General features: G+C 44.4%; 45 protein-coding genes and 2 riboswitches. Of the genes, 20 read left to right on the top strand and 25 right to left on the bottom strand.

Translation table 11 applies throughout. From position 1 onward, the window contains the following. Positions 1-62: 62 nt before the first annotated feature. The 3 genes from W293_RS0104180 to W293_RS0104190 form a co-directional block, all read right to left on the bottom strand. On the bottom strand, positions 63-710 hold the full coding sequence (locus W293_RS0104180) for a hypothetical protein (RefSeq protein ID WP_025650738.1): 648 nt from the start codon (positions 708-710) through the stop codon (positions 63-65). A 620-nt stretch (positions 711-1,330) separates the two neighbouring features. Next, complete coding sequence (gene gabT / locus W293_RS0104185; RefSeq protein ID WP_025651252.1) at positions 1,331-2,593, bottom strand: 4-aminobutyrate--2-oxoglutarate transaminase; 1,263 nt, start codon at positions 2,591-2,593, stop codon at positions 1,331-1,333. 129 nt (positions 2,594-2,722) lie between these two features. Further along, on the bottom strand, positions 2,723-4,189 hold the full coding sequence (locus W293_RS0104190) for an NAD-dependent succinate-semialdehyde dehydrogenase (RefSeq protein WP_025651253.1): 1,467 nt from the start codon (positions 4,187-4,189) through the stop codon (positions 2,723-2,725). Between the two features lie 338 nt (positions 4,190-4,527). Here W293_RS0104190 and W293_RS0104195 point away from each other — a divergent pair, with 338 nt between their 5' ends. After that, positions 4,528-5,298: an IclR family transcriptional regulator gene (locus W293_RS0104195; protein WP_025651254.1), complete on the top strand. Its 771-nt coding sequence runs from the start codon at positions 4,528-4,530 to the stop codon at positions 5,296-5,298. 40 nt (positions 5,299-5,338) lie between these two features. Here W293_RS0104195 and W293_RS0104200 read toward each other — a convergent pair whose 3' ends face one another. After that, the gene (locus W293_RS0104200; protein WP_025651255.1) at positions 5,339-6,547 is read right to left on the bottom strand and encodes a CaiB/BaiF CoA transferase family protein; all 1,209 of its coding nucleotides are present in this window, start codon (positions 6,545-6,547) and stop codon (positions 5,339-5,341) included. Positions 6,548-6,733: 186 nt separating this feature from the next. Then, positions 6,734-7,918: an acyl-CoA dehydrogenase gene (locus tag W293_RS0104205; RefSeq protein ID WP_025651256.1), complete on the bottom strand. Its 1,185-nt coding sequence runs from the start codon at positions 7,916-7,918 to the stop codon at positions 6,734-6,736. Positions 7,919-8,094: 176 nt separating this feature from the next. Between W293_RS0104205 and W293_RS0104210 the strand changes: the two genes are divergently transcribed. Further along, entirely contained in the window at positions 8,095-8,922 is an 828-nt protein-coding gene (locus W293_RS0104210; RefSeq protein ID WP_025651257.1) for an IclR family transcriptional regulator, read from the top strand. 73 nt (positions 8,923-8,995) lie between these two features. On the opposite strand, the gene W293_RS0104215 is transcribed toward W293_RS0104210, so the two are convergent. From W293_RS0104215 to W293_RS0104225, 3 genes are read right to left on the bottom strand one after another with little or no spacing between them, the layout of a single operon-like run. Beyond that, positions 8,996-9,988: a Hint domain-containing protein gene (locus W293_RS0104215; RefSeq protein ID WP_025651258.1), complete on the bottom strand. Its 993-nt coding sequence runs from the start codon at positions 9,986-9,988 to the stop codon at positions 8,996-8,998. Positions 9,989-10,011: 23 nt separating this feature from the next. Further along, positions 10,012-10,875, bottom strand: coding sequence for a hypothetical protein (locus tag W293_RS0104220; RefSeq protein WP_025651259.1), 864 nt, complete (start codon positions 10,873-10,875; stop codon positions 10,012-10,014). 18 nt (positions 10,876-10,893) lie between these two features. Next, a complete protein-coding gene (locus W293_RS0104225) occupies positions 10,894-11,094 on the bottom strand; it encodes a hypothetical protein (protein WP_156915637.1) in 201 nt (66 codons plus the stop codon). A gap of 266 nt (positions 11,095-11,360) precedes the next feature. On the opposite strand from W293_RS0104225, the gene W293_RS0104230 reads away from it, so the two are divergent. Continuing rightward, positions 11,361-13,166, top strand: coding sequence for an FMN-binding glutamate synthase family protein (locus W293_RS0104230; RefSeq protein WP_025651262.1), 1,806 nt, complete (start codon positions 11,361-11,363; stop codon positions 13,164-13,166). Positions 13,167-13,373: 207 nt separating this feature from the next. After that, positions 13,374-14,195: a phosphodiester glycosidase family protein gene (locus tag W293_RS0104235; protein ID WP_025651264.1), complete on the top strand. Its 822-nt coding sequence runs from the start codon at positions 13,374-13,376 to the stop codon at positions 14,193-14,195. 121 nt (positions 14,196-14,316) lie between these two features. On the opposite strand, the gene W293_RS0104240 is transcribed toward W293_RS0104235, so the two are convergent. From W293_RS0104240 to W293_RS0104260, 5 genes are all read right to left on the bottom strand, one after another. Next, the gene (locus tag W293_RS0104240; RefSeq protein ID WP_025651265.1) at positions 14,317-15,513 is read right to left on the bottom strand and encodes a globin domain-containing protein; all 1,197 of its coding nucleotides are present in this window, start codon (positions 15,511-15,513) and stop codon (positions 14,317-14,319) included. Positions 15,514-15,963: 450 nt separating this feature from the next. Beyond that, the gene (locus tag W293_RS0104245) at positions 15,964-17,187 is read right to left on the bottom strand and encodes a vWA domain-containing protein (RefSeq protein WP_025651266.1); all 1,224 of its coding nucleotides are present in this window, start codon (positions 17,185-17,187) and stop codon (positions 15,964-15,966) included. Positions 17,188-17,281: 94 nt separating this feature from the next. Next, positions 17,282-18,145, bottom strand: a complete 864-nt coding sequence (locus tag W293_RS0104250) for an AAA family ATPase (protein WP_025651267.1) — start codon at positions 18,143-18,145, stop codon at positions 17,282-17,284. Positions 18,146-18,442: 297 nt separating this feature from the next. Next, positions 18,443-19,054: a hypothetical protein gene (locus W293_RS0104255; protein WP_025651268.1), complete on the bottom strand. Its 612-nt coding sequence runs from the start codon at positions 19,052-19,054 to the stop codon at positions 18,443-18,445. Between the two features lie 277 nt (positions 19,055-19,331). Continuing rightward, on the bottom strand, positions 19,332-19,652 hold the full coding sequence (locus tag W293_RS0104260; RefSeq protein ID WP_025651269.1) for a YcgL domain-containing protein: 321 nt from the start codon (positions 19,650-19,652) through the stop codon (positions 19,332-19,334). A 237-nt stretch (positions 19,653-19,889) separates the two neighbouring features. Beyond that, positions 19,890-20,029, top strand: a riboswitch (glycine riboswitch). Positions 20,030-20,085: 56 nt separating this feature from the next. Beyond that, positions 20,086-20,264, top strand: a riboswitch (glycine riboswitch). A 168-nt stretch (positions 20,265-20,432) separates the two neighbouring features. On the opposite strand from W293_RS0104260, the gene gcvT reads away from it, so the two are divergent. The 6 genes from gcvT (at position 20,433) to W293_RS0104290 (ending at position 27,653) form a co-directional block, all read left to right on the top strand. Continuing rightward, positions 20,433-21,620, top strand: coding sequence for a glycine cleavage system aminomethyltransferase GcvT (gene gcvT / locus W293_RS0104265; protein WP_025651270.1), 1,188 nt, complete (start codon positions 20,433-20,435; stop codon positions 21,618-21,620). A gap of 69 nt (positions 21,621-21,689) precedes the next feature. After that, positions 21,690-22,070, top strand: coding sequence for a glycine cleavage system protein GcvH (gene gcvH, locus W293_RS0104270; protein ID WP_025651271.1), 381 nt, complete (start codon positions 21,690-21,692; stop codon positions 22,068-22,070). Positions 22,071-22,463: 393 nt separating this feature from the next. Then, positions 22,464-23,222, top strand: a complete 759-nt coding sequence (locus tag W293_RS0104275; RefSeq protein ID WP_025651272.1) for a nitroreductase family protein — start codon at positions 22,464-22,466, stop codon at positions 23,220-23,222. 62 nt (positions 23,223-23,284) lie between these two features. Further along, positions 23,285-26,182, top strand: a complete 2,898-nt coding sequence (gene gcvP / locus W293_RS0104280; RefSeq protein ID WP_025651273.1) for an aminomethyl-transferring glycine dehydrogenase — start codon at positions 23,285-23,287, stop codon at positions 26,180-26,182. Between the two features lie 150 nt (positions 26,183-26,332). Further along, positions 26,333-27,031, top strand: coding sequence for an esterase/lipase family protein (locus W293_RS0104285; protein ID WP_025651274.1), 699 nt, complete (start codon positions 26,333-26,335; stop codon positions 27,029-27,031). A 49-nt stretch (positions 27,032-27,080) separates the two neighbouring features. Next, on the top strand, positions 27,081-27,653 hold the full coding sequence (locus W293_RS0104290) for a hypothetical protein (RefSeq protein WP_025651275.1): 573 nt from the start codon (positions 27,081-27,083) through the stop codon (positions 27,651-27,653). Between the two features lie 23 nt (positions 27,654-27,676). Here the strand turns inward: W293_RS0104290 and W293_RS0104295 are convergent, their stop codons facing one another. The 4 genes from W293_RS0104295 to W293_RS0104310 form a co-directional block, all read right to left on the bottom strand. Next, positions 27,677-28,999 carry a ribonuclease D gene (locus tag W293_RS0104295; protein ID WP_025651276.1) on the bottom strand — a complete coding sequence of 441 codons (1,323 nt, stop codon included), beginning with the start codon at positions 28,997-28,999 and terminating at the stop codon, positions 27,677-27,679. A gap of 157 nt (positions 29,000-29,156) precedes the next feature. Beyond that, positions 29,157-29,750, bottom strand: coding sequence for a recombination mediator RecR (gene recR, locus W293_RS0104300; protein WP_025651277.1), 594 nt, complete (start codon positions 29,748-29,750; stop codon positions 29,157-29,159). Positions 29,751-29,902: 152 nt separating this feature from the next. Beyond that, a complete protein-coding gene (locus W293_RS0104305; protein ID WP_025651278.1) occupies positions 29,903-30,232 on the bottom strand; it encodes a YbaB/EbfC family nucleoid-associated protein in 330 nt (109 codons plus the stop codon). Between the two features lie 108 nt (positions 30,233-30,340). Then, positions 30,341-31,630, bottom strand: coding sequence for an O-succinylhomoserine sulfhydrylase (locus W293_RS0104310; protein ID WP_025651279.1), 1,290 nt, complete (start codon positions 31,628-31,630; stop codon positions 30,341-30,343). Positions 31,631-32,051: 421 nt separating this feature from the next. On the opposite strand from W293_RS0104310, the gene W293_RS0104315 reads away from it, so the two are divergent. From W293_RS0104315 to dusA, 3 genes are all read left to right on the top strand, one after another. Continuing rightward, complete coding sequence (locus W293_RS0104315; protein WP_025651280.1) at positions 32,052-33,704, top strand: phospholipase D family protein; 1,653 nt, start codon at positions 32,052-32,054, stop codon at positions 33,702-33,704. Positions 33,705-33,922: 218 nt separating this feature from the next. Then, positions 33,923-35,224 (top strand): MFS transporter, encoded by a 1,302-nt coding sequence (locus tag W293_RS0104320; RefSeq protein WP_025651281.1) that lies wholly within the window; start codon positions 33,923-33,925, stop codon positions 35,222-35,224. Positions 35,225-35,323: 99 nt separating this feature from the next. Beyond that, positions 35,324-36,295 (top strand): tRNA dihydrouridine(20/20a) synthase DusA, encoded by a 972-nt coding sequence (gene dusA, locus W293_RS0104325; RefSeq protein ID WP_037025768.1) that lies wholly within the window; start codon positions 35,324-35,326, stop codon positions 36,293-36,295. A gap of 39 nt (positions 36,296-36,334) precedes the next feature. On the opposite strand, the gene W293_RS0104330 is transcribed toward dusA, so the two are convergent. From W293_RS0104330 to W293_RS0104345, 4 genes are all read right to left on the bottom strand, one after another. Beyond that, positions 36,335-37,126 carry a CPBP family intramembrane glutamic endopeptidase gene (locus W293_RS0104330; protein WP_025651283.1) on the bottom strand — a complete coding sequence of 264 codons (792 nt, stop codon included), beginning with the start codon at positions 37,124-37,126 and terminating at the stop codon, positions 36,335-36,337. A 103-nt stretch (positions 37,127-37,229) separates the two neighbouring features. Further along, the gene (locus tag W293_RS0104335; RefSeq protein ID WP_025651284.1) at positions 37,230-38,117 is read right to left on the bottom strand and encodes an alpha/beta fold hydrolase; all 888 of its coding nucleotides are present in this window, start codon (positions 38,115-38,117) and stop codon (positions 37,230-37,232) included. Between the two features lie 440 nt (positions 38,118-38,557). Beyond that, positions 38,558-39,613 carry a signal peptide peptidase SppA gene (sppA, locus tag W293_RS0104340; protein ID WP_025651285.1) on the bottom strand — a complete coding sequence of 352 codons (1,056 nt, stop codon included), beginning with the start codon at positions 39,611-39,613 and terminating at the stop codon, positions 38,558-38,560. A 199-nt stretch (positions 39,614-39,812) separates the two neighbouring features. Beyond that, complete coding sequence (locus W293_RS0104345) at positions 39,813-42,857, bottom strand: ComEC/Rec2 family competence protein (RefSeq protein WP_025651286.1); 3,045 nt, start codon at positions 42,855-42,857, stop codon at positions 39,813-39,815. 474 nt (positions 42,858-43,331) lie between these two features. Here W293_RS0104345 and W293_RS0104350 point away from each other — a divergent pair, with 474 nt between their 5' ends. Further along, entirely contained in the window at positions 43,332-43,907 is a 576-nt protein-coding gene (locus W293_RS0104350) for a DUF2062 domain-containing protein (RefSeq protein ID WP_025651287.1), read from the top strand. A 34-nt stretch (positions 43,908-43,941) separates the two neighbouring features. Here W293_RS0104350 and W293_RS0104355 read toward each other — a convergent pair whose 3' ends face one another. The 3 genes from W293_RS0104355 to W293_RS0104365 all read right to left on the bottom strand — a co-directional run bounded on the left by W293_RS0104355 (position 43,942) and on the right by W293_RS0104365 (position 46,584). Further along, entirely contained in the window at positions 43,942-44,250 is a 309-nt protein-coding gene (locus W293_RS0104355) for a hypothetical protein (protein ID WP_025651288.1), read from the bottom strand. Between the two features lie 268 nt (positions 44,251-44,518). Then, positions 44,519-45,199, bottom strand: a complete 681-nt coding sequence (gene lolD / locus W293_RS0104360; RefSeq protein ID WP_025651289.1) for a lipoprotein-releasing ABC transporter ATP-binding protein LolD — start codon at positions 45,197-45,199, stop codon at positions 44,519-44,521. Between the two features lie 149 nt (positions 45,200-45,348). Next, entirely contained in the window at positions 45,349-46,584 is a 1,236-nt protein-coding gene (locus W293_RS0104365; protein WP_025651290.1) for a lipoprotein-releasing ABC transporter permease subunit, read from the bottom strand. A gap of 448 nt (positions 46,585-47,032) precedes the next feature. Between W293_RS0104365 and W293_RS0104375 the strand changes: the two genes are divergently transcribed. Continuing rightward, positions 47,033-48,013, top strand: coding sequence for a hypothetical protein (locus W293_RS0104375; protein ID WP_025651292.1), 981 nt, complete (start codon positions 47,033-47,035; stop codon positions 48,011-48,013). A 209-nt stretch (positions 48,014-48,222) separates the two neighbouring features. Here W293_RS0104375 and W293_RS0104380 read toward each other — a convergent pair whose 3' ends face one another. Next, positions 48,223-48,612, bottom strand: coding sequence for an SCP2 sterol-binding domain-containing protein (locus tag W293_RS0104380; RefSeq protein ID WP_025651293.1), 390 nt, complete (start codon positions 48,610-48,612; stop codon positions 48,223-48,225). Positions 48,613-49,481: 869 nt separating this feature from the next. On the opposite strand from W293_RS0104380, the gene ccoN reads away from it, so the two are divergent. The 5 genes from ccoN to W293_RS16945 form a co-directional block, all read left to right on the top strand. Next, positions 49,482-50,960 carry a cytochrome-c oxidase, cbb3-type subunit I gene (gene ccoN / locus W293_RS0104385; RefSeq protein ID WP_025651294.1) on the top strand — a complete coding sequence of 493 codons (1,479 nt, stop codon included), beginning with the start codon at positions 49,482-49,484 and terminating at the stop codon, positions 50,958-50,960. 9 nt (positions 50,961-50,969) lie between these two features. After that, on the top strand, positions 50,970-51,608 hold the full coding sequence (gene ccoO / locus W293_RS0104390) for a cytochrome-c oxidase, cbb3-type subunit II (protein WP_025651295.1): 639 nt from the start codon (positions 50,970-50,972) through the stop codon (positions 51,606-51,608). Then, entirely contained in the window at positions 51,608-51,790 is a 183-nt protein-coding gene (locus W293_RS0104395; protein WP_010199605.1) for a CcoQ/FixQ family Cbb3-type cytochrome c oxidase assembly chaperone, read from the top strand. The genes ccoO and W293_RS0104395 overlap by 1 nt, the downstream gene beginning before the upstream one ends. Continuing rightward, positions 51,787-52,926 carry a cytochrome-c oxidase, cbb3-type subunit III gene (gene ccoP / locus W293_RS0104400; protein ID WP_025651296.1) on the top strand — a complete coding sequence of 380 codons (1,140 nt, stop codon included), beginning with the start codon at positions 51,787-51,789 and terminating at the stop codon, positions 52,924-52,926. Before W293_RS0104395 ends, ccoP begins: the two co-directional genes overlap by 4 nt. A gap of 319 nt (positions 52,927-53,245) precedes the next feature. Further along, positions 53,246-53,646: helix-turn-helix domain-containing protein (locus W293_RS16945; protein ID WP_025651298.1), on the top strand; the 401-nt coding region annotated here is incomplete at its 3' end.

The following is a 53,646-nucleotide window of genomic DNA, read 5'->3' on the forward strand; positions in this document are numbered from 1 at the left end:
GGTGTAATGGACAAAATTCATGCTAAAAAGTAGAAGGTAGTCGCTAATGGACATAATTCATGCTATTTGAGTGACTTCGACCCTAAAAAGTCTTTAATAAACCGTAACTTACGGTACTCATTTAACCCATGATGACTGTGCAATTGTCGCTTTAGCTCACTGAATAACCCTTCAAGAGAATTGGTCGTATTTGGTATATCTAAGTGCTCATATTCTCGATAAGTAAACAGCCAGTTACTATTGGTTCGTAGACTACGATAAGCACTTCTAAGACGCTTGTGCGTGTACCACGTTCTACCAGTATCAGTATTGATGCTACGTTCACTAAGATAGGCTTCATGAGTCAAATACCAGTGATCTAAGCGCTTTATGAACGCTGTCTTATCAAGCTGTATTATGTTTAAAGCGAGCTGTCTAAGCTCAATACTGGCGATGTTCTTAGGGCGACGAGTGAGGTAGCGGGTCACTATTTGTACTTGATGAAACTGGCACATTTGACAAGGTATACCGGTAAATAGCGTACGCAGTCCTCGTCTACCATCGCAGGTAATACTTTGTATATCAACGCCTAACGATGCTAGGTGATCAATCCCTTGCTTATAAGCACTATTAGTTTCATGACTGACTATCGCGTAATAAAGAACGGTTTTAGTGGTGTTATCCATAAAGACCATTAAACCAAACTTGCGACCAAAGTAAGTGGTGTCCATGATGATATTAGCAGTCTTTGGTCGTTTAACCTGATACTCGATACTGACTTTATCTAAGCGTCTTTGAATGGTTTTAAGACTACAGTGGTATTTATCAGCCAGTTGTTGGTAAGTCTGTTTACCTTGGGTATATTCAGTCCAAAGTGTTTGGTTATTGAGTCTGTTGCCACCTAAAAACTGCCGTCTGCAAGCTAGGCATTGATACTGCTGTTTGCCAAGCTTACGTCCATTCTTCTTGGTGTGTTTATCACTACAAAAAGGGCAGTTTTTTGATTCATGGCGTTCATTCCTTGCAAATATAGACAGTATATAGCGTTAGACCCTATGACAGCATGAATAATGTCCATTACACCTAATTATCATATATACCTTTTGATTCAAGCTGTCATATACTACCAGAGCACTTTTAAACCGCTACGGTGTTACCCGCCCTAGATGTACTATCTGCGGTCGGCCGCCTTATAGCGATTTTAAAATTCCTTGACTATACCTGTTTGAGATTCAAATAGTAGAGACAGCAACGGCGTCTTGACTTGCAAGGCGCCGTTGTAAAAAATGTACTCAAAGCGAGTGCCATATGGGCAATCTTGCTGTTCTATCAACTATTGGCTCAATATTTATTAAGCCGTTAGGATACCTTTGATGATATCTAATCCTTCTTGCAGTACTTCATCTTCAACGGTGAGCGGCACCATCACACGAATGGCGTTGCCAAACATGCCGCACGAAGCTAATAGTAGACCTTGCTCGAATGCTTTGGCTTTTAAGTTAGTAGTCGCCTCGACATCAGGCTTGCCGTCACTGTCGATTAATTCAAACGCAAGCATCGCGCCTTTATGGCGAATATGACCGATGCTACTTAGGTTTAAATCCTTTAAGAATGCTTCGATTTTGTCTCCAATCTCAATACTACGCTCAAGCAGGTTCTCTTCTTCGATGACTTCCATCACTGCCAATGCAGCAACACACGCCAATGGGTTACCAGAATAAGTACCGCCCAAACCACCTACTTGCGGCGCATCCATAATATCAGCGCGACCGATAACGGCAGAAATAGGATAACCACCTGCCAAGCTCTTGGCACTGGTCATCAAGTCCGGCTCAACGCCTAACTGCTCACTGGCGAACAACGTACCCGTACGCGCAAAACCACACTGCACTTCATCAAAAATCAGTACGATACCATGCTCATCACAAATCTCGCGTAAGGCTTTGGCAAATGATGGCGTCACTTGATGGAAACCACCCTCGCCTTGTACTGGCTCGATAATCATCGCCGCCACTTCACTTGGATCGATATCCGCTTGAAAGATCATCTCAAGGCTATGCAGGGCCTGCGCCTCTGTGACGTTCAGTTCTTCTGCTGGGAATAACGCATGAAACACAGGGCCTGGCATCGGACCAAAGTTCTTTTTGTACGGCAATACTTTACCCGTCAGACTCATGCACATTAAGGTACGACCATGCCAGCCACCAACGAAAGAGATGACACCCGGACGACCAGTTTTTGCACGAGCAATTTTGATACAGTTTTCAACCGCTTCTGCGCCAGTGGTTAAAAAGAACGCTTTTTTCTCACCGCTGATAGGGGCTTTTTCGCAAAGCTTTTCGGCAAGATCGACATAGCATTCATAGTTAATCATTTGTGCCGCAGTATGGGTAAACTTATCAAGTTGCTCATGGACACGCTGAGTGATTTTCGGATGGCTGTGACCAGTATTGAGTACTGAGATACCGCCGACGAAATCGATATAGCGATTGCCTTCCACATCCCAAACTTCAGAGTTTTTGGCTTTTTCTGCGAAGATAGGAAAGGCAACACCAAGTCCTGTTGGTAAAACGGCTTTGCGGCGCGCAAGTAATGATTGATTGGTGGTCGTCATGGGAATGTCCTTTTCTTTATTTTTAATATGAGCGCCATTGATTAGATGGTCACTCATTTAACAAGCATTAGGTGCTAGGTAAGAGGTGCTTTTAATGAACAGCTTACAGTGCGGCGTTGAAATCAAACATTAGCTGACGTCAGAACACCAGTATTTGGTCACAACATATTCTTCAATGCCGTATTTTGAGCCTTCGCGGCCAAAGCCTGATTGCTTAACACCGCCAAATGGTGCGACTTCGGTAGAAATAAGACCGGTATTATGACCGATAATGCCGTACTCTAAACCTTCGGTGACGCGCCATGAGCGTGCATAACTGCCACTATAGAAGTAAGCGGCCAAACCATAAATGGTGTCGTTGGCTTGACGGATAGCTTCTGCTTCATCGTCAAAAACGAATATCGTCGCGATAGGACCAAAAATCTCTTCAGCAGCGATATCCATGTCGGTACTGATATTGGTAATGACGGTTGGGTTAAAGCTAAGCGGAGAAGCGTCATTTTTGTCACCACCTGTGACCAAGTGCGCGCCTTTATCCAAGGCATCTTTTAATAACGCTTGTACTTTTTCTAAGCCCTTTTCATTGATCAAAGGACCAATATTAACGCCCTCATCCATGCCATTACCGACGTTAAGTGCTTCAACTTTTTTCACAAAAATATCGAGGAATTTATCTTTGATACTGGCTTGTACGTAGACACGGTTGGCACATACGCACGTTTGACCAGCGTTGCGGAATTTGGAGGCAATTAAACCATCAGCAGCTTTTTCGAGATCGGCATCATCAAAGACGATAAAGGGCGCATTGCCACCCAATTCTAGAGACAATTTTTTGATGGTTGGTGCGCACTGTGCCATCAAGGTACGACCGACTTCAGTAGAACCGGTGAACGATAGCTTTTGAATACGGGCATCACCCGTTAAGATTTCACCGATGACCGATGATTTGCCCGTCACTACTTGAATGACGCCTGCTGGGATACCAGCTTGCTCAGCTAATACACCAAGGGCTAAGGCCGAAAACGGGGTTTCGGTGGCAGGTTTGATGATGATGCTACAGCCAGAAGCCAAAGCAGGAGCCGCTTTACGGGTAATCATTGCCGCAGGGAAGTTCCAAGGCGTAATTGCTGCACAGACACCGACCGGTTGCTTTAAAACAACGTGGCGCAGTTGTGATTGATTGGCGGGGATGACATCGCCGTAGACGCGCTTACCTTCTTCGGCAAACCAGCGAATAAAGCTGTTGGCATAACCAATCTCACCACGTGATTCCGTCAATGGTTTACCTTGTTCGGCAGTCATAAGAATCGCGAGATCTTCTTTGTTTTCATCAATAAGATCGGCCCACTTTTGCAGTAGCTCGGCACGTTCTTTGGCCGTTTTTTCCGCCCATGATACTTGCGCTTCATGAGAGTAAGCGACCGCTTCATCGACGTCTTGTTTGGTTAAGCTTGGCACCGTACCGATGACTTCGCCATTAAAAGGATTGGTCACATCGATAGTCGCGCCGTCACTGGCATCTTGCCAGCCGTCTTTAATGAAGCACTGCTGTTTTAGTAGCTCTGAATTCGATAGGGTTAGCGTATTTTTTGGCATCGTAACACTCCATGTTGGTCGTGATTTGCGCATTTATTATGGGCAAGCTATTTAACAATTTGATAATGTGGCCATTTAAAGTGAAAACTCAAAACTATGCCATTTTAAAAGTACGGCAACACCATTCATTGTTAGTAAGCTCATTATAAGAGACTAAAAATTAAAACGATCAGTCAGTAATAATTATTGCTCATCTGTATTTTGTTCAATATACTGAAAATTAATTCTATATATGAGACGTCATTATAAGAATGATGCGTCACTATTTGCAACCTTTATTCAGATTATTTTGAGTATTCTCTTAACTATTTTTGTTTTTACTTTTTTATAGGCGACTTATGAGCACAACGGCCGTTCCAGCATTGGACAAAACCTTTCAGATTTTAGATTTGATTACAGCAAGTCAACAGCCCTTGACTGCCGCTTATATCGCCAAGCAATTAAAGCTGCCGCGTAGTTCAACCCATAACATTTTGCAAAGCTTGCTGGCCAAGCATGTCATCTATAAAGATAGCGACAGCCGCTTTCATTTAGGCTCCTATCTGATGTATTGGGCCGGCAAGTATGAGCAGCAGCAAGGCGTCATCCAGCTATTTAAAGACCTCATCGTGCAGTATCCTATACTCATGCAGCATACCGTTACCTTATCCAAACTTGACTTGGGCGAAGTAGTATTTTTGGCCTGTCATGAAGCGCCTGCCCCGCTCGGCTTTACCTTCCGTGCTGGTGTGCGCGTGCCAGCGGTATTTTCAGCGACTGGCAAAGCGATGTTGTCTACGCTCTCCATCCAAACCATCGAATCCTTGTACGAAGGTATCTTCCCTGAACCACTGACGCCAAACGGTGTCGATAACTTTGCGGACTTATCTACTGAGATGGCCGCCATTCATGACAGTCGTATCTCACTCGATGACGGGCAATTACGCGAAGGTATGTACTGCTTGGGTACTTATATTCGCAATGCGTCAGGCAATGCCGTTGCAGGTATGGCGGTTAGTTTTTTGCAGGCAGAGTACGAGTCTAAGTATGCTGAGGTCAGTGCTGTGCTGATTGAATTGGCACAGCAAATTGAGCAGCGTTTGGGTTTTAAGGAGGAGCATTTGGCTTAGCTGTTTAATAAACGTCTCAAACAGTCAAATGAGCCATTAACTAAACAATCCCATCCGCTTTAAGCTTGGCAATCATCTCGCTGTCGTAACCCAAATCAGCAAGCGTGCTATCGGTATGCTCGCTCAATTGCGGTGGCGGCGTACGATAGCTGACAGGTGATGCAGAAAGCTTAATGGGATTACCCAGTGCTCTAACAGGACTACCCTGCTCACTAAAATCAACAATCATCTCGCGTGCCAATGCTTGCGGCATGGCTAAAGCTTCGGCCACGTTATGAATAGCACCGCACGGAATGCCTGCTTGATCCAATACCTCTAACCAATAGTTGCGTGGTTGCTCGCCGAACTTTTTGGCCAGCTCATTACATAGCAGCTCACGATTGGCAACGCGTTTCGGATTGGTCTTAAAGCGGCTGTCGCTATGCCAATCAATACCCAATACGTCACAAAGCTTGGCAAACTGGCTGTCATTACCACATGCTAAGATAAAGTGCGCCTCCCCCTCACCAGCAAACACTTGATAAGGCACGATATTGGGATGCTGATTACCCAGTCTTGGCGGTACATCACCTGAGGCTAAATGATTCATACCGACGTTCGCTAACATCGCCAGTGCACTGTCAAGCAATGCTACATCGACATGTTGTCCAAATCCAGTATGCTGACGTGCCAGCAGTGCCGCTTGAATGCCAATGGTCAGCTGCAAGCCTGCAAACAAATCAACGACGGCCACACCAACCTTGTGCGGTTCGCCGTCGCTTGGCCCAGTAATACTCATTAGTCCTGATAGCCCTTGAATAATATAGTCGTAACCGGGGCGCTTGGCGTCGGGACCTGTCTGACCAAACCCCGTCAATGACGCATAAATCAGACGTGGATTGGCTTGTTTTAAACTGTCGTAATCTAAGCCGTATTTCTTTAAACCACCCACCTTAAAGTTCTCAACGACAATATCGCTATCAGCAATGAGCTGTTTGATAATGGCTTGTCCTGCCGGTTTAGTAATATCGACGGTAAGCGATTTTTTATTGCGGTTAATAGTGGCGTAATAAGCGGAAGTGTCATCGCTGAATTTTGGCGGGGCCCAATGACGCGTTTCATCGCCGATATGTGGACGCTCAACTTTTATGACTTCTGCGCCCAGATCAGCAAGTACTTGTGTGCAAGAAGGGCCCGCCAATACTCTCGATAAATCCAGTACCTTGATACCATGCAACGCGCCCTCTGGCCTATTAGCCCTATCAGTCATAATCATCCCTTATTTTGTAGCGTATTCTTTGATTTTTTGATCATAAAACTGTTCTGCATCATTTAGCCGCTTAACGGTTAAATCATGAAGAACAACTGAAAAACGTACGCTACTGTCTATAACTGCTTCGTAAAAAGCAAAACAATAACGTACGTCACAAAATACAGTTGTATCAACTAAAAACGCTTAAAAGAACGCTTGAATACCCGTCTGTGCACGACCTAAGATGAGCGCATGAATATCATGCGTCCCTTCATAAGTGTTGACCGCCTCTAGGTTCATGACGTGACGGATGATGTGATACTCATCAGAGATACCGTTACCGCCATGCATATCACGAGCGATACGCGCGACATCCAGCGCTTTACCACAATTATTACGCTTAATCAGCGAAATCATCTCAGGCGCTGCATTGTCTTCATCCATCAGACGCCCAACACGTAGCGCTGCCTGTAGACCCAACGTGATTTCAGTTTGCATATTGGCAAGCTTCAACTGCACGAGCTGCGTCGCGGCTAGCGGACGACCAAACTGCTTGCGATCTAGCGTGTATTGACGAGCCGCTTTCCAGCAAAACTCAGCCGCGCCCATTGAGCCCCAAGCGATACCGTAACGGGCTTTATTTAAGCAACCAAACGGCCCTTTTAGACCACGGATATCTGGGAAGGCATTGGCTTCGGGAACGAACACTTTGTCCATGACAATCTCGCCAGTGACTGAGGCACGCAGTGAGAACTTCCCTTCAATCTTCGGCGCTGATAAGCCTTTCATGCCTTTATCTAAGATAAAACCACGAATATCACCAGCGTCATCTTTTGCCCACACCACAAACACATCCGCGATAGGACTGTTGGTAATCCACATCTTATTACCCGTCAGCTCATAACCGCCATCCACTGCACGCGCACGAGTCGACATCGATGAAGGATCAGAGCCGGAATCCGGTTCAGTCAGACCAAAGCAGCCGACATATTCGCCAGTGGCAAGCTTTGGCAAGTATCGCTCTCTTTGCTCTTCGGTGCCGTACGCCCAAATAGGATGCATGACCAAGCTTGACTGTACACTCATCGCTGAACGATAGCCCGAGTCAACCGCTTCAATTTCTTTGGCAATCAAGCCGTAAGCGACACTAGACAAACCGGCACAGCCATAACCTTCAATCGTCACCCCAAGTAAGCCCATCTCACCCATTTGGCGCATGATATTACGATCAAAGTTCTCGTTGCGATTGGCCTCTAAAATACCAGGCATTAGCTCTTTTTGAAAAAACTGACGAGCACTTTCAGTGACCATGCGCTCTTCGTCAGTCAGCTGATCGCGTAATAAAAAAGGATCTTCCCAATCAAAACGTGGGCTAGTAGATGTTGCCATGTGGAGCTCCTTGGTGTCAGTCATCCTGACCGACGAGTAGTGAATGAGATATGAACTAACTTAGTAAGATATTGACTTCTTAATTCCGCTGTGCGAAACTTAGTTTCATAATATAAAACTATTTAAGCAAAATTTAGCCGCGTTGTAAACCCTTTATCAACACAGACGATTATAAAATGACAAAAAATGTATCAACAGCTCTGCCATTATTAGACCGAATCACTACTGTCATTGGTCAAAGCAAGGAAGATAATGACCGACAGTTTGTCACTGCGCTGGGACGTGGACTGACTTTATTAGCAGCCTTTGAAGACTGTGAGCAGCTCAGTCATCAACAATTATGCCAGATGACACAATTACCAAAAGCAACCGTTACACGCCTAATTTATACGTTAACCACGCTTGGATTTTTACGTCTTACCGAGCACGGACAGTATCAATTGGGCAGTAGCACGGTGCGACTCAGCGCCACTGCGTGGAGTCGCCACGATATGGTCGCAGCCGCTGAGCCACTGCTAAGGCAGTTTGCGAGTAGCAATGAAGTATCTGTAAATTTGGCAACCGAAGTCGAGGGAGAAATGCGCTATCACGCCTGCTGCCGTAGTCCTGCTCGCCTATCAGTCAACTTACAGGTTGGCTCCGCCGTACCTGTGGCACGCACTGCCATTGGACGTGCCTTTTATGCGGCAAGCTCGCAAGCGAGACAGGCTGTCGTTATTAGTAATCTCCAAGAGAATTTACCTGTTGAAGAATATAACGATGCGCAAACCGCCCTAGCCAGCGCGGCAGAGCATTATGAAAAGTATGGCTATACCGTCTCTGATGGTGAGTTTTCTACCGATATATTGGCCGTCGCCGTTGGCGTATTTGATGTGGCCACTGGACAGCATGCCTATTCGCTTAATGCCAGTGTGCCAAGCGCTAATTGGGAAGCGGACGATTATGCGGAAATGATAGTGCCGAAATTGCAAACGTTGGCGGAGCGGATTGGTGGTGGGGTTTAAAACAGTAATATGGTGAAGATATAAGCCTTCCAGCCAGTCATAATTTTTCTATTGATATAAACTAAAGAGCTGGTTAATTGGCTGGCTCTTTATCGTCCAGTACCCACACCGCATCATGCCCGACAAAATACGTATGATGGTTCGCAACTTCTATGTTATAGACATGGTCTTCATAAGGATTGGGGCAGACATCGTTATAGCGTCGCATCTGCTCGTGAATACTATCTTCTGATAATCCTGTTGCATCACCATATTTATCAATAGTATATAGCGCTATTTCATGAGACTTTTTATTGGTAATCTTATTTTCTCTTACTATCCTACCTTCATACATTAACGGAGCGTTTACAAACTCAATATAACGCTCTAAAGAATGAGCGGACGGAGTCATATCTTGAACTAAGCGGACATTCAATGTTTTATAAAGATCAGAGTCTATAATAAAGGGTGCCTTTTCATTGATGAGCAACTTGGCATCAGAAGTTTGCAGATTGACAGTTTTGATTTCTTCTCTGAACGCTTCTTCTGTATCCGCTAAACTGACATACTGATAGCCATTATCCGTAAATTTCACAAACTGAACCAGACCGTTTGTCTTCCATAAGTCATGTTCCTCAATACTTTGAGTATACGCTGTACCTTCAGGGAAGTTCGGTAAGGTGCGTACAGGGATAAACGAGTAATCATCAAGTGCAATCGTATCACCATGAGCAGACGTTAGATATCCAGCTGGTAAACGCTCCGCCGACAACCATTCACCTTCCTTATCTTCAGGCTGGCGAGTTACCCAGAATGGGTGATTGCTGGTACAAAAGATATAATTGCTACCCTTTTCTCCTCGCGCATCAGCGGTCTCATTAAAATACTCAACTTTAAAGATACTTTTCTTATTGGGTGATTTAAAGGTGCTGAGTACGGGTTTGTAATCTATATCACCACTACCATCTTCAGACTTAGAGAGTACAGGCTTTGATAAAATTAAGTCACCTACTTTGATATCTTGAATCGGCACTAATCCTTTATCTGTATGAACGAGCGTTCCTGCAACAAATCCTTTGTTATTCATTAGCTTTCCTTTTACTGTTTTTATTATTTATGGGACTGGTTGACCACATTGGTGTTATGCACCCATAGTCCTGCTCGACCAATGAAGTAGGTATGATTGTCTGCCACCTCAAAGTTATAGACGGTTGCGTTATAAGGGATAGGCGCGCCTTGATTATCCTTTAAGTGGTTCGTTATCAGTATTTTACCTTTTTCGTCTTTGATACCAATGTCGAGATAACCGTGTTGCTGGTAATAGCTGACGTCTTTAACATAGCCCGTACCCTTATATTCTGCCTCACTGTAGTCGAGCATATGCGCTTCGGCATCTTGCACATAATCATCGTAGTAACCCTCATGATAGTGCTCTTGATACCAGTAATGATTTGGATTGAATTCTAAATTATCATTAGCGACTTGATAGGTAGGTTGCACACGCTCAACGGTATACATCACGCCATCGGTATTCACAGCAATTTCATACTGCTGTAGTTCGTCCACACGTTTAAAGTGAGGCTGATCATAGAAATCAATATCTTCCTGTGGGTTTTCCATGGCACCAACGACCCAAACAGGGTGATTGGGCGTCGCTAGAAAATGACTAATGGGACTAGCTGCTTGAATTTTTTCATCGACAAGCAGATAGTTGTGAATATCAAAATTTTCATCATCTGGTTTTAATCTATAAGGCGAAGTATTATTTTTCTCTAAACGCACGATCCACATCTCTTTGTCTTTATGCACAAAGGTCTTGAGCACTGGCTTATACTCTATGTCACCGCTACCATCTTCAGGCTTGGAGAGTACAGGCTTTGATAAAACTAAGTCGCCCACTTTGATATCTTGAATTGGCACTAAACCTTTGTCTGTAAGAATCAAAGTCCCTGCCACAAATCCTGTGTTGTTCATGTCTTATCCTTTTTAATATTATCGTTTTAACCCATCAAACCTCAGCCCAAACTTTAGCAGATACTTACGCAGTCGGTCGCTGTCGTTATTGCTTTTCAGCTGAGTTCTGGAGTTGGCGTACAGATAGCGCCCAGCCGCCGCTTGGTTTCTATGGTTGATACAAACCTCAATCACATATGCCAATTGCACCGCATCAAATGGATCAATAGTTGTCAGCATGTCTTCATCTAGATATTTTATTAAAATATTATGGCTACCCTGCTCGATGGTTTTGCTGTTTAAAGTAACATATGGGCTATTTTTAATCACTTTATTGCATATACTGTCATTACTTATTTGTGCAATCGAACTAATGCCGCTCCTAATGAAAGTGATTTTGGCAAGCTGTTACCCATTGATACCGACGTAATGACCTCATGCGTGTATGATGTACGCGACAAATGTAAGCATCTTATCTATATCAATCATTACTATTGAGCCTCGCTATGCCTGAATCTCGTACCAATCTAAACCCTGAACCAAAAACCAGCTCGCCGTACTTTATCGGATTATTACTTCGCTATAGCACGTTTGGCGCGGCGATTTTAATTCTATTAGCGGGCTTATTATTGGTAAGTTGGTGGCTGATTGTGATCGGTGGTTTGGCTGTGGCACTTGGTATCTATGATTTGATTCAGTCCAAGCACGCTATCTTGAGCAACTACCCTGTCGCTGGACATATTCGCTATGTATTAGAGGATTTTCGCCCTGAGATTCGCCAGTACTTGCTTGAGGACGATAAAGAACAAGTACCGTTCTCACGTCAGCAGCGCGCACTAGTCTATCAACGTGCTAAGAACGTCAGTGACACCAATGCCTTTGGTACGCTAGATAATTTATATACTCATGGTAAAGAATGGTTTTTGCAATCCACCATCAGTGCACCACTAGAGAACAAAGACTTTCGTATTATGGTAGGCGGTGAGCGTTGTCAGCAGCCACACGATATGTCGGTATTCAATATCTCTGCGATGAGCTTTGGCAGTCTGTCAGCCAACGCCATCATGGCACTCAATCAAGGTGCAAAGATTGGCGGCTTCACTCACGATACCGGTGAGGGCGCGATTAGCCCGTATCACCGCAAGTTCGGTGGCGATTTGATTTGGGAATTGGGTACGGGGTATTTTGGTTGCCGTGATGACAACGGCAATTTTGATCCACAGTCTTTCGCCGAAAAAGCGGTCGATCCACAAGTTAAAATGATTGAGATTAAGCTCTCTCAAGGTGCAAAACCTGGTAAAGGTGGCGTGCTACCTGCTGAGAAGATCACTCAAGAGATTGCTGATACCCGTCAAGTTCCTCTGGGGCAGGATTGCGTGTCGCCATCTTCGCATACGGCCTTTAGTACGCCACGCGAAATGGTGGCTTTTTGGCAGCAGCTACGTGACTTATCAGGCGGCAAGCCCGTTGGTTTTAAGTTATGTGTGGGTCAACCGTGGCAGTTTATGGCCATTGTCAAAGCCATGATAGAAACGGATAACTATCCTGACTTTATTGTTATCGATGGCGCTGAAGGCGGTACGGGCGCAGCACCGGTTGAATTTATGGATAACGTCGGCATGCCGATGGTTGAAGGGTTTTTATTGGTACACAACACCTTGGTTGGTGCAGGCATCCGCGACAAGATTAAGCTTGGCGTCAGCGGCAAGATCGTATCCGGCTTTGATATTGCGCGTATGATTGCTTTGGGCGCAGACTGGTGCAACTCAGCGCGTGGCTTTATGTTTGCCGTTGGCTGTATCCAGTCACGCTCATGTCACACCAATACCTGCCCGACTGGTGTGGCTACTCAAGACCCGTATCGTCAAAAAGCACTGGATGTCCCCAGCAAAGCCGAGCGCGTCGCAAGCTTCCACAAGAACACCCTCAAATCTCTCGCCAGTATCGTGGGAGCGGTGGGACTTGAACACCCAAGTCAGTTGCAGCCTTATCATATCGCTCGCCGCTTAGACGACGGCCAAATCAAATTATTATCCAAGTTCTTTTACTTTACCGATAGAGGCGCTTTACTTGATCATAGTGCCCGCGCAGACGTTTTCAACCAGATGTGGGTTATGGCAAACCCCGATAGCTTCTTAGCCAATAACGATGCGTTGATTGCTTATAACAAGGACTCGCGTGATAAAGGCAAAGAAACCAGCGCACCCACAGAAGCAAGCCTGGGTAGTCCTGAGTATAATGAAATTAATGGTGGTCGGCTGATTGGTAATGTCAATAATACCTTTCGCGACTTCCCGCCTGCTAGCAAATAATAAGCTAATAGCCATACAAGCCTATAAATTATAGACCCAATTATATCGTTAAAATCTTCTAAAAACGCGATGCTATTGCTGATATCAGTTTTTTGTAGCCTCTGTCTGCGCAGGCACAGCAAGCAAGAAAAGTTGATATCAGTTGTACATGATATATCGATATTACTTTTCACTGACTATAGTCCTAATATAAAAGACACCTCATTGATGCCAAGTTTCGGTTTTGCTTTACCCCACTCCCTACTGGCGGCAGCGCTTATGGCCTTGAGCGTTAGTGCCTGCCAGCCGATAGGTGCTGATGCATCTGACAATGATACAGAAAACTGGTCATGCGAAACACAAAACTCGCCGTTTTCTTATAGCATCTGCCGTATCGATACCAATGCATTAAATAGCGAGCGCTACTCTTTACAGCTGTTTTGGCAATCGTCTGCAAGCGAGCAACCTTTGCTAACCTTTGACAATGTAATAGCGACCTTGCCAGACAATCAAACGCTTAGTTTTGCCATGAATGCAGGCATGTATAACGAAAATTATGCACCGATTGGCTATACTGTCATCGATGGTAAAGAGATTCGTGCGTTAAATACCAAAGAAGGAGGCGGCAATTTTCATTTATTGCCCAATGGTGTGCTGTGGTGGGATAAGTCTGGCAAGGTAAAAATCACTGAAAGCAATGCTTTAAATGAGCAGCTTGAGAGCGGCAAAGCGCAGCCTTGGTATGCCACCCAATCGGGTCCGATGTTGGTTATCAATAACGAGATACATCCGCAGTTCAACTCTGATAGCACCTCACTCAAGCTACGCAATGGTGCCGGTGTTTGCAGCGATGGTAGCATCCAATTCGTCAATAGCGATGAGCCTGTGACGTTTTATCAATTTGCTGCGCTGTTTAAAGATGACTTAAACTGTGCAAATGCGCTATTTTTAGATGGCGGGATTGCATCGGCATTATATGCACCCAGCATCGCTACACATGATAAAAAAGAGATGGGTGTGATGATTGGCTTGGTTGAAAATAAAAATTAATATACCTTTTATACCTCTGCCTTCCTAAGCAGTTACTAACCATTTATTGTTTGAAATTAAAAAAGCACTTGAGACGATTTTGTCATCCAAGTGCTTTTTCTTTATCAACAATAGCTAAAAACTAGCCGCCCAGACTCATTTTAGGACCAAAGGGCTCATAATGGACGCTATCAACGCCATGATCTAATGTCATCAAGCCATCAATCATACTTTCCATAAATGGCATCGAGCCACAGACATAAATATCAGCAGGCTCAGGCAAGGTAGCAAGCCATGCCTCATCTAATAGTTGCCCAGACTCGAAGTAAAAAATATGCTTTTCTACGTGGTCGGCCTTATCTAACAGCGCATTCACTTCAGGATTAAAAGCGTGATGCGCTTCATTTTGGCAAGCATAAACCCAGATAATATGTCGTTTCGGATTGGTCAATACTTGCGCTTCTAACATGGATAATACAGGGGTCACGCCAACACCAGCACTCATCAATATCAATGGAATCTCATTTTGCTCAACCAGCTCTTGGTTGAGCGCAAAGTCGCCCGCCGGTGCCGACAATAGAACGGTATCACCCACTTCTAAATCATCATGTAGATAGTTAGAAACCAAACCGTGATGCTCATTACGGTTGTCGCGTCTCACAGCGAACTGGACGCCTGTATCGGTACTGGCAGAGTACAAAGAATAATGACGCAGGGCAACATGGTCGCTGGCCTTTGGATCTGTTTTGACCGTGATATATTGACCAGCGGTTAGATTTAATTTACTCAGGTCAATACTTTGTGTACTTTCTGAATGCTCGTTCACTGGCACAACCGTAAAGGCGGCGATATCCGTGGCAGCCGCTACCTTTTCAGTCACTTTAAAAGGTGAAAAACCCTGCCACATCGCCTCTTCATACATACCATGTTCAATCTGGATAAATACCGAAGCAATCTCATCATAAGCTTCCGTCCAAGCCGTAATGATATCATCATTGGCAGCCTCGCCTAGCACTTCTTTAATGGCACCGATTAAGTGCTTACCAACGATGGGATAATGCTCGGGCAAGATTTGTAACGCGCGATGCTTGTGACTGATTTGGGTGACCTGTGGCAATAACGTCGCCAATTTATCTAAGTGCTTAGCAGCGGCTAACACTGTCGTCGCCAGAGCCGTCTGTTGACGGCCCAATTTTTGATTGGTTTCGTTAAATATGTCCAACAGCTCGGGATGCTCTTCAAACATGTTTTTATAAAATACCGTGGTAATTGCCGTTCCATGCTCTTCAAGGACGGGTACGGTTGCTTTTACGATTTCTAACGTTTTTGGTGAAGCCATAATATCTCTCTTAGTGATGTATAACATTGCTTGGGTAAGGTTAAAGTTAAGTTGTCAGCGGTGATTAGAATTGCCTAAATCAATCAAACATTTTGGCAATTCTAATTGAAGGGCTGACATAAATCTTTATAAGATATATTTAAAATGAATCTTATCATATTTGTCTACGCATACCAATACTGAATCAGTATTTTCAGTTATTTTTAGCGTGATTGGCTTTTAGAGTGACAAGTTTTTAAAGTAACAGGCTTTTAGAATAAGTATCTCTGATTACTACTCTGGTAAAAACCAACAAAGCTGCAAACGGACGCTTATTTTGTGCCAAAAAAAGCAGCCATTATGAGCTTATAATGGCTGCTTGATTAGAGTCTGTTATACATGCAAATATAATACTGTTGGCGACTATTCTTTAGAGCAATCAGGATAATGCTCTAAACGATTGCGCTATAACTAGCGCGCCATATAGTTGGTCATCTCTTCAACACCGTGCAGAGTCATGGGGTACATCTTGTTATCAAAGATTTTTTTGATCTCAATGATGGTCTGGGTATACTGCCAATAAGAAGGCGCTTCAGGATTGAGCCACGCCACCTTGTCAAAATGCTCCAGTACCCGCTTCAACCACACAATACCTGCCTCATTATTCATATATTCAACGCTCCCACCGACCGTCATCAGCTCATATGGCGACATCGACGCGTCACCAACGAAGATAACGCGATACTCGCGACCGTATTTATTGAGCAGCTCATAGGTTGGCATCGGCGCACTATGGCGACGGTTATTGTCCTTCCAGACATAGTCGTATAGACAGTTATGAAAGTAAAAGAACTCTAAGGTTTTAAATTCATTTCTAGCCGCAGAAAATAGCTTCTCTAAAGCCTCGACATGGACATCCATACTGCCGCCGACATCAAACAGCATCAGCACTTTGACACGATTACGCCGCTCAGCTTGCATATGAATATCGAGCACGCCTTTTTTGGCGGTGCGCTTGATGGTCTCATGAATGTCTAGCTCATCGGCGCTACCGGTGCGGGCAAACTGACGCAAGTTACGCAGTGCCATCTGAATTTGGCGCGTACCAAGCTGACTGTCGTCATCGAGATTGCGATATTTACGCTGCTCCCAGACTTTGGCTGCGCTACGCTTACGCGATTCACCGCCGACGCGTACTCCTTCTGGATGGTCGCCATAGGCTCCAAAGGGTGACGTACCGCCAGTGCCGACCCATTTACTGCCGCCTTGATGACGCTCTTTTTGCTCTTTAAGACGCTCTTCAAGCGCTTTCATCAGCTCCTCTAACGAGCCATATTTTTTTAGCAATCGGCGCTGTTCTTCGGTCAGATTTTTTGGATCGAGCTTGAGATCTAGCCACTCTTTAGGAATGTCCGTCAGCTTGGCCAACAGCTCATCCATATCGAGACTGTCGACGCCTTCAAAATAATCTGACATGGCGCGGTCAAACTTATCAAAGTGGCGCTCGTCTTTGACCATGCACAGCCGAATCAGCCGATACATATCATCACGACTGGCAAAGGTGGACAGCTCTGGATTTTCAGGATGCGTCTGCATCATCAGCCCTTGATCTAACGCGGCATTTAGGTCAAGTAGCTCACGGGTACTGACCGGCACACCGTAAGTACGTAAGGTATAGAACAATTTGATAAACATAAGAGTCGCATCACTTATTGGCTGATATGGTGACGAATGAAGCCGTTTTATGGGCTTCAATCATGAGCTTTAATCATGACAAATGGTCTGTCGCTTAACGACGCATCATATTAGCAAAGCGCTGCAATAAATTGACATCGGCTTCGTTTTTGAGCAGTGCACCATATAACGGCGGAATAGACTTCTCACCGCGCAGGTTTTCTTCTAGCTCTGCTTGAGCCATATCGTCAGCCAGTAGCAACGTTAACCAATCGACCAACTCTGAGGTTGATGGTGGCTTTTTAAGCCCTTGAACATTACGCAGCTTATAAAAGATATCGAGCGCATCATTGACCAGTTTTTCTTGAATATTAGGGAAATGGACGTCGATGATTTGACGCATAGTGTCCTCTTCTGGGAAGTCGATATAATGAAAGAAGCAACGACGCAAGAAGGCATCGGGCAGCTCTTTTTCATTGTTTGAGGTGATAATAACGACAGGACGCTGTGCAGCAGTGATGGTCTCGCCTGTCTCATAGACATAAAACGACATCTTATCGAGTTCATGCAGCAAGTCATTCGGGAACTCGATATCGGCTTTATCAATTTCATCAATCAATAACACACTGCGCTCGTTACTGGTAAAGGCATCCCACAGCTTACCGGGCTTGATATAGTTGCCAATCTCATAAACCTTATCATCACCCAACTGCGAATCACGCAAGCGCGAGACGGCATCATATTCATACAGCCCTTGCTCCGCCTTGGTGGTTGATTTGATATGCCACGTAATCAGCGGCATACCCAAACTTTCAGCCACTTCTTCAGCCAGTAAGGTTTTACCTGTACCCGGCTCCCCTTTGATGAGTAGCGGCTTTTGCAAAGTCATCGCCGCGTTGACTGCCAGTTGTAAATCATCGGTTGCAATATAGCTTTGCGTGCCAGTAAAGCTTTTCTTTGTTTTGTCAGTCGTGGTCATAATCAAGTCTCAGTTATTGTTATAAATTAAATGAATTAGAAGGCAAGTGATGAAAGGTAAATAATGAATTAGATTAGCACAGCATGATTGATTGCCAAAATACTCATGCGTTCGCAGTTGCTCGCAATTATCACCAATATCCAAACATACTACTCTATCTAGGCATGGATTGATAAACGAACACGCTCACATAAAAAAAGACACGCGCGGGTGTCTTTTTTTACTTATTCAGATTATTGCTTATGCAGATTGTTACTTATTCAGAGCTCTAGTACCTTCATCAGGGCAACTTTACCGTTAAAGCTGATCGGTTTTTTTGGGTAATTTGCTGTCTTTTTTTAAATTGACGTCCGCTTTAGGCTGCGACGCTAATGAGCCATTATCAGGCTGTCCAACGAGGTTTGGATTTTCTGTCAGATAATTGCCAGTGGTTAATTGAACCGTTGCCTGCGTGTCTTCTGCACTACGGCTGCGTGCTTTGTCCAAACTTGACTCAAACGCGCCGCGAATAAGTTGCCAGACAAAACCAACAAACAAGCCAACCACTAACACCACCAGTATCGGTAGCATATTAGCAACTGCGCCCGCCATATCCTTCATCATGATGGCATAGACGACACCAATGCTCGCCGGCGCGATCACACTAGGATCGCCAAGGGTGGTGCCCGGTGCCAACAACACAGCAAACAGTATCATCCAGCTCATACCACCGAGCGGCCGTGGTAGCATGCGAGCGACCAACAACCACAATACCAACACAATCACGACACCACCAAGATACGCATACATCGGTAAGTCTGCGGGTGGCACATCTTTTACCAGCTGTCCCCACCAGATAGTAATCTCACCGAGAATATCACTGATGGCTTCTAGCGGTAAGCTGTTTACGATATTTTTTAACCAGTCCATGCGTGTTTAGTTACCTGCGTTTATAAACCTAGCAAGACGTTGTGCGCCTAGCAGTAGCTACAATAGCTATATGGTACGTTCTGTCGTACTAAAAATAAGACCGAATACATCATCGACATGTACGCTTGATAGGTTCTAGTTTATCACGACTTCTTAATAAAAAGCATGCTGCCCATTGCTGAGACCTGTTTTTTTATCGCTTACTCAAAGAAAGAACGAAGCGTACTTGCCTATCAATCGCTGCAAACTCGCTTATTAATCGTTGCAAAAAAGCATGTTAGTCGTAAATATTGTCCTGCGCTTCGCGTGCACGTAACTCTGCTTGCCGGCGCATAACGTCTTGTGGCGGCATCTGTACAAAGTATCCTTGCGCTTGTAACTTTGCCAATACCTCTGCTTTATCAACGCGCGCAAGCGTCGGTGTCGCCTCTAAATCTAGATGCATCACAAACTTACTGCGACCTAAACCAGCACGGAAATCTTTGGGTAACACGCCAAGCCAGTCCTTCAGCTCGTCGGTGTCATCAGGATAATCAGGGCGAGCAATATAGACATACATACCGTCATGTTTGGAAAATTTATAAATATCACAATGCATAAGGACCACCTATCAGAAACTATAGGCGTAGGTTAGCATAATTTCGCTAAATTTCAGTAGTCGCTTTACGTTCTGCTATGGTAAACCATGCCAAAATTATGCGCTGTCATAAAGACTAAAGCGTTCAACTTATCGATACTTCGACCGTTTATTCTGACAATAATGTCGTTTTCGACAAAATTATGCACTTTAATGCGGTTGATGACTTGTAAAAGCGCCCTGAACCTTTCATAATAAAAGCGTTTTTCAGGAGAGAGTCTGCGGGCGCAACTGTTGTATCAGACCGTATTGGTCATACCACGTTGCACGTTGCCACCAGACCACCGAAGGCGCATCCACCCTGCCAATCGCTCAGGTAAAAGGACTGAAAAGCACATGTCATCTTTGTTTGCTGTGCTGCCATCATTTGTGCATCACATACTCAAGCATTGGGCATAACAAATCTGGAGAGCGGTAAGGACGGACGACGTCTTACCCACCGAAGGGGAGAAAATACGCTATCATCAGTGATAGGTCTTTTAAAGCCAAGCTCTTTATATATTTTTTAGAGCTGCCTTTAAAACCATGATGATTCGTGTTGAAAATCTCAGGTCACAGGACAGATAGGGCTTTTGCTTAAACCGACGTTCAGCGTTTGTTTGGCTTATTGCTCTATCTTTATTTTCTGTGCCGCCCTTGGTTGCAATGCTTGCACCCTGCAATATTGCTTCTCTCTACTATGATACTGCACATCGCTCATTACTCTACCGAGTACGACTGATGTACACATAAGGATTTGTTATGACCGATACCCACTCTCAAGAAACTCACGCTCAAAATACTCAAGCACCGCAGCGCACGCCCCTTTACCAGTCTCACGTCGATAGTGAGGGCAAACTGGTGGATTTTTCTGGTTGGGAATTACCCATTCATTACGGTTCACAAATCGAAGAGCATGAAGCGGTGCGTACCGATGCTGGCATGTTTGATGTCTCACACATGGTCGTCGCTGATATCAAAGGTGGTGATGCCAAAGCTTGGCTACAGAAACTATTGGCCAATGATGTTGATAAACTAAAAACCGTCGGTAAAGCGCTATATTCTGGCATGCTCAACGAGCAAGGCGGCGTCATTGATGACCTAATCGTTTACTTAATGAATGAAGAGGCTACCGAATATCGTATCGTCTCAAACGCGGCTACTCGTGATAAAGACATGGCACAATTTGAAAAAGTCGCCGAAGGTTTTGACATCAATATTACTGAGCGTCCAGAGCTTGCCATGATTGCCGTGCAAGGACCAAATGCGGTTGCAAAACTGGCACAAGCTAAACCTAGCTGGGCAGATACGTTGGCTGAACTTAAGCCTTTCGTTGGTGCTGACTTAACAGACATCGAAGGCGCTGATTGGTTCGTGGCTCGTACGGGTTACACTGGTGAAGATGGCGTCGAAGTGATTATGCATGGCGATGATGCTCCAGCATTCTTTGAATTATTAAAAGTCAATGGCGTGAAGCCAGCCGGCCTTGGCGCGCGCGACACGTTGCGCATGGAAGCCGGTATGAACCTCTATGGTCACGATATGGACGAGACCATTAGCCCTTACGAATGTAATATGGGTTGGACACTCGCATTAAAAGACGAGCGTGATTTTGTCGGTCGTGAAGCTTTAGTCAGCAAACGCCAGCAGTCAAAAGACGACAACACCGCCATGAAGCAAGTTGGCTTACTATTGACAACGCGCGGTGTATTACGTGAAGGTATGAGTGTGACTATCAATCAAGGCACGGACAATGAACAAACTGGGGTGATTACCAGTGGTACCTTCTCCCCTAGCCTAAAAAATTCGATTGCGATTGCCCGTGTCCCTGCCAGCTTATCAGATGATGACAATGTACAGGTCGATTTGCGTGGCAAAGGTAAGTTCGCTGATGTCCGCGTCCTTAAACTACCGTTTGTCCGTAATGGCAAGCAGCAGTTTGACTCTTAGTCATCATAAATTCTATTATTAGCTTCCACTATTTTTGTAAACCATCCTCTATCACTTAGGAGAGAGACCATGAGCAATATCCCAGCAGAACTAAAATACATCGCCAGCCACGAGTGGCTACGCCTAGAAGACGACGGTACTATCACTGTTGGTATCACTGACCATGCTCAAGACCTATTGGGTGACGTGGTGTTTGTTGAACTTCCTGATGTTGGCGATACCATTGCCGTTGATGACGAAATTTCAGTCGTAGAGTCTGTAAAGGCTGCCTCTGACGTCTATGCGCCTATTTCAGGTGAAGTCGTTGCCATCAATGAAGCACTAGAAGATGATCCAGAAATCATCAACTCTGACCCATACGGTGAAGGTTGGTTCTTTAGAATGAAGCCTGACAATATTGCTGATTACGAAGCATTGCTAACCGCTGATGAGTACGAAAACGAGCTGTAGTCAATCCACTATAAAAGTGTTACAGCGTTAACCTCGCTTGAAGTATGATCTATACATCTGCATTCGGTTGCCTTGTACCACTTTTAAATTGAATCGATTCTATAATCTGATTCTTATTCTCTCGCTTAAAAGCGGTATTTGACTGAACTGAAATACCGCTATTTGTAATCTAAAAAGTGCAGCTTAAAAAATACAACTAGAAAAATATAATTTACTATGACAGATATTGGCATCAGTTGGTATCTGACCACTTTTTCCAAAGCACTTATCGCTCAATTTATTACGTCTAATCGCTATCTGATTTATTCATATCAATCACTTGTCAGACGCTATTGAGCAGACACACTCAATACTGACCGAGTTGATCACTTAATCCCCAGTATGGATCCTAATATGACTTCCAACTCTGATAACAACGACAATATTGCCACACCCAAACACACACCGCAGCTGCAAGCGTTTCGTGAAGTGGTCGAGTCACGCCGTTCCGTGCGTCGCTTTACTGACACACTGATACCTGACGATGTGTTAGCAGATTGTCTGCGTTTGGCCATGCTAGCGCCAAACTCGAGCAATCTACAGCCGTGGGAATTTTATGTGATCGATGATGCGGATAAGCGCAAACGTACGGTCAAAAACTGCATGAATCAAAATGCGGCAAAAACGGCAGCGCGCTTGATTGCGGTCGTTGCGCGTACGGATATCTGGCAAGATCACGCCCAGCAAATCTTACGTGAATATCCTGAATCGCCAGTGCCCAAAAAAGTCAAAGACTACTACACCAAAGTCGTCGCCATGGACTTTTTGCGAGGGCCAGCCAACGTGGTGTCAGCGGCAAAATGGAGTGCTACTCAAGTATTTAGACGGGTAAAAGGGCCGATCAAGTCACCTTACTATACTTTCGAAGACACCAAAAACTGGGCCACCAACAATACGGCACTGGCTGCTGAAAACTTAATGCTGGCACTACGTGCGCACGGCTTTGATAGCTGTCCGATGGGCGGCTTCGATGAGCCTGCCATGAAGCGCCTGTTAGGTTTAAGCGATGATCAGCACATCATTATGATGATTGGTGCTGGCGAACGCGCTGACAATGGCATTTACAGTAGCCAGTTCCGCTTTGACCAAGAACAGTTTGTCCATTACGTTTAATTAACCCTAACGTTATTTTATTTAAGTCAATCCCTTTATTACTCCCTTAACCAAGGACTGTCATGACTATCTCTCAAAACCCGACGTTTGATACCTTTCAAGGTTTATTCAACGAAGCTGAATTTGTCTATCGTCATTTAGGCTCAAATGAGACCAAACAAGCTGATCTGCTCAGTACAATTGGTTATAAAGACATGGCGAGCTTTATCAATGATACGGTGCCTGAGCCCGTACGCTTGCACAAAGACTTAGACTTGCCACTGGCGATGAGTGAGCACGCCGCGTTGGCTAAATTGCGCGCCATGGCAGATAATATCACCGTTAATAAAAGCTACATCGGTCAAGGCTATTCACCTGTACGTATGCCTGCGGTTATTCAGCGTAATGTGCTTGAAAATCCAGGTTGGTATACCGCTTACACCCCTTATCAAGCTGAAATTGCTCAAGGTCGTCTAGAAGCCTTACTTAACTTCCAGCAAGTTTGTATCGATTTGACTGGTCTAGAAATGGCTGGGGCATCGTTACTTGACGAAGCCACTGCTGCTGCTGAAGCCATGGCCATGTCAAAGCGGGTGAGCAAAAGCAAATCGACGCAGTTTTTCGTTGATGACCGTATCTATCCACAAACCTTAGATGTCATTAATACTCGTGCCAAGTATTTTGGTTGGGAAGTGGTCGTTGGTGATTTTGAAACCGCTAAATCAGGTGATTATTTTGGGGCATTATTCCAATACGTCGGTGTTGAGGGCGATGTAAAAGACCTAACTGACGTCATCGCTGCGGTGAAGAAAAACAAAACCTACATCAGCGTCGTCAGTGACATCATGAGCTTGGTGTTACTAAAATCCCCAGCCGATATGGGCGCAGACGTAGCGTTAGGCAGCACCCAGCGTTTTGGTATTCCCATGGGCTTTGGTGGTCCACATGCCGCTTATTTTGCGTTCTCTGATAAAGCCAAGCGCTCAGCACCTGGCCGTATCATTGGCGTCTCAAAAGATTCGCAAGGCAATACGGCATTACGTATGGCATTACAAACTCGTGAACAGCATATCCGCCGCGAAAAAGCCAACTCAAACATCTGTACCTCGCAAGTATTGCTGGCGAACCTAGCAGGTATGTACGCAGTTTATCATGGTCCAGGTGGCGTTAAGCGTATCGCCACACGTATCCATGCTTTTGCCACAGCCTTTGCTAATGTCATTAGAGAAGCTAATGACAGCAACTTAAGCGTGGTACATGATCAGTTCTTTGATACCGTCGTTATCGATTGCGGTTCAGAAAAACTGGCGACGCAAATCTTTGAAAATGCGGACAATGTTGGTTATAACTTATGGCGTCTCGATGATAACAAACTGGGTGTCGCCTTTAGTGAAACCAGTGATCAGCAAGACTTTACTGTGTTAACCCAACTGTTCGTGAGTAAGTCGCATGATTTGCCTGAGACTGCTAGCCTGTCACTTGATAGTGCACATTTACGTACCGACGACATCTTAACCCATCCGGTATTTAACACGCATCATACCGAGCATGAGATGCTGCGCTACTTAAAATCGCTCGAAGACAAAGATTTGGCGATGAACCGCAGTATGATTTCACTCGGTAGCTGTACCATGAAACTGAACGCAACCAGTGAGATGCTACCGATTACGTGGCCTGAATTTGCCAATGTGCATCCATTTGCACCGCGCGATCAAGTCACCGGCTACATTGACATGATTGATAGCCTACAAGACCAACTCAAAGCCATTACTGGTTTTGATGATGTGTCTATGCAGCCAAACTCTGGTGCGTCAGGTGAATATGCTGGCCTACTGGCGATTCGCCGCTATCATGAATCATTGGGCGAGACCAATCGTGATGTCTGTCTCATTCCAATGTCAGCGCACGGTACCAACCCTGCGACTGCCATGATGATGGGCATGCAAGTCGTCGTGGTCAAAACGGATGAAAATGGCAACGTTGATATCGAAGATTTGACCGCTAAATGTGAAGAGCATAGCGCCAATCTAGGTGCATTGATGATTACTTACCCGTCGACGCATGGTGTATTCGAAGAAGGTATCCGTCATATTTGTGATTTGATTCATAAGCATGGCGGCCAAGTCTATATGGATGGTGCCAATATGAATGCGCAGGTCGGCATGATGCAGCCTGCGGATGTCGGTGCAGACGTCCTACATATGAACTTGCATAAAACCTTCTGTATCCCACATGGCGGCGGTGGTCCTGGTATGGGCCCTATCGGTATGAAGGCACATTTAGCACCATTTATGGCCAACCATACGCTAAGCCCTGTACATAATGCCCAAAAAGACTGTTCTGCCGTATCGGCAGCGCCTTATGGCTCAGCCAGCATTTTACCAATTTCATGGATGTATATTGCCATGATGGGTCGTGATGGTTTGCTTAAAGCCACTGAGCTTGCACTATTGAATGCCAACTACGTCGCCGCTCAGCTAAAAGATCACTACCCTGTTTTATATACTGGCAAAAATGGCCGCGTCGCGCACGAATGTATTATCGATATTCGTCCGCTAAAGGAAGAAACTGGCATCAGCGAAAGCGATATTGCCAAGCGCTTGATGGATTATGGTTTCCATTCACCAACCATGAGCTTCCCAGTGGCTGGCACTCTGATGATTGAGCCAACTGAATCTGAATCTAAAGAAGAGTTAGATCGCTTTATCAGTGCGCTAAAATCTATCAAAGCTGAAGCGATGAAAGCCAAAGCAGGCGAGGACAACTGGACGCTAGAAGATAACCCACTTGTCAATGCACCGCATACTGCCGCTATGGTCACCAATAGCGAGTGGACGCATCCCTACAGCCGCGATGTTGCCGCATTCCCATTGCCTTATGTACGTGCTCATAAGTTCTGGCCAAGTGTTGCTCGTATTGACGATGCTTATGGCGATAAGAATCTGATGTGTTCGTGCCCAAGTATTGAAAACTATATGTAGTTTTCAAATAAGTATGAATAATTGATATAAAAATAAACCTCCAAGTCAGTAGCTGATTTGGAGGTTTTTATTGGTCTACAAGTTAATGATAGCTAATAACAGTTGATAAGAAGAAAAATCAATAGGCTAATGATATTATACGCGTATTTGATGAATAATTATCGAGTGCCATTACCTATGCCAACAAACCGCGTCATTCTGATTCATGGCTTACATCAAGCCGCATTTGTTATGCGTCCATTGGCTAAACGCTTGCAAGCACAAGGGTTTGATACCCATCAATATGGCTATCGCAGTATGCGTGACGGCATCAAAACCAATAGTGCCCGATTAAATGACTGGCTAGAAAACCATCATCATCCAGACCAGCCAATCGATTTGGTCGGTCATAGTTTGGGCGGTTTAATTATTCGAGATTTTGTCACTGCGTATCCGCAATGGCAAATTGGACGCTGCGTCACACTAGGCACGCCGCATATGGGTAGCATTTGTGCGGATTATATTTGGCGCTTGATCCCAGCTGTGGTGGGACGCTCATATATCGATGCATTAGATGGAACCGTCGCACCTTTACCAAAACACATTGAGCTTGGTGTGATTGCAGGGAATCGCCCGTATGGTTTGGGACAGTTATTTTTGCATCATCATAACCGCAAACTGCGTAAAGCAGATGTGCCACCACTGAAGCAGCAACTTGACCACGATGGCACAGTGTATGTAGAAGAAACCAAAATGGAGGCAGCAGTCGATCATATCGTCATGCCAGTCTCACATACCGGCATGTTAGTTAACAAAGAAGTCGCTAAACAAGCCTTTTACTTTCTAGAGCATGGGAAGTTTGAGCGTTAGATTGGAAAAAAACCAGATAACAAGTTAGATTTAAATTGAGTATAAACTAATGAGCAATAATGAATTTGATCCAAATAAATATAGTTATTTAGAGACTAGACCAAATAATCTTAAAATATTAATTGTTATAATACTCTGCTCTGGCTTATTTGGTGTCTACTCATATTTTAGCGACAAGTCCAAAGTCATAAAGTTAAATGAGCCACCTTTAGACCCTTTTTGGAGTTTTGTTGTTAGTAACGAGCAAGTAGAAGTGTATACTGATTTAGTCAATGTAAATATGGAAAATCAAGACTCTGATAAAGTAGATTATTGGGAAAAGATAGTTATGCTAAACGGATTTGAAGTAAGTGACGACATCAACGATCAAATACTATTGGATTTTGACAAACCTTTAGAGACTATTATTAGTCACTTCTTAGTAGATTGTTCGAATAGTACTTATCAACGTTTAAATACAATTTATACTCAAGTTGATGGCAAAACACGATTTATGAATACATACGACGATCCGTTACCGGCTGTTGCCATCAATAATGATATGTTAAATTATTATAGTTCACAGTATGCTTGTCAAATTAAAGATATGGACGTCGCACAACGACTGGCTACGGTCGAATAATCTATTGGTTAACAACAATCGCTTTACTTAACACCCATGCCTTGCTGTAATTCAGTTTTGTGCTTCTCAATTACTGGTATCAAGGTTTGCGTCACCCACTCATTGCGCCAGCCTTTTAAGCCTTCTGGTAGCTTGCTTAAATCTTTATCAAATGCAATCACTTCATACAGCTGCCCCAGCCATTTTTTACGCATTAATACATTAGCAGGCACGCCAATAGCTTCTGCTTGCTCATCGATCGCTTGTTGCACAGCCTTTGACAGCACTTTGTTTTTTGAGCGATAAGGCGGCAATAGACAGTCTGGATATTCAGCAGGATGCAGATTTTTTGCCTCTTTTATTACTTTAAGCAACTCTTCGCCATACAGTCGCAACATGCTACGGTGCATCGTGGTTTTATGCGCCAACTCGCGCATGCTGGTTGGCTTTTCAGTGATAATCTCGCGTACAGCTTGTTTCTTAATCACAAAAGTGCGCGGCTGATTGGTCGAACGCGCCAGCTCTTCTCGCCAAGTCGCCACCGCTTTTAATATCGCCATTTGCTGCGAGTTATAGCGATAATCAGCCATCGTTAAGTACATCGCTTCGTCCTCAACATGCTGAGCGTCGTACAAATCGCTGGCATAAAGCTGACAATCCGCCCAGACATATTCAAACAGTCCTTGCTTTTTTAGCTCGTATTCGAGGCTCAAATAAAGCGCTGGCAAGAAGCGTACGTCATCAATCGCATATTGCTCTTGCTCATCTGAGAGCGGACGCTGTAGCCAGTCCGACTGACTTTGTTCTTTATCGATATGCATATCTAACTGATCATCGAGCGCTTGCTGATAGCCCATTTGCAACTGTCCCGTCAAATAAGACAACGCAATTTGCGTATCAAAAATATTGGTCAATGGCGGGCAACCAGACAACAGATAAAAAATCCCCAAATCTTCACCACAAGCATGCCAAATCGCTACGTCAACTTCGCTAAGCGCTTGCCAAAAATCAGCCAACTGCAATTGCGGCGCATCCAATAAATATACATGATTGCCGGTATTTAGCTGTACCAATGCCAAGCGTGGATAATAAGTATCGCGCTTGATAAACTCGGTATCTAACGCCACTCGCCCGCAAGTCGCCAATGCATCGATGACTTCAGCCAAACCATCTTGCTCACGCACCCACGTGATGGCAACTTCATCCGCAATATCCAATAATGCATCGATATTTGGTTCAGGCGGCAAAGCTGTTGACGCTATATCAGTATTAATTGATTGCTTTGATGCATCGTCAGTAGCAGCAGTGTTGTCTGCACGGTTTGATTGGGTAGAAGCGGTTGAAGCTAATGAAGCATTGTTGGACACGGGCAGATACCTGCATAAATAGGAGAAAATAAAACGCCAAACTGCGTCTTAATAAAAGATAACAATAGTAGCAATTAAGCAATTATAACAAGTTCATAAAATAAAATGGGCAAGATTTGGGTTTTATAGAGAACTTATGAAATTGCTATAGAAAATACTATAAGAAGGAACGATTTTGCATCGCTTGTCCAAGGGTCATACTATCAAGGTACTCCAGCTCGCCACCCATCGGGACACCTTGTGCCAAACGCGTCACTTTATTGACATGACGGCCGACTGCTTCGCTGATAAAGTGGGCGGTGGTCTGCCCCTCGACAGTCGTACCCGTTGCCAAGATCAATTCCTCAACAGGCTCTTGCTTAACCCGCCAGACCAGTTGATCGATATTTAAATCATCAGCGCTAATACCATCAATCGGTGATAAATGACCGCCTAAAACAAAGTAGCGACCACGATAACCTGCCGTTTGCTCGATAGCCATCACATCTGCTGCGGTTTCGACCACGCATAATAGGCCATCATCACGCCTTGGGTCTTGGCATAGTGGACAAACGGCCTCGTCACTAAAACTGTGACAGCGCTCGCACTCAACGATATCACGCATCGCCTCATCAAGCGCTTGCGCCAGTGCCATGCCTTGTGGACGTTTTTTGGTGAGCAGATGCAGCGCCATACGTTGGGCACTTTTTTGACCCACACCCGGCAAAATGCGCAGTTGTTTGACCAGTTGATCAAATTTGGCTGTCAGCAAAGTAACTTCCTTTATTTAACTTAATTTATAAACCGTAGCTATAAAAATGGGGTCGTATCGTGTCGATAACAACCCCATTTTTGTCTTCAATATGCAGTATTTGGCACCTAAAAACTTAACCTTTACAAACTTAGTAGTTAAAAGGCAGTTGCTTAGAACATACCTTGCATACCTGGTGGCAGACCCATACCTGAGGTCGCGCCTGCCATCGTTTCTTCGTACAGCTCATCCGCTTGACGCACCGCGTCATTGATAGCCGCAGCGATTAAGTCTTCGATCATATCCGGCTCATCTTCAAGCAAGCTTGGATCGATGGTCAAACGCTTAACCACATGTCGACCCGTCATAGTGACTTTTACCAAACCACTGCCCGCTTCAGCTTGCACTTCTTTATTGGCCAGCTCTTTTTTAGCATTTTCAACGTTTGCTTCGACTTTCTTTTGCATCGTTTGTGCTTGTTGCATCAATGCTTGGATATTCATAGTTGCCTCTTTGTCTTTATAGTAATGAGTAATATAGTAATGAGTAATTTTTATTAACGTAGATCATAACGTAAATTTTATGCGTTAACGGTGATTATACCGTTATCTTTACAAACTGTCTAAACCACGCGCCAAATCTTTAATGATGTCTTCTACATCTTCCAAGCCGACCGACAGACGAATAAGGCCGTCTTTGACGCCTGCTTCTGCTCGTGCTTCAGGCGTCAGGCGAAAATGGGTAGTGGTCGCCGGATGGGTAATCGTGGTTTTGGCGTCGCCCAAATTATTGGTGATAGAGACCATTTGCGTGGAATCTATCACATGCCATGCAGCGGCTTTTGAATCCTGACTATTTGAATCAGTGCTAGCAGATGGTTTGACTTCAAAACCCATAATAGCACCATAGCCGCCTTTCATATGATGTTGACGCGTCGCCAGTTCATGCGCAGGATGATCGCTCAAACCTGAAAAGTGCACCGTGCTGACATTGGGATGATTGACCAAAAAATCCGCCACTTGATTGGCATTGTTGCAGTGCGCTTGCATACGCAATTTCAGCGTCTCAAGCCCCTTAGTAAAGACCCACGCGTTGAACGGGCTCATGCTGATACCGCCTGAGCGCACCACGGTAAAGGCCTCTTGCATCAGCGCATCGCTACCGACCAAGGCACCGCCCAATACACGACCTTGCCCGTCTAAATACTTGGTCGCAGAATGTATCACCACATCGGCACCCAAGTCGAGTGGACGCTGCAGCGCTGGCGTGGCAAAGCAATTATCCACCACCAATAAGATATCGTTGGCCTTGCATAGCTTGCTTAAATAGTCGATATCACAAATCTGCGCTAATGGATTACTAGGACTCTCACAATAAATAACCTTGGTATTTGGCTGTACAGCCTTAGCCCACGCGTCATTATCGAAGCAATCGACATAGCTGACTTCCACACCGAACTTTGCCATATAATTATTAAATAGACCAATGGATGAGCCAAACAATTGATTGGCAGCAAGCAGATGATCGCCTGCTTTTAAATACGCCAAGCACATGGTCAAAATCGCCCCCATGCCTGAGGCTGTCGCCACCGCACGCTCACCATTTTCAAGCGCTGCCAAACGACGTTCAAAGGTACGCACGCTTGGATTGGTGTGGCGTGAGTAAACGTTGCCCGTCTTGTCACCATTAAAATGCGCTGCCGCGTCCGCCGCCGACTCATAAACATAGGAGCTGGTGGTAAAGATAGCCTCTGAATGCTCGCCTTCATCGGTGCGATGTTGCCCTGCACGCACAGCGATGGTCTGCATGCCATAATCAAGGTCTAAATTGAGCGCGTCACTGCGCCAGTTAGGATCTAATTTATTTAAATGGTTATCATCATGCGCTTGCGACTGACTCATAAATCTTCCGTTACTCTTGTTGGTAGTAAAATAATTCTTAGTAAAATGGTTGAGCATAAAATGACGGCTTATTCTCTAATTATCGACACCATTCATCAGCGTTATCATATCATGTCAACTTATTCCAAACATCTGGTTTCAGAGCACTACTAAATATTATTTTTGAATACGCTTTCGCAGAATACTAAAACCCGAAATTAGAGTTAAATGCGAGCTTAGTCAAGCGCTTAAGCCAAAAAATAACGTATTTATAATAGGCAGATAAGACAACAACTGCTAAGCTTAGCGACTATTTAAGCTTGGCCTAGGACGTTATTTTTATAAGCGTCATCATCAGTGCTATTATTTTATAAAAATGAACATATTCATTAAAATTTTAGCAGCATTCCAATAAATCAAGGCTCATTAGGGTTAATCAGTTATGTCGATGCTAAGTATAGAACCAAGCAATTTATCGCTCAGTCTAACACTCGGATTAACCTTAGGTCTTACTGGCTGCCAGAGTTTGCCTGAGAAGCCACATTTGCCTGAGAGCCAAGCGTTATCAGCGCGTGTTAATGCTTTATATCAGCAAGACAGCAAACTTAAAAATAATGACAGTACTAACAATAAGAATAATGGCGGTGAAAATACGGATCTGGTCGCGGCCATTAGTGAACAGAACAACGTTCACCCTGATTTGTCCGGCTATCATCCGATTGTGACTGGCGCCAATGCTTTTGCTTCGCGCAGTATCCTGACCGGTATGGCCACGCGCAATATCGATGTGCAATATTATATTTGGCACGATGATCAGGCCGGTCAGCTACTTTTAAAAGACTTATGGGAAGCAGCTGAGCGCGGCGTTATCGTGCGCTTATTGCTCGATGATTTTAATAATAACGCCAAGTTTGATCAGCGTTTATTACGTTTTGCCAGCCACCCAAACATCGCGGTGCGCATTATCAATCCGTTAATGCATCGTAAATTTCAGACCTTAAATTTTGTCACGGGCTTACCGCGTATCAATCGGCGTATGCACAATAAGAGCATGACCTTTGATAAGCAAATTACCATTATTGGCGGTCGAAATATCGGTGATGAATACTTAAGTAACAATCAAAACAGCCAATTTGCGGATTTAGATGTATTACTGATCGGCAAAGTAGTGGCCGATATCGATAATAGCTTTGCTAGCTACTGGTCCTCGCCCATCTCATTTGACATCGAAACGCTGGTAACCGCTGATAAAGGGACAAGTAAAGACTTCTTAGCGTCGTTAGACAAGCTCGATCAAGATGAAAAAAATAATACTCGCAGTAGTTTGGCTGTTTATAAGACCGCCATCGAAGACTCCTCTATCGATACTGATTTAATCAATAAGCAGGTGCCCTTTCGCTGGACGGATATGCAGTTTTTGAGTGATGATGTCGGCAAACTGACCAAAACCGTTCCTGCCAATACCAATTTGGTACATCAGCTGCGTACCTTGCTGGGCACGCCCACCAAGCGCTTGACTATTATTTCATCCTACTTCGTACCAACCAAAGATGGCGTTAAGACGCTGGTACAATTGGCCGAAGCGGGTATTGAAATCAAAATTTTGACCAATTCATTTGATGCAACCGATGTGACGGCGGTGCATTCTGGCTACAGTCAATGGCGTCCCAATTTGCTGCGCTCAGGGGTGAAAATCTACGAGCTTAAGTCCACCGCTGCGGAAGAAAAACGCGAAAACAAACTGTGGAAAGCTCGCAGCCAATCCTCAACCAGCTTACATGCCAAAACCTTTGCTGTGGATGATTATCAGGTGTTTATTGGCTCATACAATGTCGATCCGCGCTCTGCCAATATCAATACTGAAATGGGCGTCATTATTAATGATGAAGAACTGGCAAGCCAGCTACACGGTGCACTCAGCGATGATTTGTTAAATCAGGCGTATGAAGTCAAGTTGCTGGAGAGCGGTGCTTTACAGTGGCATACCATGGAAAATGGTAAAAAAGTGATTTACGATACAGAGCCGCGCGTTGATATGGGTGACCACGTTTGGCTGACCATCATGTCATGGCTGCCAATCGATTGGCTGCTATAGATTATAGGTTCCTTTTAACCAAATTTATAGCGTACTGAATGTCTGTCACTTATTTTAAGAGTCAGTGGCTCATTAGCCTTCGTATTCAAAAAGCCTTATTTTCATTATGCCGGCAAATCATTATCTATCTATATTGATTTGCCGGTTTTTATTATGGTCGGTTATCTAGATGATGACCGTCTTAACAATCAGTTTACTGTGTGGATGCGTGATCTATTATGCCGTCTCGTTCTCAATATGCTTTGATGTCTGCTAAAGACAAAAATATCGTGATGCTTATCAGCTTTAGCAGCGCGGTGACATTTTTTGACTTTTTGATTTATCTGTACATCGCAGATATCGTCTCGCTTGCTTTTTTCCCGGCTAGTACCAGTCCTACCGTCGCCAAGCTACAAGGGCTTGGCCTCTTTACGGTCGGTTATTTGGCACGGCCACTTGGCGGCATTATTTTTGGTCGTTATGGGGATATCAAAGGTCGAAAGCCCATATTATTTATAAGCTTGCTCGTCACTGCTGCCAGTTTATTAGCGATGGCATGTCTGCCGACGTATGCGCAGTGGGGCTTGGTTGCGCCCGCTTTATTTATTTTACTCAGGCTGGTACAGGGGATGGCTTATGGCCTATATGTACCTTTAGCATGGGTTTTTGTGGCGGAACATGTGCCGCGGCAGTATCTTTCTGTAGGTTGTAGCTATGTAACTGCCAGTTTCTTCGTCGGTGTATTATTTTCTAATGCCTTTTTTAGTTGGCTTACCGGAGCAATGACCCCTGAGCAGTTGACAGATTATGGCTGGCGGCTGCCATTTTTTATCGCCTCAATACTGAGCTTTTTGCCGTTACTTGCGTGGCGATTGATTGGTGAATCACCGTTTTTTATCGCGATGGAAAAATCGAAACCCAAGAGCTATTTTGCCAAGCCGCTTACCCTGCTCTTTAAAAATCACAAACACTCAGTATTTGTCGGCATGATGCTGACGTTGATTATTTCTAGCATTACGACTGTCGTCATTCTTTTATTACCAGAGTTAATCGAATTACGCTTTACTTTAGATACTGATTTGTTTGGATTTTCGCACAGTTTGGGTATTGTTTTTATGATTTTTGGCTGCATATTTTATGGCTTAGTGTCTAATCATGAGAATTTTGGCAAAATTTTGGTTGTTGGTTCTGCCTTGTTAATCGCTCAAATGCTTGCTTTCTTTTATCACTTGCAAGCAGGCGGCGACTATATCTTGATTATGTATGCGCTACTGGGCTTCTGTGCTGGCATTGTCGGTATGGTACCGGCTATTCTTGTGCAACTGTTTCCAACCAATGTGCGCCTTACCGGAATGGCTTTTTGTTATAATATCACCTATGGCATCGTGGGCGTACTTATACCTTTTGGGCTGGGCTATGCCACGTTATTTATCAGTTTTTCACCCGCTCTCTATATCGCCTTTATCGGCTTTATTGGCATTATCATGGGACTGTATTTTTACAACTTACCCCAGTTCAAAAGAATTGATCAGGTGGTCTAGCAAGGGCGTATTGAATATTCGCCCATTGTGCTTACGACACCTGTTGTCTCTATGCAAAACACTCACACTCAAAGAATAAAATATTAAGGCTTATTATCCATGGTTGATATGACCAATAAACGACTCTCAGTTGCCCCCATGATCGATTGGACGACAACGGATTATCGTTATTTTGCGCGACTTTTTAATCCGCACGTCTACTTATATACTGAAATGATCAGTACAGGGGCGCTGATACATGGTAATCGAGCACGGCATCTACGCTTTGACGCGCTCGAGCAGCCTATCGTGCTGCAACTTGGCGGTGCATATATTGATGAGATGACCCAGTGTGCCGAGTTCGCGCAACAGCATGGTTATGATGAGGTTAATATCAATGTTGGTTGCCCATCGGATCGCGTCCAACATAATAAAATTGGCGCTTGTCTCATGGCCGAGCCAAATATTGTCGCTGACTTGGTCAAACACATGCAAACGGCGGTCGATATCCCAGTAACCGTCAAGCATCGTATTGGTATAGATGATTTTGATAGCTATGAGTTTATGGCAGATTTTGTGCAGACGGTCGCTGCTGCTGGTTGTACGCGCTTTATCGTCCACGCTCGCACCGCATGGCTACAAGGTCTTAGCCCCAAGCAAAATCGCGAAATTCCACCACTACGTTACGATGATGTCTACCGCCTCAAACAAGACTTTCCAGACCTTGATGTCGAGATAAACGGTGGTATCGAGACCGTCGCAGATATTCAAGCGCACTTGCAGCATATAGACGGTGTGATGATTGGCCGCGCCTTTTATCATAACCCTTATCTGCTAGCAGAAGCCAATAGCTTATGGGGTGAGCCTGCACCTAAGCGCTCAGATATATTGGCGCAGCTTTATCCTTATCTAGAAGAGCAACTGGCCAAAGGTGAAGCGCTGCCAACGATGACTCGGCATTATTTAGGATTATTTCAAGGGCTGACGGGAGCTCGCAAATGGCGACAGGCATTGAGTGGCAAACCTAAACTGACGATAGATGACGTTAAACAAGCAGCCGCTGAAGTCTTGGCATTAAACCCTGATGCATAGCTCTTTTTGATTAAGCAAATTCTCTTAAGAAAATTTTGATTAAGCGGTTTGCGCTAAATACTGCCCCATCGCTGCGCCATTATTGACAATGTGAAGCAGCATGGGCAGTAGCAGCGAGCCAGATTTGATACGGGCATAGCAAAATATCAATGCCAGCACCACGATAGTGCTGATTTCATAAACGCCATACTGCAAGTGAATCACCGCAAATATTACACTGGTGACGATACTAGCAATGATCGCCCCGCGCAGCTCTTGACTTGGTGAGGCGACGAATTGCTCAGTAATGGCCGACCATAGGATGCCGCGAAAGACCAGCTCTTCGTATAATGGCGCGACTATCACCATTGCAAATACTAGCAGCCACACTGAGCTGACGGACTGATATAACGGATCGACAAACACCAGTGGCGATTTATCAAGCCAGTAAGTCAGCGCCTGACTGCCAATCATAAATATCAATAATATACCTAGCATCCCAACGCCAAACGCGACTGAAAATGGTTTGAGCGCAAGATAGCGCTGCCAATTACCGCCTTTTAACCGAATCAACATAACGATGAGGGCGACCAGCAATACACCGCCAATCATAATGGACACACTCACGACCGTGCCATTACTGCTGCCATAGAAAAACACATCAGCCACGTTTGCGCTTTTAGCAGCCGGTAGCAGCAGCTTGCCTGCGATATAGACTCCTAGCAGTTGACTGATAAAGAATGCGACGACCATACCTATGGTCAGTAAAAACACTTCCAAGCGTGAAAATAACGGCAAACGCTTAGGCGAGTTTATCAGCCGTTGCTTGGCAGCACTAAAATGATTTGGCATAAAATGGTGACTCAGTGATATAGAGTATCAATGCTGACGACAACTTTATATTAGGACTAGGATACGCCCTAATCTGAGCAGTCAAATAAGTAGCGCGCATGATTTATTTTGGTAGTTGTTGCTTGATTAAGTCCAATACTTGCCGTGACACAGACTCTGGATACTCAAGCGGGAACATATGACCACCCGTATGGGTCGTATAAGGAATACCAAGTCGTGATTTTATTTGCTGCGGGAAACGGCGCTTTAAAAACAAGCTTTCTTCCCCAATAATGAGGGTAACTGGCGGCTTTGGGGCGCGGTTTGGCGTTAGCCAATACCATGAGGGATTGGTTCGAAAGACATCTACCTCAACGGACTTTGGAATCGCTAAGGTCACTTTGCCATCCGCACGCTCATGTAAACCGTGCTCAATGTAACCCTGAAAGCTACGCTCATCAAAGTTTTTAAAAAAACCTTTGTGACGCATTTTATCGTAGGCATCTTCGCGGCTATCCCAAACATCGCGGCGGTGCTTAGATACCCCAGCTGGAGATAGCTTATCCATCAAGCGGTTGTTCATCAATGGTAGCCTATCAGCCGTCTTTGCCAAATGCCAAAAAAAGCTGACTTTACCATAAATCCAAGGGGGATCCATTAATACTGCTTGAGCAAAGTGCTGAGGCTCACGGTACAATGCCTGCATGGTACACATAGCGCCCAGCGAATGTCCAACGGCCACGACTTGCGCGACACCATGCTTCTCACAAGTACTTTTCACACTATCGATAATTTGCTGAGTCAGACTGCGCCAGTGATCATCAACTGGATAGTCAGGATTAGTACCTAACATCGCAATATATTCGATCGTAAAAAACTCACTAAGACCTGCAAAAAATGCTTCATAAACCGCGCTTGGCATACCATTGGCATGGGCAAAATGTATCACGGGCTTCCTTGTTTTTTTAGAGACGGGTAGCGCTGCAAAAGTTTGCAAATTGATGTCACTCATAACAAGCTCTCATTGATTTTTATCATTATGGGATATTAAGGCGTGTATTTTATGGTCATTTTCAAAATGAACACATTCTCAAAATAAAGATACGCCCTAAATAGTAGTTACTTTAATAGTAAGAATGCCATTAATAGTCGCTGTGCCATTAATAGTCATCAAAGATTATAGCATTCAAAAAATGAGCATGGCGAAAGAAAACCAGACCAATTACTGACGTAGATAAAGCACTGCTTGGTTAAAGCAATTTTGACCAACCAAAGGTATTGTTGGCCTCGGTATTTTTTGGACTTGGTATTTTGTGGACTTAATGTTTTTCGAATACGCTATTCCATTGGAATGCCCATTATCCATAACTTTGTACTGACCAATAATTAAGGCTGAGCATAATAATACGCTCAGCCTTAATTATTGGTCACAGTAAACCTAACACCATAGGCTTAGCGCATTTCTGCATTACCATCGGTTTGTGGCAAAACATCAAGCTTGACGCTTGAGCCGATACCCGCGCCCAACTTAACTGCAAAGCGATCCATAAATAAACTGAACGGATCGGTTGGGGTATAATTGACGACATTATCGAGCTTTAACTGCTTTTCTAAGCTAGAAATGCTGCCTTTTTTATCAGCGAGACCTAAGGCAATCGATTGCTCACCAGTCCAGAACAATCCTGAGAACAGTTTATTCTCTTCTGGGTTTTTTAGACGAGCGCCGCGTCCTTCTTTTACCGCATTGATAAAGTGCTTATGAGTATTGGCCAGCACTTTTTCGACATGCTTTTCTTCATAATCGGTAAGCGGGCGCGATAAGCTTAAGATGTCTTTATATTCACCAGCAGTGATAGTGCGATCTTCAACACCGACTTTATCCATCAAGCCTTCGACATTGTAGCTTGGCATAATCACGCCAATAGAACCAACCAAACTTGATGGGTTCACATAAATCTCATCTGCCGCTGAGGCAATATAATAAGCACCAGAAGCGCCGATATCACCGATCACCGCATAGAGTTTTTTATCTGGATACTCTTGGCGTAGATCCCTCATTGTCTGCCAAATCTCATCAGACTGTACAGGTGAGCCACCAGGTGAGTTGATATCTAGCGCCACTGCTTTTGAGTTATTATTTTCAAAAGCACGCGTCAATGCTTCGTTGACATCATAAGCATTGGCGACATCACCACTACTGATAGTGCCTTGCAACTCAACCACGGCCAAATGTGGCTTGCTGGTATCCATACCGTCAAGAGCTGATGGCGCTTTACTGCTACAGCCACGGCCAAGGGTCAAAAATATCAATAGGATATAACCAAAGGTCAAGAGTTTAAAAAAGATACCCCAGCGGCGCGCACGGCGTTGCTCTACCACACTAGCGAGCAAGGTATTTTCAATCAAGCGCCATTCTTGTCCGCTCGGCTGGCTTGACTGCGGCATCGGCGCTGGCTGATTTGCCGAATTGTCAGGACGTTTGTTAGGGTCTGGTGGCCAGTTGGGCATATAACTTCCTAAGTCAGAAACAATCTAAAACGATAAAAGAGATGATATAGAAAATGAGGTCAGTAAGAAATCAAATTTTCTCACTGTCTCGGTCATCTATATTAATAGGTTACTAAGTATGGTGCCATTTTGGTTGTGGTTCAATAGTGTAACCGTGAAATATCACCTTATTATAACGCTGCTAGGATGAGGACAATTTTTATGGAGTGGTCTCAAAAGCTAATGCTGCTTCTAAGGCGTTATTATCATAGGTTATTGCTTCACTTATTTGCTGACGGCTGATGACCTCCGTCGTTATTTGCGAGGTACTGTGTCCAAGCCAAGTAACATGACTGTCGGTTCTATTATCCTCAAACGACTCAGCTTGGCAGATCAATGCCCACAGTTGCCAAAGACGCTTATGAGTATCCGCATTAACAATAATACGTGATGGCAGTGACTGATCTTGCGCAGTAAGGTGTTGATTGTCTGTTTGCGTACTTTTTGATATAGAAGGTATTGCCTTTATCATTTGCGCGCTAGCAAGCGGTGAATTTAGGGGATCGGCTGCATTATACTGCCGTATATTAATAGGTAACTTGCTATCAATGACAAGCGTGCATTCCCACACACTGGCATCGTCTATCTCACTCCAGCCCGTGATAGCCTCTAATGATAAAGCGCCGTTGGCGAGCTGCCATGAGTCACCTTGCTCACAGCCTTTCGGGCTGATATACGTTTTGTTAGTGATCTGAGCTGAATCATCAGCTTGGCTTGCTTTTCTATAAAACTTCTCTCGATCGAACCATCGATTACTGCGCCCTGCCTGCCAATACTGGCTAATCGGTAGGCGTTGACTTATTTGAGCAACCGTCATCGGCAACAGCTCAGAGGCATTAGGTTTAAATGTATTGCTTGCCTCATGAGTCGTGAGCGTATCCGTCAGTCCTGTACTGGCTGTCTGCACTATGAGCCCTTCTAAACGTTTAATCGATAAGGTGCGCAACTGCTGTTCTAGTGTTGCGGACAGCTTCTCTGCCGTCAAATTACTTGGCATGGTACGCGTAGCATTAGGCCTATGGTCTGCCAAAAATAACCAACTCACGCTATCCTTTGCTGACTGCGCCTTATTATACTTGCCTCCAATGCCCCCAACCTCATTCATTATAGGATATTGCAGCACAGCAGCGCTTATATAGCGATCTCCAGTGGGCAAGACATATAAAGTTGGTGACGTAGATAATGACTGCTGGTTGGCATATACCGTCATCATTAATAGCGTTAAAGGCGGTAGTGCCAGCCAACGACTGATAAATCCACGCGGTAATAACCAAGGCAATATTGCCAGCAATACCATCAATAATATCGCCATATTTACTGGCGTATACAACCACGCCTCTGACAGCGCTGGTAATGAAGTCAGCCACCTAATCAAATCATGTAAGCTAGCGACAATGGTACTGACCAGCGCCCAAATACTATCGGCAAGTGCAGGCCATAATAAATAACAAAGCCCTGCTAATAGATTGAGCGGTACGATAACCCAGCCAAATAAACCAATCGCAAATAAATTAATGACCAATCCCCATAGCGAGGCTTTGCCAAACAACAGCAAGGTAATGGGCAGCAGGGCGATAAATAGCCAGCATTGCAGTTTAAAGACCCGCTTGCCTGTGAGCCATGCCTTTCTAAGTAAAATACGGCTATATTTACTATTATCATGAGAGAAAGGTATATCTGATTGCGATAATGCTGAGTTGTTTTGCGCCTGTGAGCCACTATCGTACTTTAGCAAGAGCGCCACAGCGATAAAAGACAGCCAATAACCAGCCTGCCACAGCACATAAGGATCAAGCCATGCCATCAAGACTGCTAGCGCTAACAATACTCGCATCGTACTAATCGGTAGTAAGGTTAATCGTACCAGACCTATCGCCAGTAACATCCATGCGGTTCGCGCTGCCGGCACATCAAAGCCAGTAAATAGCGCATAAATAAAAGCGGCACTGATCATCACCCACCAGCGCACTTGCCAGCGTGGTATGCGACGATATAGGGCTGGATACAGACGATTGAACGATAATACAACTGCTCCTGCCAGCATAATCGCTAAAAACAACACATGAGTGCCAGAGATAGCCAGCAAATGTGAAATACCAGCCAACTGATACAGATCCTTGGTATCACGATTGATCAAGCTGCGATCACCTGTGAGCAAACTTAAAGTGACCGCTTTTGCTTGCTGCGCAGCGGTAGTCTGTCCCGCCCAATCTTGATAAAAATGCTGCCGCAATTGCCAACGCCCTTGGTCAATCCGAGTACGAAAACGCTTAAGATAGGAATGAGAATTAGCGTCCAATGCAGACGACTCATCGAGCGCAAAAGGCAAGGTGCTAGTCGCCACTATATTGGCTACCCCATCGATATGACGACCTCGTAACCAGCGATAACTGTCAAAACCAGAAGGGTTATTGATCGCTTGCTCAGAGGTAGCAAGCGCTGCGAGTGTTAGCGTCATAAATAACTGATCACCCGGCTGCAGCTGGTTTACGTCAATCATCTGCGAGCTTTTAGAGCCGCTTTTTGGATAAGCATTGAGTAGCACGCGGTATTTGATGTCGTTAGCAATGTTTTCAGCTTTTTCGTTCAAATCAGCGCCAGTTAAACTATTATTGCTTAGGCTATTATCAATATTTGCAACATAATCGGCCGCAATGCTATCTAATTCCTGAGCCGTTAGCTCAGAGATCAATGGCGACATATGACTAATGGTAGCGATTTGTCGATAGCCGCTATTGGTGACGTCATCATAGACGCTATCGCTAATACCCTCGATAGTAACCAACGCTTGCACACGTATAGGCTCAATAATTTTTGTTGCTTCTGCCCGCTGGTAACCCATCAAAGCTTGTAATGCACTACCAATCACTAACCCTATTGCCAGTATCATTATCAGCAAATAGTTGATCATTCGAATGGGGAATTTAGAGGGAGAAGAACCGTATGGAGAGGTATTTTGAAAAAAAGAAGGCTGAGAAGAACGGTCTTGAGAAGAAAGCTTATGGAGATTTTCTGAGCTTATAGACAGAGCTTGACGCTGATGGATAGCTATCAAAATAATAGCAACGATGACTAGTAGTAGTGGTAACAATGTAGTGGCGCCGCTCATAGCTACTAACGAGTTGAGTGGCAGCGCCATACTATCTGCGACTGCCAACACCCCCATCATAGCGATAATCACTAAACTGCCAAGTAACCAGTACACCAGCGCTCCTTGCTTGATGAGCTGAACGTTAAAATATGACCAATTTTACTTGAGTGTTGCCAGTCAAAAATGGGCGTGAATCTATATAACTTCACGCTAGCAATAAAGACTGTCATTAGAGCGTGTACTCATGTTGAAAATAGTGATAAAAATGAGATAAATGGTAACAAAACAAGAAAAGTAGCGCGGATAATATCAGGATATTGTCCAGCTATTTAACGCCATTTGGCAAGATTTGGCCATTTTTTAACCCTTTAGTCGCTACCATTCAGATCGAGGCCACGCCCTCGTCCAGCAATAGCATTTATTTTTTTATTACCCTATACTCACGGGACATATTGCAATACTGATTATTCAATACCATTACTTTGTTTTTCTGATACTATTCCTACCCGTATTTTATTCCTAATATCTCTTTATATCAGCCCATCAATGTGATTGAACCAGCGGTTGATAACGATTAAAGGCGATGCTGTGTCCCAAAAACGTCTTAAAAACTTGCTGCCCACACCAGAGAAAATTCTAGAAAGCCGCATTTTAAAATTATTTGCACCGCATTTGGCTGATCCGCGCTTATGGCATTTTAACCGGCACAGCTTAAATAAAGCGGTCTATATCGGCGTGCTCAGTGCATTTTTTCCGCTACCCGGACAGATGTTATTAGCATTAATTGGCTCGCTAATTTTTCGTGCCAATGTCCCTATGGCGCTTGGTTTAACTTGGATTACCAACCCTGTCACTAGCCTACCTATCTTTTACGCTGGTTACTACATCGGTGCCAAAATTCTTGACGTGCCGATGATCAGTTTACGGCTTATTGGCAGAATGATTGCTGACTTTAGCTTATGGGCACTATCTGATGGTGCCAACCCCTTTATCACATATCAAGGCACTGTATCGTTAACCGCATTCTGTGTGGGTATCACTATCCTTGCCGTCATTACTAGCATCGTTTGTGGCTTGGCATTTAAGGCAATTTGGCGTTATAAAACCGTCACCAGCTGGCAAAAACGCCAACACAAACCTATCGACAAGACACCTAAACGCTGATGGATGCTTTCAATACAGCGCTTAGGCATTTTGATCAATCGTCTTCTTTCTCTTTCTCTATTGCCGCAATGACATTGTCTGTAAATCTGCTATCCATCTCAAATATATCGATCACTTGTTCATCTTTGAGCAGCGTATAGCGTTTGCCAGTGGCGCTGTCTTGTGCTTTTAGATCGTAATCAACGCCCGCAAGCGTAATAGCATCAAAAACTGGGGTAAGCAGTTCAATCTGCGCCTGCCTATCAATGGTGTCAAATAGGGTTGGATCCATATAGGGTTTTAATGGTTCATTGCCCTCTTCCGCACTGCCGAAAGCAGCGATTGGATCTTCATCTTCGTTCATTGTATTTATCCTTGTAACGTGAGACAGGACTACTGTCGTCAATGTTATATAAATCGACTACATTAGGGCGTGTCCTCATTTTAAAAATGGTCATGAAAATAAGATAAATTGCCGTCAAACGAGGAAAATAGCGCAAATAATATCGAGATATTAATCAGCTATTTGACAATATTTGGCAAAATTTAGCCATTTTTAGTCCATTTAGATACAAGCGTTTGAATTGAGGACACGCTCTAGGCAAATGGTACGGTTAAACAGTTTCGACGCATTAATACTGTTCCCAATGACCATTACGTAGCAACATTTGGCGATCTGCCAGCGCCGCCAAGTTACGGTCATGGGTCACCATCAATAGTGCTGTTTGCATGGTACTTTGCAGCTCTGATAACAAGCCAAAAACACTTTGTGCATTGTCATAATCCAAGTTGCCTGTTGGCTCATCTGCCAATATGAGCGAGGGTTTGGTGACGAGGGCACGGGCAATGGCCACGCGTTGACGCTCACCGCCTGACAGCTCGCCTGGCCTGTGCGCCAAACGATGCTCCAGACCAACGCTTTTTAGGATGGCAATCGCTTGGTCTCTTGCCTCAGTCGTCGATACTTTAGGGCGCAGCAGCAGTGGCATCGCGACGTTTTCAATCGCTGTAAACTCTGCTAACAGATGATGAAATTGATAAATAAACCCTAGGTGCTTGTTACGCATCGCCCCGCGTTCAGTCTCATTCATGCTGTTTAACAACTGACCATGCAGCCAGACTTCACCACTGGTTGGCGTATCCAATCCGCCCAGCAAGTGTAGCAAGGTGCTTTTTCCTGAGCCACTGGTGCCAACGATAGCGATGCGCTCGCCAGCATTGACGGTCAAATCCAAGCCTGTCAATACTTGGGTACTAACCGCGCCTTCATCATATATCTTATTGATATTGGTCGCCTTTAAAATGGCAGACATAGCACTTCCTTTATTTTATTGATACCGATATTCATGATTTTTTAATTTGGCTAACACTTATCACCTGCAGCATAGTTGCTTAAAACGAGGCTATTCTCACTTTAATGGCTTCTCATTTTAATGATAACTACGCCTCGCTTGAGTATCAATTACTCATAACGCAACGTTTGCGCAGGTTGAATTTTAGCCGCTCGGCGCGCTGGATAAATAGTGGCCAAAAAGCTCAATACAAATGACGCACCAGTGATCAATATCACATCCGTTAAGCGCAGCTGTGATGGTAGATAATTAACGAAGTAAGCATCGAAGAGATTGAGACCGAAGGCTTGATTAATGAAGCCTAAGATATCGCTCACTGTCAACGCAAATATCACACCCAAAATCGTACCTGCAATCGTACCAATAAAGCCGATGACCACGCCTTGTACCATAAAGACCTGTGTAATCAGACGAGGAGATGCCCCAAAAGTCTTTAGAATCGCAATATCAGCTTTTTTATCGGTGACCAGCATGACCAGACTTGAGACAATATTAAATGCTGCCACTAGGATGATTAAGAACAGTAGCAACCCGACCATGGCTTTTTCCATTTGGATCGCCCCAAATAGATTGCCGTGCGTTTGCGTCCAGTCATTCGGATAGAGGCGATCAGGAGCAATCGCAGCCGCTTTTTGGGCAGCAATGGGCGCGGTAAAGATATCGTTTAGCTTCATACGGATACCTTGAGCGCCATCGGGGAGGCGGAGCAACTTACCGGCATCACTCATCGGGATAAAGGCCATGAGGCTGTCCACTTCTGGGCTGATACTGAAAATACCCGTCAAGGTAAAACGCTTAAAGCGCGGTATCACACCAGCCGGTGATGGCGATGCTTCTGGCAACACCAAAGTCACCTTATCACCGATGCTCAAGCCCAACGATTGCACCATCTCTTCACCCAGCACAATACTGAAATCACCCGCTTGTAGAGTATCGATACTGCCTTCAGTCATGTGATCGTTAATGATCGAGACGTTTTTTTCGTACTGAGGATCGACACCAGTGACCATGATACCTGCCACTTGACCATTCGAGGTCAGCATGCCTTGCAGCTGAATAAAGGGCGCGACGGCAGCGACTTCTGGATCTTCTTTAATACGATCAGCCAATTGCTCCCAATCACCAATCACCTCGGTTGAGATAACGGTTGCTTGCGGCACCATGCCCAAAATACGGGTCTTTAACTCACGGTCAAAACCATTCATCACCGACAAAACCGTAATCAATACGGCAACCCCAAGGGTCAAACCTATCATCGAGATCAGCGATATAAAGGAGATAAAGCCATTACTACGCTCTGCTCGGGTGTATCGTAAGCCGATAAATAACGCTAAAGGACGAAACATATTCAAACTCTTTATCTTATCTACGTGCGACTTTTATATGCGCCAAAACGAGCAGCGACAAACGCCCTATAGAGTGCGCCTGCCATACCAACATATAAATTGAACACAAAAATAGGGTTTAAAACAGGCCAAATTTGGCCATCAAAAGGGAGCTAGTTTGACACAATTTGGCGGATATGTGCCAGTCATTAGCAAAAACTGCGCGTATTTTTTGCCAAAAAACCGGGTTTTGTTATTATTTTTTATGAGGGGCTTGCTATTACTTGCGTCTATACCTATATATTGTATGCTAAGGACAATTGTCAATAACCCCTCCTTGTTGTTTGCTGACCCTATACTGCCGACATTGCTAGCTATCTTAGACCAATGATTATAAATATTGGATGCTAGATGAGCAATGTCAGCGTTAGGTCCAAACCTCATCGCTGACTTAAGTTTGAGTATTTTCATGACCATTAATTATCAATATAAAAACATCCAATCTCCTACCAAAATCACCTTATCTGACGAGCAAGCTGCCGGTCATGCCGATCATTGGCGTATTTTAACCGATGATATGAGTCATGATGTGCCAGAGTGGCTGCAAAAGATGATCGAAAAGGCGGCCATGCCGAAAGGTCTCAACCCCAACGTCAGCGCCAAAGACAGTTGCTTGTTGCTATCTGAAGACCAACCTTGCCACATCAACCAAGTGCTGGCGATGAAAGACGGTAAGCCCGAATGCTTTATCAACGCCTATCCATGTGTCGACAGTCCTTATGGGCTACATTGCAAAATCGAGCGTATCATTGCCAACGACAACTCACACGACGCAGTACTGCGTTTGCGCACGGCTGACGGCAGTATTATTTATGCCTTTGACCAGCTTTATACCGCCAACCGTCATTTGTATCAACGCGATACGTCTTACTTCGTGAATTTTAGTGCTTGGGCACATGAAATCAAGCTAAGCGAGCAGCACGAAGTTATTATGGTAGAAGATCAAGAAGCCATTCGCTACCATCGTGCCTTTAACGATATCGTCGCCGCCAATGATGGTCAAATACCGGATGATCTACAAGAGCAAATCAAAGAGTGGAAGCCTGAGACCAAAGAACAAATGGCGCCAGTCGAGATTAACCTAGGTCATATGTGTGCTTATTTGTTCGGTGATACTCTGGGACAAGAAGACGAGGCATGGTGCCAAGGTCAAGTACTTGGCAAGCAAGAAACCCTCTTTAATGGCAAGCCCATTATCTTGTTTGATGTGGTAATACTACGTGAACAAGACGCCGATCCATTCGTGGTGCGTATTGGTGCGCTCAATACGACAGAGACTGCTTCTATTAACGTACATGACTATGTACAAGCGAATGTCTGGCTACAGGCAGCGATGTATAAAGAAAACCAAAAGTCACAAGATGCGACGGCGGCATCAAAAGCCAGCTAAACATTCAAGAAACTTAAGTCGTTTAATTAATTTAAATAGTCTAAGTAAGCAGCATCGCTAGGCATTCATTGCGACAATTACTTCTTCTTACTCATATTATCATTCGTAAAAAAGCTCCTAATATAAAATTAGGAGCTTTTTTGTGCTTTGCTTAGACAATATCGATAAAAAAAATCAATTGAAAAAGTGAAAGATATAGACTTAAGCCGTTAAGCCATCGTCGTCATAGATTTGACACGTTTGTACAATTCTTTTTGCTCAGCACTTGGACGTGCCGTTTGTACCGCCATCAATTGTGACATATCGCCTTCAACGCGAATTTTACCACTCATAAATGCGCCCATGATTTCGTTGGTATCAAAGTCGGTAATGATTGATTGCAAGATACTACGGTCAAGCAATAATGTGGTGGTCGCATTATCATTTAAGCCGCGATGCAATAGGCCATCAGCAAAGTTGGCTTCGATATCTCCATCGGTGTCAGACACTTTTAGGTTGATAACCATATTAGCCAGCGCGGGTGGCAAATTTAGCTCACCAGCTTCGCTACCTAACTTCTCAACGTCATCAAACCATGCATCTGTCAAAAAAACTGCCATATTATTGTCCTTAATGAATAGGGTGCTAGGCTAACCGTATCAATTACTGCTTACTGCCGCCCAATCGTATTCAAATGATTAAAATCGTTATTGTGTCATCGTTATTATAACAATGCGTAGGAAACTACTGTCGATACTTTTCAATCTCATTATAAGGGGCGATTTACCGATAAGTAAAACCTATTTATAAGGCTAATGTTGCCATTGTTACAAAAACTTCTCTATATTTTGTACTTATACCCTATGATTCATAGGATTCTGCCCTCTAGAATAGTCTTAAAATTGGGTATAAAATAGGCTGATAGCGTAGCAATAATAAGTTGCCTACGCAGATTTTTACCAAAGAGTTTGTATTTTGCCGCATAGTTCTGATGATATTTAATTAGGATTGCGTTACAATACCCTTAAACAGAGTCGGGAGTTTTAACTAAACATTACGTTAACCTGTTTTTTTGTCAGCCACCGCTAGCATACATCAATGGTCCATGCTGTTTTACGACCAGATGGATATCAGTGTCTATCTTCGTTATTGCTGTTGTTTTCAGTAATAATTAAGATAAATCCTTAATATCACTAGATGTTTGATGCTTCTATACGGTGTCACTCCTTATTTACCTTAACGAGTTATTAACAATCCTACTATCAACTGGCTGTAAGCGCTGCATGTTCCTAGCGCTACCCTCTTCCTCTTTGCATCAACTGATACTGAGTGGAAGCTTAGCTTGATAGTTAATAACCTTAAGATAATAATTGAGTCAAGAGACAGCATGTACCGCGATGACTATCTGCCTGCACCAGTATGGTTGCTGCAGATAATGCGGAGAGTTAGTTAATTCTGTTGATAATTCGGGCTGTAAAGGAATCATCCAATGAGTTTACAAAACACAGCAGTCGCCCCAGTTGACCGTGAGTATGAAATTACCATCGTAAGATTTTTTACGATAATGGCCGTGGTATGGGGCATCGTCGGCATGAGCCTTGGCGTGTTCATTGCTTCACAGTTGGCATGGCCAGCGCTTAACTTTGACATCCCATGGCTGACATTTAGTCGTTTAAGACCGCTACATACCAATGCAGTGATTTTTGCTTTCGGTGGCTCTGCCCTGTTCGCAACGTCTTACTATATTGTTCAGCGCACCTGTAAGACAAGGCTATTTGCCCCTTATTTGGCTTGGTTTACCTTTTGGGGTTGGCAAGCGGTTATCGTCTCTGCCGTTATCACCCTTCCTCTAGGCTTGACCTCGACTAAGGAATACGCTGAGCTTGAGTGGCCAATCGATATTTTGATTGCTCTGGTATGGATATCTTATGCCATTGTTTTCTTCGGGACACTCATCAAACGCAAAACCTCACATATTTATGTGGCCAACTGGTTCTTTGCCGCTTTTATTATTACGATTGCATTACTACATATCGTAAACAGCATGGCGATTCCGGTTAGCGCGTTCAAATCTTATTCGCTATTTGGCGGTGCAACTGATGCGATGGTGCAATGGTGGTACGGACATAACGCGGTAGGTTTTTACTTGACGGCAGCCTTCCTTGGGATGATGTATTACTTCGTTCCAGTACAGATTGGTCGTCCTATTTATTCGTATCGTTTGTCTATCGTTCACTTTTGGGCATTGATTGCATCTTATATGTGGGCTGGTGGTCACCATTTGCATTATTCAGCGCTTCCTGATTGGACGCAGTCATTAGCAATGGTATTCTCAATCATCTTATTTGCACCCTCTTGGGGTGGTATGATTAACGGTGTATTGACGCTATCTGGTAGTTGGGATAAGTTACGTACCGATCCAATCATTCGCTTTATGATCGTAGCATTGTCATTCTACGCAATGTCGACGTTCGAAGGCCCAATGATGTCTATTAAAACCGTTAATGCGCTATCGCATAATACGGATTGGACAGTCGGTCACGTACACTCAGGCGCGCTTGGTTGGGTAGGTATGATTACCATTGGTTCGCTATATGTACTATTACCACGTATTTATAACAAACCAAAAATGTACTCTATCAGCTTAATCACCACCCATTTCTGGCTAGCGACTGCAGGTACTATCTTTTACATCGTATCAATGTGGATCTCAGGTATTGGTCAAGGCATGATGTGGTTGGCTACTAATCCAGATGGTACTTTGGTATACAGCTTCGTTGATACAGTTGAGTTCTCGCATTTCCCATATATCGGGCGTGCTTTTGGTGGATTCTTGTATGTGTCAGGTATGTTTGTGATGGCTTATAACTGCTATAAAACACTCAAGATGCCAGAAGGTAAGCCTGTAGATGTCGCTGATCCAACGGATCATGAACCTAGTGTCGATACCTCGACAGCTAACGTATAAGGAGCGATCATGGCTGGTACACCGCATGAAATTATTGAAAAAAATACAGGCCTGTTGGTCATCGGTATCGTTATTGCGATTAGTTTTGCAACACTCGTTGAAATCGTACCGCTGATTTATGATAACAAGGGTCCAGAAGACGGTGGTGTGAACGCGCCGCTACCTGCTATGGAGCCATGGACTGCGCTTGAATTCGAAGGTCGTGATATTTATATTCGTGAAGGTTGTCACGTTTGTCACACGCAGATGGTTCGCCCACTACGTGCTGAGGTTGAACGTTATGGACCTTATTCACGCGCTGCTGAATCTACGTGGGATCACCCATTCTTATGGGGCTCAAAACGTACTGGACCAGATCTAGCACGTGTTGGTGGACGCTATTCAGAAGACTGGCAAAAGCAGCATCTTATTGCGCCACGTTCATTAGTTCCTGAGTCTGTGATGCCTGGTTTCCCGTGGCTTGCGACCAATGAGGTGAATGGTACAAACGTTCAAACTAAGATGCGTCTATTCCGTGATCGCTTTGGTGTACCTTACACTGAAGAAGATATCGAAGGTGCTCCTGATGCGGTGCTTGGTGCCACTGAGCTTGATGCTTTGGTCGCCTATCTCCAACAGTTGGGTACTGCAATGGAAGGACAGCGCTAATGGGTATTGGTGAATTACAAACAATTGCGACCGTTTCTGCCTTTGTTGCCTTTGTAGGCGTTGCATGGTGGGCGTATTCGCCAAAAAACAAAAAACGCTTCGAAGAAGATGCACAACTTGCGCTTGATGACGAGGATATAAAGTCTCTGTCTGAAGAGCAGCGCAATAAGGATAAACGATGACATTTTTTTGGAGTTCTTGGATCACTGTATTTAGTTTTGCTTGTTGGCTATTTATTCTTGGCGTCCTTTTGATGGTTCTAAAGTACAAGCCAGAAGTAGAAGAAGACGGTACAACAGGCCATGAATACGATGGCATCCGAGAATACGACAAACCCCTGCCCAAGTGGTGGTTAGTGATATTTTTTGGCTCAATCGTCTGGGGCATCGCTTACTGGGTGTTTTTCCCAGCCATGTTCCCTAAGCATTGGGACGGTATTACCACAGTAGAAGTCGATGGCGAAACGGTACCTTGGACCTCGCACAATGAGCTAAACAGTGAACTTGAACAGAACAACAAAGTATTTACGGATAACTTTGAAAAAAGTATTTTGGTTAAAGCAAACGCTGCCGGAGCTGCTCAAACGCTAGGTACACTCAATGATTTGCAAGCAACAATGCGCCGTAGTGAAACACCACCTGCAGATTTGCAAACGCAGATCGATGGAAAAATTGCAGAGCTTGCGCCTTATGTTGAAAAGCTCTCTGAAAACCCAAATGCGTTGAAAGTTGGTAGCCGTTTGTTCTTACAGAACTGCTCGGTATGCCATGGTTCTAATGCGAAAGGTGCAACGGGTTATCCGAACTTGACTGATAACGACTGGCTGTACGGTGGTGAAGCACAAAACATCTTGACGACGCTACACAATGGCCGCGTTGGTGGTATGCCAGCATGGCGCGATCAGATCGGTGAAGATGGCGTGCGTGCAGCGTCAGAGTATGTACTATCACTATCTGCTAACAACGGTAGCAAAGATAACGGCAAGCTCGATCAAACTTTGGTCGCTCAAGGCAGTGCAATCTTTCAGCAAAATTGTGCCTTGTGCCATGATAAAGATGGTAAAGGAATGATCTCAGCAGGTGCACCTAACTTGACTGATAATATCTGGCTGTATGGCGGCGATCGCGAAACGGTACGAAATACACTACGTTATGGTCGTGCTGGTGTTATGCCGCAGTGGGAAACCAAGCTAGGTAATGAGCGTATCATGCTACTTGCTGCTTATATTTACTCTTTATCAGACAAGCCCGCTAAAGCCGCTCAAGCGCTACCAGTTACTGCTACTGCGCCGAACGAAGCAGCAGCTACTGTTAACTAAGATTGATTTAGTCATTCTTGATACGATAAATGGATAAGATAGAAAAAAGGGAGGACTGTTATTGCAGTTCTCCCTTTTGTTTGGCTGTTGTGCTAAAGGTGTTGAGTTAATGACCTCATTATCCTTGTCATGATATTCGCTTTATTTGGCCAATGACTTGCACTTGCACCTCTATGCCGACCAGTTTATTTTATATCACTACATGACATTTATTATTCCCTAGATTCAAATAAGAAGTGCAACGTTTTAAAAGAATGAGTTGAAGAGTAAGATGTGCCGTGTTGCATTTCAAACTTCAACTCCTACATATCAGAACGTTATGAAACACTATACACATCTTACCCAAGAGCAAAGATATCAAATATCAGCGCTATTGCAAGCTAAAAAGAGTCTCAGTGAAATAGCTAGAATTATTGGCTGTCATAAATCAACGGTGAGTCGAGAGATAAAGCGAAACATAGGACAAAGGGGTTATCGCCCCAAACAAGCCCATCGATTGGCAAACGCGCGCAAAGTTGTGAATAGCTCACAGATCAGCCGCTTTGGCTGGTGCTATATTGATCATCTACTCAGCAAGCACTACTCACCTGAGCAAATCACAGGGCGACTGAGAATGCTGGGTTGGCAAGAGGTCCCAAGCCATGAATCGATATATCAACACATCTATACTGACAAAAAGGCAGGGGGTAACTTACATAGCGCCCTTAGATGTCAAAAGCG

The sequence above is a fragment of the Psychrobacter sp. TB67 genome (assembly GCF_000511065.1).
In the GTDB taxonomy this organism is placed as follows: domain Bacteria; phylum Pseudomonadota; class Gammaproteobacteria; order Pseudomonadales; family Moraxellaceae; genus Psychrobacter; species Psychrobacter okhotskensis.

Bases quoted from the DNA above. Each gene is read 5' to 3' on its own strand.
- ccoN (WP_025651294.1), top strand. From the start codon at position 49,482: ATGAGTTTACAAAACACAGCAGTCGCCCCAGTTGACCGTGAGTATGAA.
- W293_RS0104335 (WP_025651284.1), bottom strand. From the start codon at position 38,117: ATGAGTGACATCAATTTGCAAACTTTTGCAGCGCTACCCGTCTCTAAA.
- W293_RS0104355 (WP_025651288.1), bottom strand. From the start codon at position 44,250: ATGAACGAAGATGAAGATCCAATCGCTGCTTTCGGCAGTGCGGAAGAG.
- lolD (WP_025651289.1), bottom strand. From the start codon at position 45,199: ATGTCTGCCATTTTAAAGGCGACCAATATCAATAAGATATATGATGAA.
- W293_RS0104245 (WP_025651266.1), bottom strand. From the start codon at position 17,187: ATGTTTATCAAATTGTTCTATACCTTACGTACTTACGGTGTGCCGGTC.
- W293_RS0104310 (WP_025651279.1), bottom strand. From the start codon at position 31,630: ATGAGTCAGTCGCAAGCGCATGATGATAACCATTTAAATAAATTAGAT.
- gcvT (WP_025651270.1), top strand. From the start codon at position 20,433: ATGACCGATACCCACTCTCAAGAAACTCACGCTCAAAATACTCAAGCA.
- gabT (WP_025651252.1), bottom strand. From the start codon at position 2,593: ATGACGACCACCAATCAATCATTACTTGCGCGCCGCAAAGCCGTTTTA.
- dusA (WP_037025768.1), top strand. From the start codon at position 35,324: ATGGTTGATATGACCAATAAACGACTCTCAGTTGCCCCCATGATCGAT.
- W293_RS0104200 (WP_025651255.1), bottom strand. From the start codon at position 6,547: ATGACTGATAGGGCTAATAGGCCAGAGGGCGCGTTGCATGGTATCAAG.
- W293_RS0104330 (WP_025651283.1), bottom strand. From the start codon at position 37,126: ATGCCAAATCATTTTAGTGCTGCCAAGCAACGGCTGATAAACTCGCCT.
- W293_RS0104230 (WP_025651262.1), top strand. From the start codon at position 11,361: ATGCCTGAATCTCGTACCAATCTAAACCCTGAACCAAAAACCAGCTCG.
- W293_RS0104365 (WP_025651290.1), bottom strand. From the start codon at position 46,584: ATGTTTCGTCCTTTAGCGTTATTTATCGGCTTACGATACACCCGAGCA.
- W293_RS0104215 (WP_025651258.1), bottom strand. From the start codon at position 9,988: ATGAATAACAAAGGATTTGTTGCAGGAACGCTCGTTCATACAGATAAA.
- W293_RS0104220 (WP_025651259.1), bottom strand. From the start codon at position 10,875: ATGAACAACACAGGATTTGTGGCAGGGACTTTGATTCTTACAGACAAA.
- gcvH (WP_025651271.1), top strand. From the start codon at position 21,690: ATGAGCAATATCCCAGCAGAACTAAAATACATCGCCAGCCACGAGTGG.
- ccoO (WP_025651295.1), top strand. From the start codon at position 50,970: ATGGCTGGTACACCGCATGAAATTATTGAAAAAAATACAGGCCTGTTG.
- W293_RS0104380 (WP_025651293.1), bottom strand. From the start codon at position 48,612: ATGGCAGTTTTTTTGACAGATGCATGGTTTGATGACGTTGAGAAGTTA.
- W293_RS0104210 (WP_025651257.1), top strand. From the start codon at position 8,095: ATGACAAAAAATGTATCAACAGCTCTGCCATTATTAGACCGAATCACT.
- W293_RS0104180 (WP_025650738.1), bottom strand. From the start codon at position 710: ATGGACACCACTTACTTTGGTCGCAAGTTTGGTTTAATGGTCTTTATG.
- W293_RS0104240 (WP_025651265.1), bottom strand. From the start codon at position 15,513: ATGGCTTCACCAAAAACGTTAGAAATCGTAAAAGCAACCGTACCCGTC.
- W293_RS0104290 (WP_025651275.1), top strand. From the start codon at position 27,081: ATGAGCAATAATGAATTTGATCCAAATAAATATAGTTATTTAGAGACT.
- W293_RS0104250 (WP_025651267.1), bottom strand. From the start codon at position 18,145: ATGACCACGACTGACAAAACAAAGAAAAGCTTTACTGGCACGCAAAGC.
- W293_RS0104305 (WP_025651278.1), bottom strand. From the start codon at position 30,232: ATGAATATCCAAGCATTGATGCAACAAGCACAAACGATGCAAAAGAAA.
- sppA (WP_025651285.1), bottom strand. From the start codon at position 39,613: ATGCCCAACTGGCCACCAGACCCTAACAAACGTCCTGACAATTCGGCA.
- W293_RS0104225 (WP_156915637.1), bottom strand. From the start codon at position 11,094: ATGCTGACAACTATTGATCCATTTGATGCGGTGCAATTGGCATATGTG.
- W293_RS0104190 (WP_025651253.1), bottom strand. From the start codon at position 4,189: ATGCCAAAAAATACGCTAACCCTATCGAATTCAGAGCTACTAAAACAG.
- W293_RS0104320 (WP_025651281.1), top strand. From the start codon at position 33,923: ATGCCGTCTCGTTCTCAATATGCTTTGATGTCTGCTAAAGACAAAAAT.
- W293_RS0104275 (WP_025651272.1), top strand. From the start codon at position 22,464: ATGACTTCCAACTCTGATAACAACGACAATATTGCCACACCCAAACAC.
- W293_RS0104395 (WP_010199605.1), top strand. From the start codon at position 51,608: ATGGGTATTGGTGAATTACAAACAATTGCGACCGTTTCTGCCTTTGTT.
- gcvP (WP_025651273.1), top strand. From the start codon at position 23,285: ATGACTATCTCTCAAAACCCGACGTTTGATACCTTTCAAGGTTTATTC.
- W293_RS0104315 (WP_025651280.1), top strand. From the start codon at position 32,052: ATGTCGATGCTAAGTATAGAACCAAGCAATTTATCGCTCAGTCTAACA.
- W293_RS0104205 (WP_025651256.1), bottom strand. From the start codon at position 7,918: ATGGCAACATCTACTAGCCCACGTTTTGATTGGGAAGATCCTTTTTTA.
- W293_RS0104195 (WP_025651254.1), top strand. From the start codon at position 4,528: ATGAGCACAACGGCCGTTCCAGCATTGGACAAAACCTTTCAGATTTTA.
- W293_RS0104260 (WP_025651269.1), bottom strand. From the start codon at position 19,652: ATGCATTGTGATATTTATAAATTTTCCAAACATGACGGTATGTATGTC.
- W293_RS0104285 (WP_025651274.1), top strand. From the start codon at position 26,333: ATGAATAATTATCGAGTGCCATTACCTATGCCAACAAACCGCGTCATT.
- W293_RS0104255 (WP_025651268.1), bottom strand. From the start codon at position 19,054: ATGGACTGGTTAAAAAATATCGTAAACAGCTTACCGCTAGAAGCCATC.
- W293_RS0104235 (WP_025651264.1), top strand. From the start codon at position 13,374: ATGCCAAGTTTCGGTTTTGCTTTACCCCACTCCCTACTGGCGGCAGCG.
- ccoP (WP_025651296.1), top strand. From the start codon at position 51,787: ATGACATTTTTTTGGAGTTCTTGGATCACTGTATTTAGTTTTGCTTGT.
- W293_RS0104375 (WP_025651292.1), top strand. From the start codon at position 47,033: ATGACCATTAATTATCAATATAAAAACATCCAATCTCCTACCAAAATC.